The sequence below is a fragment of the Streptomyces poriticola genome, assembly GCF_036689765.1.
Classification (GTDB): domain Bacteria; phylum Actinomycetota; class Actinomycetes; order Streptomycetales; family Streptomycetaceae; genus Streptomyces; species Streptomyces poriticola.
In genome coordinates, this window is sequence record NZ_JBAGKH010000001.1 from 1 (window position 1) to 57671 (window position 57671).

Sequence of the window (57671 nt, forward strand, 5' to 3'; positions counted from 1 at the left end):
GCGCACCGAGGAGGTCGAGCTGTCCTGGGAGATCCTCGACCCGATCGAGGAGTACTGGGACGGGCACGGCGCTCCGGCCCGCTACCCGGCCGGGACCTGGGGTCCGGTCGAGGCGGACGACATGCTCGAGCGAGACGGACGGAGCTGGCGCCGGCCATGAAGACCGACCTCACGGACACCACGGCCAGCAAGATCAACAAGGCGCTGGTACAGGGCCGCCGGGCCATCGGCACCCCGGCCATCGGCATGGTCCTCACCCTGGTCATCGTCACGGACGAGGAGAACGCCTACGACGCGCTGAAGGCGGCCGGCGACGCCTCGCACGAGCACCCCTCGCGCACCCTCGTCGTCATCAAGCGGGTCTCCCGCTCCCCCCGGGACCGCACCCGGTCACGGCTGGACGCCGAGGTGCGCCTCGGCGCGGACGCCGGGACCGGCGAGACGGTGGTGCTGCGGTTGCACGGCGAGGTCGTCGAGCACGCCCAGTCGGTGGTGCTGCCGCTGCTGCTGCCGGACGCGCCGGTGGTGGTGTGGTGGCCGGTGAACGCACCGCTGGACCCGGCCAGCGACCCGCTGGGCGCGCTGGCGCAGCGCCGGGTCACCGACACCTACGCCTGCGAGCAGCCGGTGGAGGAGCTGATCGCCCGGGCCGGCAACTACACGCCCGGCGACACCGACCTGTCCTGGACCCGGATCACACCGTGGCGTTCGATGCTGGCGGCGGCACTCGACCAGGTCACCTGCGAGGTGCAGGGCGTCGAGGTGGAGGGCGAGGAGTTCAACCCCAGCTGCGAGCTGCTGGCGATGTGGCTCGCCGACCGGCTCCAGGTGCCCGTCGAGCGGTCGGTGTCCACCGGTCCCGGACTTACGGCGGTACGCCTGGACACGGACTGCGGACCGATCGCCCTCGACCGCGGCGACGGCACCCTGGCCAACCTCTCCATCCAGGGCCAGCCGAACCGCGCGGTGGCGCTCAAGCGGCGGGACACCGCCGAGCTGATCGCGGAGGAGCTGCGCCGGCTGGACCCGGACGACACCTACGCGTCGGCGCTGCGCTACGGCGTGGACCGGCTGAACGGCCCGGCCAAAGGAGCCGGTGGAGACGCCGACCGGGAACCCCTCGCGGTCCCCGCTCCCGTCGAGACGGCTGCGAAAGCTCCCGCGAAGTACGCGGCGCAGGAGACGGCGCCGGTGAGGAAGGCGGCGGCGAAGTGAGCGCACACACTCCCCAGCTGGTGGTGCACCGGGACAAGGAGCTGATGGCCGAGGCCGCCGCGGCCCGGCTGATCACCAAGGTGGTGGACGCCCAGGCCTCCCGCGGCCACGCGTCCGTGGTGCTGACCGGCGGACGCAACGGCAACGGCCTGCTGGCGGCGCTGGCCTCGTCACCGGCCCGGGACGCGGTCGACTGGGGCCGCCTGGACCTGTGGTGGGGCGACGAGCGGTTCCTCCCGGAGGGCGATCCGGACCGCAATGTCACCCAGGCCCGGCAGGCGCTGCTCGACTCGGTGCCGCTGGACCCGGAGCGGGTGCATGCGATGCCGGCGTCGGACGGCCCGTACGGCGCGGACGCGGACGCGGCGGCGGCCTCCTACGCGGAGGCGCTGGCCCGGGCCGCAGGCCCGGAGAACCACGCGGCCGTGCCGACCTTCGACGTCCTGCTCCTCGGCGTCGGCCCGGACACGCATGTCGCCTCGCTCTTCCCCGAACTGCCCGGGGTACGCGAGACCGAGCGCATGGTGGTCGGCGTGCACGGCTCCCCCAAGCCGCCACCGACCCGGGTGACGCTCACTCTCCCGGCGATCCGCGCGGCCCGCGAGGTGTGGCTGCTGGCGGCCGGCGAGGACAAGGCGCGGGCCGCGGCGATCGCCCTCTCCGGCGCGGGGGAGATCCAGGCCCCGGCAGCGGGCGCCCGGGGCCGCGCCCGCACCCTGTGGCTCCTGGACGCGGCAGCGGCGTCCCGACTCCCCCGGGGGCTGTACCCGCCGGCGTCGCCGTAGGAGCTTCTCGCGCACGTCGTTGCTGACGGCGGCGCGGGCTGCCGGGTCCCCGAGGGCGGAGGCCCGGGTCGTCAACGCCCGCCGGGAGCACACGAGGTCTCCGGGCGGGCGGGGGCCTACTTCACCGACCCCGCCATCACCCCCTGCACGAAGTGCCGCTGGAAGGCGAAGAACACGGCCACCGGGACGATGAGGGACAGGAACGCGCCCGGGGCGAGTACGTCGATGTTGCTGCCGAACTGCCGGATCTGGGACTGGAGTTCCACGGTGAGCGGCTGGGCGGAGCTGTCCGCGAACAGCAGCGCGACCAGCATGTCGTTCCACACCCACAGGAACTGGAAGATGGCGAGGCTGGCGATGGCAGGACGGCCCACGGGCAGCACCAGCCGGGTGAAGATCCGCCACTCGCTTCCCCCGTCCATCCGGGCCGCCTCCAGCATCTCCTTCGGTATCTCGGCGAAGTAGTTGCGCAGCAGGAACACGGCGAACGGCAGCCCGTAGGCGACGTGGAAGAGCACCACGCCCGGGATGGTGCCGAACAGGCCGAGCTGGCCGAAGAGTTTGGCCACCGGCAGCAGGCCGATCTGCACGGGTACCACCAGCAGCGCGACGACGACCAGGAAGACCGCGTCCCGGCCGGGGAAGTCCAGCCAGGCGAAGGCGTACCCGGCGAGCGCGGCGACGACCACCACGAGCACCGTGGTCGGCACCGAGATCAGCACGGTGTTCCAGAAGGCCTGGGTGATGCCGGCGTTCTGCAGCAGCGCCGAGTAGTTGTCGAAGGACAGCTGGCCGGGGGCGGCCAGCGCCGTCCACCAGCCGCCCTTCGCGGTGTCCTCGGCGGACCGGAGGGAGGACAGGAACAGCCCGGCCAGCGGGGTCATCCAGACCAGGCCGACCAGCACCAGGAAAGCCTGGACGACTCCGTTGCCCACCCATCTCCTGAGGGCGTTCATCGCTGGCTCCTTCGGAAGCGGCGGACGTTGAAGACCATGGCCGGGACCACCAGCAGCAGGAGCAGTACGCCGAGCGCGCTGCCGAGTCCCTGGTTGTTGCCGCCGCCGAACGACACCAGCCACATCTGTGTCGCGAGCACGGTCGCGTCCTGCTGCACCGGGCCGGGCGCGATGATGTAGACGAGGTCGAAGACCTTCATCACGTTGATCACCAGGGTGACGAAGACGACGGTGAGCACCGGCGCCAGCAGCGGCACGGTGATCTTCCGGAAGATCTGCCACTCGTTGGCGCCGTCCATCCGCGCCGCCTCCAGCGCGTCCCGCGGCAGCGAGGCCAGGCCGGCGCCGATCAGCACCATCGCGAACCCGGTCCAGATCCACAGGTAGGCCCCGATGATCGCCGGGGTGACCAGGGCCGGGCCGAGCCAGGAGACGCCGTCGTACGGCGGGGCGAAGTTCCCCGCGGGGAGTTTCACGGTGTACCCGGCGCCGTCCAGTCCCCCGAAGCGGAAGGAGCCGTCGGCGGCGGTGGTCGTCGTGGCGACCGTCCTGCCGTCGCGCACCGCCTCCACCGTCATCCCGGGGAGCCCGCTCTCCTCCCGGTCGACCGTCCCCTGCTCCCCTCCGCCGCCGGGTGTGAAGTCCAGGTAGACGACACCGCGCAGTTCATCGGCTGCGGCGCCGGCCCGCGCCGCCCCGTAGGCCGGCTCGGCGCCGGACGGCAGGTCGTCCGGGCGTACGCCGACCAGCCCGAGGGACACCGTCCGCCCGGGTGCCGCGTCCGCGCGGTAGGAGCCGTCGGCCTCCTCGGTCAGTCCCTGGCCGTCACGGGGCCGTGCCGTCGGGTAGCCGGAGGTGCCCGCGAAGGCGTCGTGGACACCGACGACGGCCGCGTTGAGCACGCCCTTGTCCGGGTCCTCGTCGTAGGCGAGCCGGAAGATGATGCCCGCGGCCAGGAAGGACACCGCCATCGGCATGAACAGCAGCAGCTTGAAGGCGGTGGCCCAGCGGATCTTCTCGACCAGGACGGCGAGGATCAGTCCGAGTCCGGTCAGCAGGGCGGGGGCCACGACGACCCAGATCGCGGTGTTGCGGATGGCCTTGAGCGTGGCCGGGTCGCGGAACATCTCGGCGTAGTTCTCGCCGCCGACGAACCGGGTCCCGGAGGCGTCGAAGAGGCTGCGCCCGACCGAGAACAGCACCGGGTAGACGACCAGCGCGCCCAGCAGGAGCAGTGCGGGCAGGGCGAAGAGGACGGCGGCGGCCCGCCCGCGCCGGCGGGGACGCCGTGGGCGTCCGGTGCCGGCGGCGGGCGGTCGCGCCTCTTTGAGCAGGGTGGCGGTCATGACCGTCAGTTCCCGTAAGCCTTGGCCGCGGCGGCCTCCAGCTCCGCCGCGGTCGCCTTCGGGTCGGACGGGTCGCGCAGGAAGTCCTGCAGGATCTTCCACTCGCCGGCGCCCTTGGTGCCGCCGAAGGCCGCGGGGGCCTGGTCGGACATGTCGAAGCGGACCGAGTCACCGGCCTGGACCAGGGACTCGGCGGTGGCCCGGGTGACGTCGTCGCCGTAGGAGGCGGCGTCGAGCTTCTGGTTCGGGGAGAGGAAGCCGCCCGCCCCGGCCCACACGGCGGCGGCCTCCGGAGTGGCGAGGTACTCCAGGAGCGCCATTCCGGCCTCGGCGTTCTTGCCGTCCTTGAGGACGACGGCCGCGTCGCCGCCGCTGACCACGGGCGCCTCGCCGCCGTCGACCGCCGGGAACGGGAAGAAGTCGGCGTCCTCGCCGATCGACCTGCCGAACTGGTCCTTGGCGACACCGGCGACGAAGTCGCCCTCGTAGACCATGCCGGCCTCGGGCTCGGGGCCGAACACCTTCTCCACCGAGCCGGGGAAGTCGGTGGTCAGCGCGCCCTTCTGGCCGCCGGCGACGAGCTGCTCGTCCCGGAAGAGCTCGCCGAGCGTGGTGAGCGCCTCGACCACGCTGGCGTCGGTCCACTTCAGCTCGTGGGCGGCGAGGGCGTCGTACTTCTCGGGCCCGGCCTGGGAGAGGTAGACGTTCTCGAACCAGTCGGTGAGGGTCCAGCCGTCCTGTCCGGCGACCGCGAAGGCGGCCAGGCCGGAGTCGGAGACGGTGCGTCCGGCCCTCAGCATCTCGTCGTAGGTCTTCGGCGGCTGCACCCCGGCCTGGGTGAGGGCGTCGGGGCTGTACCAGACGGTCGACTTGTGGGCTGCCTTGAAGTACAGGCCGTAGAGGGTGCCGTCGACGCTGCCGTAGTTCTTCCACACGTTCGCGTAGTTGGCGGACACCGACTTCTGCGTGGTGTCGGACAGCGGCTTGAGCCAGCCGGCCTCGGCGAACTGCTTGAGCACGCCGACCTGCGGGACCATCACCACGTCGGGGGCGTTGCCGCCCTCGATCTTGCTGCCGACGACGGTGGAGACGTTGTCGCCGGTGGAGACGAACTCGGTCTCGGCGCCGGTCTTCTCCGCGAAGGCGTCCAGCACCTTCTGGAAGTTCTCCTGCTCGGCGCCGGACCAGACACCGGCCACGGTGACGGTCTGCCCGCCGAGCGGCTTGTCGCCGCCGCCGGCGCTGACGGGCCCGCCGCCGCAGGCGGTGGCGCCGAGGGCGAGCACGAGGGCGGTGCAGCCGGTGAGCAGGGTGGTACGTCGTCTCATCATCGTTGATGTCCCTTCGGGTGTGGGTTGACGCGGTTCGGAGGTCTGCCGCGGTTCAGGCGTCGGTGATCCACCAGGCCGCGGTGGAGCCGGGCAGTTCCCCGGCCGGGCAGGGGCCGCTGGCCAGCAGCGGGGTACCGGGGACGGGTGCGGTCGTGGCGGCGGTGCCGAAGTTGACGGCGCAGACCAGGCCGTCGCCGCGGACGAACGCGAGGACGTCGGGCGCGCTGTCCAGCCAGCGCAGTGTGCCCTCGCCCAGCTGGGGCAGCTCCGAGCGGAGCTGGAGGCCGTCGCGGTACAGGTGCCAGAAGGAGCGGGTGTCGGCGAGCGCCCGGTCGGTGGCGTACTCGGCGAAGTACTCCGGCTGCGGCAGCCACGGCTTGGCGCTCCCGGCGCCGGAGGTGAAGCCGAACGGGGAGGCCTGCCCGGACCAGGGCAGCGGCACCCGGCAGCCGTCGCGGATCCGGGCCCGGCTGCCGGTGCGGCGGAAGATCGGGTCGGTGAGCACGTCGTCGGGCAGGTCGACGACCTCGGGCAGCCCCAGTTCCTCACCCTGGTAGATGTAGGCGGCACCGGGCAGCGCCAGCATCAGCAGCGCGGCGGCGCGGGCGCGGGCGGCGCCGAGGCCGCTGCCGCCGGGGGCGGGTTCGCCGTACCGGGTGACGGTGCGGACCTGGTCGTGGTTGTTGAGGACCCAGGTGACGGTCGAGCCGGTGCCGGCGATGTCCTGCATGGCCTCGGAGATGACCTTGCGGAAGGCGTCGGGGTCCCAGGGGGCGCCGAGCAGGTCGAAGAAGAACGCCTGGTGGAGCTCGTCGGCGCGGACATAGCGGGCGTGCTCGCGGGCGGAGGGGACGGACACCTCTCCGACGAGCAGGCGTTCGCGGCCGTCGCGGGCGGTGTACTCCTCGCATATCGCGCGCCAGTGGCGCCACACGCCGTGCACCTCGGGCTGGTTCCAGGCGAGCGGGTTGACCGAGTCGCGGGTGCGGGCGTCGGCCTCCGGGTCCGGGGAGTCCGGCAGCTCGGGGTGCTTGAAGAGGCCGGCGGCGACGTCGATGCGGAAGCCGTCGGCGCCCCGGTCGAGCCAGAAGCGGAGTGTCCGGTCGAACTCGGCGGCGACCTCGGGCACGCGCCAGTTCCAGTCCGGCTGCTCCGGCGTGAACATGTGCAGGTACCACTGGCCGGGCCGGCCGTCGGCTTCGGTGACCCGGGTCCAGGCGGGGCCGCCGAACATGGCGTGCCAGTTGTTGGGCGGTTCGGAGCCGTCCGGTCCGCGCCCGTCGGCGAAGTGGAAGCGGGCGCGGGCCGGGCTGCCGGGGCCGTCCGCGAGCGCACGGCGGAACCACGGGTGGTCGCTGGAGCAGTGGTTGGGGACGATGTCCAGCAGGACCCGGATGCCGAGCCGCCGGGCCGCCGCGACCAGCCGGTCGAACTCGGCGAGGTCACCGAAGAGCGGGTCGACGCCGCAGTAGTCGGCGACGTCGTAGCCGTGGTCGTGCTGCGGCGAGGGGTAGAAGGGGCTCAGCCAGATCCCGTCCACGCCGAGCTTGCGCAGGTACGGCAGTCCGGCGCGGACACCGGCGAGATCGCCGACGCCGTCTCCGGTGCTGTCGAGGAAGCTGCGGACGTAGACCTGGTAGATCACCGCGTCCCGCCACCAGTCGTGCGTGTTCACCCGTTGGCCTGTCTGTTCGAGCTGACTGTTATGCATGCATGTTAAGTAGCGGTGTCGCGCGGGTGTCAACGAACAGACAGAAACTACCGGTGAGTTAGGGATGGCAGAGTGGGTGAAATACGGACATTCTGCCCATGAATGAGACTCTGGCGTTACCTAACAGGTAACTAGCGGCGGGAGATCGCCGCCAGCTCCCTCGCCAGCCGCCGCACGGCGCTCTCGGGCGTCTCGTGCCCGGTCATCGCGTCGTGCACGACCGCCTGCACCGCCAGGCTGACCTGGTCGTAGTGCGGGCTCTTGGGGCGCGGCGCGGCGGCCAGCACGCTCTCGCGCAGGGTCGGCAGATAGGGGAAGGCACGGACCAGCTCCGGATCCTCGTACAGGTCGGCCCGCACCGGCGGCAGCGCGCCGCGGGTGAGGACCTGGCGCTGGACGGGCTCGCTGGTGAGGTACGCCAGCAGCCGGGCCGCGGAGTCGGGGTGCCGGGCGTGAGCGCTGACGGCGAGGTTGGAGCCGCCCAGGACGCTCGTCGCGGGGCCGTCGGGGCCGGGCAGCGGTACGGCGCCGACCTTGCCGGCCAGCGGCGAGCCCGGGGCGGAGGCGCCGACGTAGGCGTAGGGCCAGTTGCGCAGGAAGAGCAGGCGGCCGTCCTGGAAGGCCCGCTTGGACTCCTCCTCCTTGTAGGTCAGCGCCGCCTGCGGAATCCAGCCCTCGCGCACCCCGCGCACCAGGAAGCCGATGCCTTCCCGGGCCGCCGCGGAGTCGACCGTGACCCGCTCGCCCTCGTCGCCGAGGATCGAGCCGCCCGCCGAGTAGACGGCCTCGGCGGCGTTGACGGTGAGGCCCTCGTAGGGCAGGAACTGGCCCGCGTAGCCCTCGAGTCCGTGCTTCGGGGCCAGGGTCCGCGCCTGCCGCTCCAGCTCGGCCCAGGTGCGCGGCGGCTCGACGCCCTCGGCGGCGAGGACGTCCTTGCGGTAGAGCAGCAGCCCGGCATTGGTGACGTACGGCACGGCGTACAGCCGGCCGTCGTACGTCGCCGTGTCGACGACCGGGGGCAGGAAACTGCCCAGCGGGAAGCGGTCGCGGGGCAGCGGGCGTATCCAGCCGGCGGCGGCGAACTCCGGGGTCCAGTTGACGTCGATGTTGAGGACGTCGAACCGGTGGCGGTCGCCGTCGCGCAGGTCGGTGGCCATCTGGGCCCGGGTCTCGTCGGCGGAGTCGGGCAGCTCGACGAGGGTGACCCGCTCGTCGGGGTGGGTGCGGTTCCAGCCCTCGAGCAGCGGCCCCAGATAGCCGGTGAGGTCGCCGGCGGTGGCCAGGGTGAGCGGTCCGCGGCCGTCCGCGGAGCCCTCGTGGGCCCGGGCACCGGAGGCGGCATAGCCGGTCATGATCACGACGAGGACGAGGAGGCCCCTTCCGGCGGCACGTATCCACCGCATAGGTTCCTCCCAGTACGACGTCGTACGTTTCGGTGCGCCGGGTGCACGGCGGGCACCGGCACCGGGCTCCGTTGCCCGGACCGAGCCATGTATACCGGTTAGGTATGCGGGATACTAGGGCCTGCGGCACACGACGAGAACAGCATGACGAGAACAGGAGGACCGCCGAGTGCGCCTGCCCCTCCTGGCCCTTCTCGCCCGTGGCCCGGCCCACGGCTACGAGCTGAAGCAGGACCTTGAGCAACTGCTGGGTGCGGCGTACCCTCAGCCGAACGTCGGCCAGATCTATGTCACCCTCGGCCGCCTCGAGAAATCGGGACTGATCGAGGGCGAGGACGTCGAGCAGTCGAGCCGGCCCAACAAGAAGGTCTACCACCTCACCGACGCCGGTCGGGAGGCGCTGCGCGTCTGGTACGAGGAGGCGGCGGACGAGCCGCGGGTGCGGGACGAGTTCTTCATGAAGCTCGCGCTCGCCCCGCAGACCGGTCTCGCCGACCAGATGGCCCTCATCAACCGGCAGCGGCGGCAGTACCTCAACACCATGCGGCAGCTGTCGAAGCTGGCCGCCGCCGAAGACCGGGACAACCGCATCGCACAGCTGCTGATCGAGGGCGCGATGCTGCACCTCCAGGCGGACCTCGACTGGCTGGAACGGTGCCAGGAGGAGCTGGAGGAGCTGGAAGAGCTGGAGGAGCTGCAGTGAGCAAGGTCACCGCTCCCGTGCTGCGCGCCGAGGGCCTGGTCAAGACGCACCACGGCGAGGGCGCGCCCGCGCACGCCGTGCGCGGTGTCGGGCTGGGTGTGCGGCGCGGCGAGTTCGTCGCGGTCACCGGACCGTCCGGGGCCGGCAAGTCGACGCTGCTGCATCTGCTGGGCGGACTGCAGCGGCCGGACGCCGGCCGGATCTGGCTGGACGGCGCGGACACGGACGGCTGGTCCGAGGCACGCTGGGCGGTGGAGCGCAGGAAGCGCATCGGGATCGTCTTCCAGTTCTTCAACCTGGTGTCGAACCTGTCCGTCGCCGACAACGTCGAGCTGCCCGCGCTGCTCGCCGGGGTGCCGCCGAAGCGGGCCCGCGCCGAGCGGGAGGAACTGCTCGCCGAGCTGGGCCTGGCGGGCAAGGAGCGCAGCATGCCCGGTGAGCTGTCCGGCGGCGAGCAGCAGCGCGTCGCCCTGGCCCGGGCGCTGGTCAACCATCCACCGCTGCTGCTGGCCGACGAGCCCGCGGGCAGCCTGGACAGCAGGGGCACCCGCGAGGTGATGCGGCTGCTGTCCCGCTTCCACCGGCGCGGCCAGACGATCCTGCTGGTCACCCATGACGCCCGGCTTGCGAGCTCCGCGGACCGGGTGATCAGCTTCTTCGACGGGCGGATCGCCGACGACGCGGAACTGGACGGCGCCCCGGCGCCGCGCCGCCCCGGCGCCTCCGGGGTGCTGGAGCTGAAGGACTGACATGCCGGTGACGTCGAGGACCGACGTGCCGGGATACGGCCGTCGCGCGCGGAGAGGGTGAGGGACCCGTGCGAGCCGCTCTCCGCTGGGCCCACTCCGATCTGCGCACCCACCGCGGCGAGGCGCTGTTCCTGGTCCTCGCCACCGCGGGCGTCGTCGCCTCGCTGCTGCTGGCCACCGCCCTGTTCGGCTATGCCACCAACCCGTGGCAGCGGGTCTTCACCCAGGCGCACGGCGCCCATGTCTGGCTGCACACCACCCCCGGCGCCGACACCGGGAGGCTGGGCGGGCTGGACGGCGTCGAGTCGGTCGCCGGCCCCTACCCGGCCGCCCCCGCCACCGTCGCCTCCGCCCGCGGCACCCGGGCCTCCGTCGAGCTGCGCGGCACCGCCGACCGGCCCGCCGTGGGCCGCCCGCTGCTCAGCGCCGGTACCTGGCTGGACCCGGCGGCCCCCGACGGCGTGGTGCTGGAGAGCCGGCTGGCCCGCGCCCTGCTGGCCCAGCCCGGCGACGTCCTCACCCTGCCCGGCACGGCCCGTGAACTGACGGTGCTCGGCATCGCCGAGAGCCCCGAGCGCCGCTACCGCCCCGGGGAGCGGCCGGGCCTGGTGTGGGCAGCGCCGTCGGCCGTGCCCGACCCCGGCGGGCAGGTGGTCGGGCTGCGGCTGACCGACCCGGACGACACCGGGTACGCGGTGCAGCGGGCGGTGACCGTGCTGGGCGCCGGGGCGATCGGGCAGGTCGCCACCTGGGAGCAGGCGCGCGCCGAGGCGCAGGGCGACAACCGGCTGCTCGGGCAGGTGCTGGGCCTGTTCGGGCTGGGCGCGCTGCTCGCCGCCGGGCTGGCCGTGCACGGGGCGATCGGCACCCGTATCCGCGGGCATCTGCGGGACATCTCGGTGCTGAAGGCGATCGGGTTCACGCCCGGCCAGGTGGTCCGGGTGTTCCTGTTCCAGCACGTGGCGTATGCGCTGCTGGGCGCGGTGGCCGGTGCCGCGCTCGTGCAGGCCGCGGGCACTCTGGTGCCGGGGCGGCTCGGGGACGCGGTCGGGGTGTGGCAGGGGTTGCCCGGGCACCCCGTCGCACTGCTCGCGGTACCGGCGGGCGCGGTGCTGTTCATCGGGGCGACCACCGGGCTCGCCGCCTGGCGGGCGGGGCGGGTGCCGCCCGTGCCGGTGCCGCGTCCGGCGGCGGCGGGCGGTGGACGGCTGTCCGCGCTGGCCCGGGGGGCGCTCGGGCTGCGGGTGCGGGGACTGCGGGTGCCGGCGCCCGTGGTGCTGGGCTGGCGCACCGCGTTCACCCGGCGTACCCGCTCCCCCGCGACGGTCGCCCGGCTGGCGCTGCCGCTGCTGCTGATCGTGGTGGCGGTGAGCGCCTGGACCACCATCGACCGCTTCCACCGTGACCCCGAGCAGATCGGCCTGCCCGCGGCGCTCACCGTGCGCGCCGAGGCCGGTCTCGGCGACGCGGACGTACGCGCCATGCTGGAGCGCGATCCGCAGGTCGCCGCCGCCTACCCGGGCGTGGAGGTGGCCGCGCTGGTACCGGGCCAGACGGCGACCATCGCCCTGCGCGGCCTGGGCACCCGCGCGGACCCGTATCCGTACGCCCTGGCCGAGGGCCGGGCCGCGCGCGGTCCGGACGAGGCCGTGGCCGGGCAGGGGCTGCTGGACCTGCTGCAGGTGCGGGTCGGCGACTGGGTGCGGATGACCGTGGGCGACCAGCCGCAGATCCTGCACATCGTGGGGCGCAGCATCGAGCCGGAGAACGCCGGGCGGGTGGTGTCGACCTCCCTCGACACCCTCCGCCAGAACGACCCGCGACTCCGCCCCACCCTGCACCAGGTCAGGCTGGCCCCCGGCGCCGATCCGCACGAGGTGGCCGAGCGGCTCGCGGAGACCGGGCAGGGCCGGCTGGACGTACACACCGTGACCAATCCGGCGGACGGGCTGTCGCCGCTGCGCGGGGTGGTCCTCGGGCTGATCGCCGTGCTGGCGCTGATCGGGCTGATCGAGCTGCTCACGGCGATCGGCGGCACGGTCCGCGAGGGCGAACGGGATCTCCTGGCGCTGAGGGCAGTGGGCCTGTCCGCGCGCGAGATCACCGCCGTCACGGTCGTCGCCACCGGTCTGACGGCACTGGCGGCGGTGCTCACCGCCACGGCCGTCGGGCTGCCGCTCGCCCGCCGGCTGATCGACGCCCAGGGCGCCTCCAGCGGCATCGGCGCCGGGATCGCCCGCAGTCCCTCCCCCGTGCTGCTGCTCGCGCTGGGCGCGGGGGCCGTGCTGGGCGCGGCGGCGCTGGCCGCGCTGCCGGCCTCCCGGGCGGCCCGCCGTCGGCTCGCGGACACGCTCGGCGCGGTGGCCTGACCGGACGGCGGAGCCGGGCTGCGGAGGCCGTGGAGGCTCGGAAGGTCAGGGGAAGTACGGGTCGTAGGGGTTCTGCGGGCGCCGGCCCTGCGGCTGCCCGTACGGATTCCCCTGGGGCGGCGGGTAGGGCTGACCGTACGGGTTGCCCTGCGGCGGTGGCGGGTACGCGTACCCGCGCGGCGGCGGGTAGGGCTGACCGTACGGGTTGCCCTGCGGCGGCAGGTACGGGGGTGCCGTCGGCGGGGGCGGGCCCGGGAGCGGCGGCAGGGTCGCCGGGTGGGCCCGCAGCCGGATGCCGTAGCGGCGGCGCAGCCGGCCCGCCTCCAGCAGCGCGATGCCGGTGACCGTGACCGGAGCGCCGAGGATGAAGACGATGCCCAGGGTGAGACCGAGGCCGTGCAGATCTCCGGTGAGCAGGTCGGGGAGGGCCATCAGCCAGGTCGTCACGGTCGCGAGCAGCGGCGGCAGAGAGCGGTGGACACCCGCGGTGCCGAAGAAGTTGCCGGAGACGTGCACCGCCCCGCGGGCCACGAAGACGACCATCCAGAGCGCCAGTGGTCCGAGCAGCAGGATCCACATGCCGGTGGCGGGGGCCGTCTGCAGCAGGAAGACCGTGAGCACGATGCAGCCGACGAAGAGCAGCAGCAGCTTCAGCGAGTTGAGCAGCGGGGTTCGCAGCGCCCGTACGGTGCCGCCACGCCGCCACACCCACAGCATCAGCCCGACCGTGAACGGGGTGATGAGCAGCAGGACGAGGGACGCGGTCAGCATGTTCTCCAGGATCTCCTCGAAGGCGAAACCTCCCTCGACGAAGGTGTAGACGCCGACCGCGGCGATGGTTCCGGCGATCAGCCGGACCCGCTTGAGCTGTTCGACCGACGGATCGACGGATTCCGGGATCCAGGCCGGGTGGAACGCGGCGCGCGCCGCGTGCTTGGGCCGCAGCAGCTCCCTCGCCGACAGCCCTCCGCCCGTCCAACTCCCTGGCGAACCAGTCATGTTGTCCTCCCCCGAGTCACCGCATTCATGATCGCGGCGAGTATAGGGCAGGCCCCGGGGGAGCGGCCCGGCGCGGGTCCGCCGCTCCCCCGTAACCGTGCCGCCGGACGCCTCAGGCCCGGCCGCGCAGCTCCCGGTAGGCCGTGACGAGTGCCCGGGTGGAGGCGTCCAGTCCGGGTACGTCCACGCCCTCGGTCAGCGCCGGCTCCACCCGCTTGGCCAGCACCTTGCCGAGCTCGACGCCCCACTGGTCGAAGGAGTCGATGTTCCACACGGCGCCCTGTACGAACACCTTGTGCTCGTACAGGGCGATCAGCTGGCCGAGGACGGACGGCGTCAGCTCGCGGGCGAGGACGGTGGTCGTCGGGTGGTTGCCCTTGAAGGTCTTGTGCGGCACCAGTTCCTCGGGCACGCCTTCCGCCCGCACCTCGTCCGGGGTCTTGCCGAAGGCGAGTGCCTGCGTCTGGGCGAAGAAGTTGGCCATCAGCAGGTCGTGCTGCGCCTTGAGTTCGTCGCTCAGCTCGGCCACCGGCTCGGCGAAGCCGATGAAGTCGGCCGGGATCAGCTTCGTGCCCTGGTGGATGAGCTGGTAGTAGGCGTGCTGTCCGTTGGTGCCGGGGGTGCCCCACACGACGGGCCCGGTCTGCCAGTCGACCTCGCGGCCGTCCCGGCCGACGTGCTTGCCGTTGGACTCCATGTCGAGCTGCTGGAGATAGGCGGTGAACCGGGACAGGTAGTGCGAGTACGGCAGCACAGCGTGGGACTGGGCGCCGTGGAAGTTGCCGTACCAGATGCCCAGCAGGCCGAGCAGCAGCGGCACGTTGGACTCGGCGGGCGCGGTGCGGAAGTGCTCGTCGACGAGGCGGAAGCCGTCGAGCATCTCGCGGAACCGGTCCGGGCCGACGGCGATCATCAGGGAGAGGCCGATCGCCGAGTCGTAGGAGTAGCGTCCGCCGACCCAGTCCCAGAACTCGAACATGTTGGCGGTGTCGATGCCGAACTCGGAGACCTTCTCCGCGTTGGTCGACAGGGCGACGAAGTGCTTGGCGACGGCGGCCGGGTCACCGAGCGCGTCGAGCAGCCACGTGCGCGCGGAGGTGGCGTTGGTGACGGTCTCGATGGTGGTGAAGGTCTTGGAGGCGATGATGAACAACGTCTCGGCCGGGTCCAGGTCTCGGGTGGCCTCGTGCAGGTCGGCGCCGTCGACGTTGGAGACGAAGCGGACGGTCAGATCGCGGTCGGTGAAGGCGCGCAGCACCTCGTAGGCCATGGCGGGGCCGAGGTCGGAGCCGCCGATGCCGACGTTGACCACGTTCCTGATGCGCTTGCCGGTGTGGCCGGTCCACTCGCCGGAGCGGACCCGGTCGGCGAAGCCGGCCATCTTGTCGAGGACGGCGTGCACCGCGGGTACCACGTTCTCGCCGTCGACCTCGATCACCGCGTCCGCCGGGGCGCGCAGCGCGGTGTGCAGCACTGCCCGGTCCTCGGTGACGTTGATCTTCTCGCCGTGGAACATGGCATCGCGCAGACCGAAGACATCGGTGGCGGCGGCCAGCTCGCGCAGCAGCCGCAGGGTCTCGTCGGTGACGAGGTGCTTGGAGTAGTCGATGTACAGGTCGCCCACGCGGAGGGTGTAGCCGGTGCCGCGGCCCGGTTCGGCGGCGAACAGCTCACGCAGATGCGTGTCGCCGAGTTGCTCGCGGTGCTTGGCCAGCGCGGTCCACTCGGGCGTCTGGTTGAGCCTGGTACGGCCGTCTGCGTTCATGTCGGACTTCAGCCTTCTCTCGTGCCTGTCCCTGCTGCCGGTCCCAACCTAGTTGATCAGGGTGACGGGGATGGGGGACGTGAAGGCGATGGCGCAAACGGCCGCGGCCGGGCCCGGGTGCCCGGCCACCGGTCATCTCCTAGATCTCGCCCCGCAGTTTGGCGAGTGCCTCGGCGAGGATGGCCTCGCCGTCGGCGTCGCTGCGGCGCTCGCGGACATAGGCCAGATGCGTCTTGTAGGGCTCGGTGCGCGGCGGGTCCGGCGGGTTGTCCCGGTCCTGCCCGGCGGGGAAGCCGCAGCGCGGACAGTCCCAGGTCTCGGGAACCTGTGCGTCGCTGGCGAAGCTCGGCTGGGTCTCGTGTCCGTTGGAGCACCAGAAGGAGACGCGCAGACGGGGCGCGGACTCGCCGCGCTCGGCCTCGCCCATCGGCCCCGCCCCGACCCGGCTTCCTCGGATCGCGTTGCCACTTGCCACGGTCGTAACTCCCTGCGTGATGGTGCCGCGAAGCGAGTCGGCGTTCCGCTTCGCTGCGAGCGCCTCAGTCTACGTAAGGCCCAACGCGCGTCCAGTGAGCAGAGTTACCACCGCTCGGACGGCGCAGGCCCCATGATAGGGCCGCGCCTTGCGGCGCGGACCCGAACATGGGGCCTTGCGTAGGGAAGTGCGTGCCGCATCGGCAGCGCGGAGACGCGTGCCGCGCGGGCGGCGCCTGCCTCAGTTGTTCGCCTTGATCAGCAGGCCGAGCACGACGATGCATGCGACCCACATCAGACCGACCACCACGGTGATCCGGTCGAGGTTGCGCTCGGCGACCGAGGAGCCGCCGACGGACGACTGCATGCCGCCACCGAACATGTCGGAGAGGCCGCCGCCCTTCCCCTTGTGCATCAGCACCAGCAGCATCAGCAGCAGGCTGAAGACGATCAGGGTGATCGAGAACCCCAAAACCACGGCTGGACCAACTTCCTCGGACTCTGACGGACGACGGGGGCACGGCGGCAGTGGACCACCATGCCCCCGCAAGGGTACGACGTAACGCCGCCGGCGCATACTCGCCGGTCGACCTGCGGTGCTGCTACTGGTCGCGGAAGCGGACGATCTTGACGAACTCGTCCGCGTCCAGCGAGGCGCCGCCGACCAGGGCACCGTCGATGTCGGCCTGCGCCATGATCTCTGCGACGTTGCCGGACTTGACGGAGCCGCCGTACTGGATGCGGATCTTGTCGGCGACATCCTGCGAGTACAGCTCGGCGATCTTGCCACGGATGGCGGCGCAGACCTCCTGGGCGTCCCCGGCACCGCAGACCTTGCCGGTACCGATGGCCCACACCGGCTCGTAGGCGATCACGATGGTCTCGGCCTGCTCGGCCGTGAGGTCCTTCAGACCGCCCTCGACCTGGGCCAGGGTGTGCGGGACGGCGTTGCCGGCCTCGCGGACCTCCAGCTCCTCGCCGACGCACATGATCGGGGTCAGTCCGTGCTTGTAGGCGGCCTTGACCTTGGCGTTGACGATCTCGTCGGTCTCGGCGTGGTACTGGCGTCGCTCGGAGTGCCCGATCGCCACGTAGGTGCACTTCAGCTTGGACAGCATGGGGCCGGAGATCTCGCCGGTGTAGGCGCCGCCGTCGTGGGCGGAGATGTCCTGGGCACCGTACTTGATCTTGAGCTTGTCCCCGTCGACCAGGGTCTGCACGGAGCGCAGATCGGTGAACGGCGGCAGGACGGCAACCTCGACGGCGTCGTAGTCCTTGTCCGCCAGGGCGAAGGCGAGCTTCTGGACGTGGGCGATGGCCTCGAGGTGGTTGAGGTTCATCTTCCAGTTGCCCGCCATCAGCGGCGTGCGCGTGCTCATGCTTGGTCAGTCCTCCAGTGCGGCGAGGCCGGGGAGCGTCTTGCCCTCGAGGTATTCGAGGGAGGCGCCGCCACCGGTCGAGATGTGGCCGAATGCGTTCTCGTCGAAGCCCAGGGTGCGGACGGCCGCGGCGGAGTCGCCGCCGCCGACCACGGTGAAGCCCGGGGAGTCGAGGAGGGTCTGGGCGACCGCCTTGGTGCCCTCGGCGTAGTCGGGGTGCTCGAAGACGCCCATGGGGCCGTTCCAGAAGACGGTGGCCGCGTCGGCGAGCTTCGAGGCGTACAGCTTGCGGGTCTCTGGACCGATGTCCAGACCCTCCTGATCGGCCGGGATGGCGTCCGCGGCGACGGTGGTGGGGTGCGTGGGGGCCTTGGTCCTCAGGTCGGGGAACTCGGTCGACACCAGCACGTCGACGGGGAGCACCAGCTCGACGCCGTTCTCCTCCGCGCGCTCGATGTACTCGGTGACGGCCGGGATCTGGTCCTCCTGCAGGAGGGAGATGCCGACCTCGTGCCCCTGGGCCTTGAGGAAGGTGTAGGCCATGCCGCCGCCGATGAGCAGCCGGTCGGCCTTGCCCAGCAGCTGGTCGATGACGGCGAGCTTGTCGGAGACCTTGGCGCCGCCGAGGGCGACGACGTAGGGCCGGCTGACGTCCTCGGTGAGCTTCCTGAGGACGCCGACCTCGGTGGCGATGAGGTACCCGGCGTAGTGCGGCAGCCGCTTCGGCAGGTCGAAGACGGAGGCGTGCTTGCGGTGCACCGCGCCGAAGCCGTCGCCCACGTACACGTCGGCGAGGCCGGCCAGCTTGTCGGCGAAGGCGGCGCGCTCGGCGTCGTTCTTGGCGGTCTCGCCGGCGTTGAAGCGCAGGTTCTCGATGACTGCGACCTGACCGTCGGCGAGGTCGGCGACGACGGCCTCGGCGGAAGGGCCGACCGTGTCGTCGGCGAATGCGACGCCGGCGCCGAGCAGCTCACCGAGCCGGGCGGCGGCCGGGGCCAGGGAGAAGGCCGGGTCCGGGGCACCCTCGGGGCGGCCCAGGTGGGAGGCGACGATCACGCGCGCGCCCGCGTCGGCCAGGGCCTTGACGGTGGGCAGCACGGCGCGGATGCGGCCGTCGTCGGTGATGGTGGTGCCGTCCAGCGGCACGTTGAGGTCGGCGCGGACGAAGACACGCTTGCCCGCCACGCCGTCCGTAAGGAGTTCGTCGATCGTCTTCATGCAGGGGCTCCCGGGGCTCTTGATCGCTCGTGATCCTACGAGGGCTGGTGGTGCTGGACGCGAGGCAGGGCCCGGGCAGCGCGTCCCTGCGCCGCCCGAGCCCTATCGCATCGAGATGCCTGCTGTCAGGCGATCAGAGCTGCTCGCCGACGAAGACCGTCAGGTCGACGAGACGGTTGGAGTAACCCCACTCGTTGTCGTACCAGCCGATGACCTTCACGTTCCTGCCCTCCTGGACCATGGTCAGGGAGGAGTCGAAGGTGCAGGAGGCCGGGGCGTTGACGATGTCGGAGGAGACGATCGGGTCCTCGGTGTAGTAGAGGATGCCCTTCAGCTCGCCCTCGGCGGCCTTCTGGAAGGCGGCGTTGATCTCCTCCTTGGTGACCTCGCGGCCGAGCTCCAGGACGAGGTCGGTGACCGAGCCGGTCGGGACCGGGACGCGCATCGCGATGCCGTCCAGCTTGCCCTTGAGCTGCGGCAGCACCAGGGCGGTGGCCTTGGCCGCACCGGTGGTGGTCGGGATGATGTTCTCGGCGGCGGCGCGGGCGCGGCGCAGGTCCTTGTGCGGGAAGTCCAGGATGCGCTGGTCGTTGGTGTACGCGTGCACCGTCGTCATCAGGCCCTTGACGATGCCGAAGTTCTCGTCGAGGACCTTCGCCATCGGCGCCACGCAGTTGGTGGTGCAGGAGGCGTTGGAGATGACGTGGTGCTTCGCCGGGTCGTACTGGTCCTGGTTGACGCCCATCACGATCGTGACGTCCTCGTCCTTGGCCGGAGCCGAGATGAGGACCTTCTTGGCACCGCCGGCGATGTGCTTCTCGGCGTCGGCCTTCTTGGTGAAGATGCCGGTCGACTCGATGACGATGTCGACGCCGAGCTCGCCCCAGGGGATCTCGGCGGGGTTGCGCTCGGCGAGCACCTTGATGGTCCGGTCGCCGACGGTGATGGTGTCCTCGGTGTGCGAGACCTCGTAAGGGAGGCGGCCGAGGATGGTGTCGTACTTCAGCAGGTGAGCGGTGGTCGCGGTGTCACCCAGGTCGTTGACAGCCACGATCTCGATGTCTGCACCCTGCTCCAGCAGCGCGCGGAAGTAGTTACGACCGATGCGGCCGAAGCCGTTGATGCCTACGCGGATCGTCACGAACCGATCTCCTCGTTGGTACGCCGGCCCGATGTGCCGGCGAGCTGTGTTTGGGATGTCCCCGACCGCCTACGACCCTACCTCTCCGAGGCCCCCGGAGTGACATCGAGACGGCCCATACACGGCACGGCGGTCCGTACCCGCCAGTAGGGGTACGGACCGCCCCGGGCGACGGGGCAGATCACCCGATTTCGCTACACTGCGTCGACCCCGGTCGACCGTTCGGTCACTCCTTCAGGGCCCTGAGCGCAGCCCGCACCACGGCCGCCCGGTCGGCCGCCGAGGTGAGGTGCTCCAGTCCGAAACCGAGCAGGACGGTGTCGTCCGTGGTGACGGCTCCGTAGGTGCGGAACAGGACTCCGGTGCGGGTCCAGTCCTTGCGCACGGCCGGGCTGCCCGGGGGCGGTCCGGCCGCCTGCCAGTCCCCCAGCGAGCTCTCGAAGCCCTCGGTGGCCTGTGCCGTGCCGCCGACGACGAGCGCGGTCTCGTCGGCCAGCACACCGCGGCCGCCGGTGCCGGGGTCGGTGACATAGCTGATCGACACCTCGGCGGTGCGCCCGGCGTAGCCGCTCAGGTCGAACTCGACCTGCTGCCAGCCGCCGGAGGCGCCGGTGAGGCCGTGCCATGCACCGCTGGTGCCGGTCGCGGTGCAGCCGTCGGAGGACACGGTCAGATACCGCTCCAGCCACGGGTGCCCCCCGACGTAGAAGCCGGCCTCGCACTGGGTCGGTACCTCGGTGGAGGTGGCGCCGCCCGCCTCGGGCAGCGTGGTCCAGTCGTCGGACCCTGCGGTGCGGGCCTCGACCAGCACATGGTCGTAGCCCTCCTCGGTGTCCCACAGCAGCCGGGTACGCAGAGCGGGCCGCTGATCCGGGGTGACGCCGGTGAGGTCGACGGTGCGGGTCAGGCGCTTGTAGGCGTCGTCGGTGTGCACGGCGGCGGCCATGAAGTCACCCGCATAGGGCCCGTACGGGTTGACGGTCCCGGCGAACTGTCCCGCGCCCCCACTGGCGAACTGCGGGTAGGTGCCGGGGGGCAGTTCGTCCGAGGTGACGCTGTAGGTCCCGGCCCGGTCCAGCGGGTTGCCGGGGGCGTCGCCGAGCGGGCCGCCGGCGCCGTCCAGGGGGCCGGAGCCGGCGAAGCCGGTGGCGCCCGGGGTGGAGGTGCGGGTGTAGGCGCCCAGGTAGTACTGGCTGAAGTCGTTCGACAGGGTGCCGTCGCCGAGGTCGACGCTGCCGCCCGCCTGCTCGCCGGCCTCGATCAGCTTCCCGCCCTCGTTGAGGTGGGCGCGCAGCTGGAGCTGGGTGGCGTTGCCCGGGACGGCCGCGCCCGTGTAGTGGACGACGGTGCCGAAGTGCGAGAGGACACCGAGCGCGTCCGGCGCTCCCCGGGTGGCCACGTCCCACACGACGGCGCGGCGTCCGGCGGCTCTGAGCGCGTCCACGTAGTCCTGTGCCCGGGTGGCCTTGGCGCCCTCCTCGGCGACGACCAGGACGTCGGCGCGCGGCCGTTCGGCGACCGTGTAGGTGAAGTGCTCGCTGGAGACGCGCTTGCCGTACCTGCCGTGTTTCGTCCGGCCGGTGAACCACACCTCGACCTTGTCGCCCGGTTCTCCGTCCTTGACCTTGGCACGGTACTCGTCGAAGTACAGGTTGTCCTCGCCGCCGTAGGTCTCGCCGCCTCGCCAGGGCCTGAGGCGCATGTGGTGCACCCGGCCGCCGTTGACGCGGTACTTCAGCTCCTTGTCGCGGAGCGACTTGCGGACGACGACCGAGACCTCCTGGTCCCCGCCGCGGGAGTACGAGGTGGTGAACTCGGCCGGGGTGAAGTCGGCGGCCTCCAGGCCGGCGGCGGAGGACGGCCGGTCGGGGTGAGCGGCGGACTCGGCGACGGAGAGCGCGAAGGGGACGTTCTTGGCGAACTCCTCCTGGATCAGCTTCTCGTCGTCGGGGAAGGTGAAGATCGACCGGCAGTCGCGCGCCTCCCACGCGTCGTCGGGGTGGGCGTCGGAGACCGTCTGGCAGGTCGACATCTCGGGGGTGAACATCGCCACGCCGTTGACGTTGGCGGCGTGGCCGTCGGTCTCGCCGTTGGTGGTGTACAGCTCCGAGGAGACCTGCGGGCGGTAGCCGGGGACCGCGGAGTTCTCCGGTGTGCCGGCGAGCGCCTCGTAGAGGACGTCGTCCGGGGTGTCGGTGGCGACCTGCCAGCCGACGCCGTAGAGGAGCAGTTCGGCGGCCGAGTGGTAGTTGATGCCGTAGGTGAAGCCGATCCGCTTCTGGAAGGCGTCCAGTGCCCGGGTCTCGGGCTCGGAGCCCGGGGCGTCGCCGCGGTAGGTCTGGCTGCTAGGGCCGGGGGACGAGCCCTCGTCGTCGTATCCCCACTTGTAGGGGAAGTTGCGGTTGAGGTCGACACCGTCGCCGGTGGTGATGGCGCCGTCGCCGTTGACGTCGCGCAGGTTCTTGCGCCACAGCCGGTTGGCGTCGCTCGCGAAGGTGTGGTCGTAGCCGTCGGGGTTGGCCGAGAGCACGAACCACAGTTCGGTGGAGTCGACGATCCGCTTGATCCGCCGGTCCTTGTTGTAGTTGTCCAGGTAGTGGTGGAGCAGCCGCCTGGTCATCTCCGGGGTGATCCACTCGCGCGCGTGCTGGCCGGACATGTAGAGGACGGCGGGCTTGGCGCCGTCCCGGGTCCATCTCGCGTGCCGGGTGAGCTTGACGGCCAGGATGTCCTGGCCCCTGATCGTCCTGCCGATGGAGACGACCTTGGTGAGGCGGGGGTGCTCGCGGGCGGTGCGGAGGATCTCCTGCTGGAGGCCGCCGCGCCCGCTGTAGGGGCGGAAGACGCCGTCGGCGGCGTTCTCGACCCGCTTCTCGGCCTGGGTGGACAGGGTGTGCTCGGTGAGCTCGACGCCCTGTTCCGCCAGCTCGTCGGCCTGCCGGTCGGTGAGCTGGACCTCGACGGTGGCGCTGCCCTGCTCGGGCACCTGCTCACCGAGCTCGTGGCCGTCCTGGCCGGCGGCCAGCAGCAGGGGTACCTGGCGCTGGGTGACGTCGGCGTGGAAGACCTTCACTTCGTCCGCGTCCTGGTGCGGGGACGCAGGAGGAGCCGGTTGTGCCTGGGCTACGGGTGCGAAGCCCGCTCCACCGAGCAGGAGCGCGCCGACGGCGAGGATCGATCTCGCTCTATGTCTCATGAACCCCCCTTGCAGAGGTCCGCCACAGCAGCGAACAGGTTGCCAGGCTCATGACACCTCAAGATCGAGTCAAGAGCGCGACTTCGACACGCGGTCGCCGGTGCCGGTCACCCAGGTGGGCGCCGGAACCGGCGTGTTGACGGGAGCGGTCGGGGGTGTGCGGGCCCTGGGGCGTGGCGTGGGGGCGTGGGGGCGGTGGAGGCAGTGGGACTGGAAGCAGTGGGGGCCGCAGGGCTGTCAGGGTTGCGGGACTGTCAGGTTGCGGGACCACCGGGGTCTCGGCAGCACCGGGGTCTCGGCAGCACCGCCGGGTCACGGCACCGCCGACGCCGAGACGGGGCCGATGCGGCAGGACCGCCGACGTCACGGCACCGGCGACGCCGAGACGGCACCGGCGACGCAGGACCGCCGGGGCGGCCCTCAGCCCGCGAGGTTGTCCGCCAGTTCCTCGGAGAGGTTGGCCTCCGTCCCCGGGACACCGAGGTCGGCGGCGCGCTTGTCGGCCATGGCCAGCAGCCGGCGGATGCGGCCGGCGACGGCGTCCTTGGTCAGCGGCGGGTCGGCAAGCGCGCCCAGCTCCTCCAGGGAGGCCTGCTTGTGCTCCATGCGCAGCCGGCCGGCCGCAGCCAGGTGCTCGGGAACGTCCTCGCCAAGGATCTCCAGCGCACGCTGCACCCGGGCCCCGGCGGCCACCGCGGCGCGGGCCGAGCGGCGCAGGTTGGCGTCGTCGAAGTTGGCGAGCCGGTTGGCGGTGGCGCGGACCTCACGGCGCATCCGCCGCTCCTCCCAGGCCAGCACCGAGTCGTGGGCGCCGAGCCGGGTGAGCAGGGCGCCGATCGCGTCACCGTCGCGGACGACGACCCGGTCCACACCGCGCACTTCACGGGCCTTGGCGGCGATCGACAGCCGGCGGGCGGCGCCGACCAGGGCGAGCGCGGCCTCCGGGCCCGGGCAGGTCACCTCCAGGGAGGAGGAGCGGCCGGGCTCGGTGAGCGAGCCGTGCGCGAGGAAGGCGCCGCGCCAGGCGGCCTCGGCATCGCAGGTGGCCCCGGAGACGACCTGCGGGGGCAGTCCGCGGATCGGCCGGCCCCGGCCGTCGACCAGGCCGGTCTGGCGGGCCAGCTGGTCACCGCCGGCGACGACCCGGACGACGTAGCGCGAGCCGCGCCGAAGGCCGCCCGGGGCCATCACGATCAGCTCGGAGCTGTGACCGAAGATCTCCAGGATGTCCCGCTTGAGCCGACGGGCCGCCATCGAGGTGTCCAGCTCCGCCTCGATCACGATGCGCCCGCTGACCAGGTGAAGGCCGCCGGCGAACCGCAGGACGGCGGAGACCTCCGCCTTTCTGCAGCAGGTCCGGGTGACGGGGAGCCGGGAGATCTCGTCCTTCACCGCTGCCGTCATCGCCATGGGCCGATCCTTCCATGCATCCGAAAAATACGGTCGTACGCGGCGGCCAGCAGCTCCGGGTCGTGCCGCGGGGTCCCGTCGGTCCGGGCCACCGGAGCCAGCTCGACCGCCGCGCCGAACCGCTCGGCGGCGTCGGTCAACGAGTCCCGGTCGGGCACGGCGGCCTCGTCGGCCAGCACCACGTCCAGGGCGAGTTTAGGGGCGTGTCGTCCCAAAACCTCCAAATGACGCTGCGGGGAGAAGCCCTCGGTTTCTCCGGGCTGCGGGGCGAGGTTCAGGGAGAGTACCCGGCGAGCCTTGGTCTCGGTGAGGGCGTCCAGGAGGTCGGGCACCAGCAGGTGCGGGATGACCGAGGAGAACCAGGAGCCCGGGCCGATCACCACCCAGTCCGCGTCGAGGACGGCCTCGACCGCCTCGGGCACGGCGGGCGGGTCGGCGGGCAGCAGATGCACCGACTGCACCTCACCGCGGGTCAGGGCGACCGTCGCCTGGCCGCGGACGGTCCCGACCTCCTCGGCCCGCTCCGGGTCATGGCCCCTGACCAGTGCCTGGAGCTCCAGCGGCACGGCCGACATGGGCAGCACCCGTCCGTGCGCGCCGAGCAGCTTGCCGACCAGGTCCAGCGCCTGGACATGGTCGCCGAGCTGCTCCCACAGGGCGACGATCAGCAGATTCCCGACCGCGTGGCCGTGCATCTCGCCCCGGGACTGGAAGCGGTGCTGGATGACCCTGGCCCAGGTCTGGCCCCAGTCGTCGTCACCGCACAGCGCGGCCAGCGCCTTGCGCAGGTCGCCGGGCGGCAGCACACCCAGTTCGTCGCGGAGCCGGCCGCTGGAGCCACCGTCGTCGGCGACGGTGACGACGGCGGTGAGGTCGCCGGTGATCCGGCGCAGGGCGGCGAGAGAGGCGGACAGGCCCATGCCGCCGCCCAGGGCGACGACCTTGGGCTGGGTGCCGCGGCGGCGCGGCCGGCCGCCGCGGGCCTCGGCGAGCCGGGCGGTGCGGCTGCCGCCGCCCCGGCCGCGGCCCTCGGGCACCACCCGGCGCAGCCTGCTCAGCCGCGGAGTACGTCCGGTCATTCCCGTCCCATGTCCCGGTGGACGACCACCGTCTCCACGCCCTCGGCGGCGAGCCTGGCGGCGAGCTTCTCCGACATGGCCACCGAGCGGTGCTTGCCGCCCGTGCAGCCTACGGCGATCGTCACATAGCGCTTGCCCTCACGGCGGTAGCCCGCGGCAACGAGCTGCAGCAGCTCGGCGTACCGGTCGAGGAACTCCTTGGCACCTGGCTGGTTGAGGACGTAGGCCGACACCTCCTCGCTGAGGCCGGTGAACGGGCGCAGCTCCGGGACCCAGTGCGGATTGGGCAGGAACCGCATGTCCGCGACCAGGTCGGCGTCGACGGGCAGGCCGTACTTGAAGCCGAAGGACATCACGGTGGCCCGCAGCTCCGGCTCCTCCTCGCCCGCGAACCGGGCGTCCATCTTGGCGCGCAGCTCGTGGACGTTGAGACTGGAGGTGTCGATCACCAGGTCGGCGTCGCCGCGCAGCTCGCGCAGCAGCTCGCGCTCGGCGGCGATGCCGTCGACGATCCGGCCGTCGCCCTGCAGGGGGTGCGGGCGGCGCACCGACTCGAACCGGCGGACCAGGGCGTCGTCGGAGGACTCCAGGAAGACGATCCGCCGGGTGACGCCCCGGGCGTCGAGGTCGGCGAGGGACTCGCGCAGGGCGTCGAAGAAGCGGCGGCCACGGACGTCGACGACGACCGCGATCCGGGCCACGTTGCCCTGCGAGCGGGCGCCGAGCTCCACCATGGTGGGGATCAGCGCGGGCGGCAGGTTGTCGACGACGAACCAGCCGAGGTCCTCCAGACACTTCGCGGCCGTCGAGCGGCCCGCCCCGGACATGCCGGAAATGATCACCAGCTCGGGGATGGCCGCCTCGGGCGCCCCTGCCGTGTCCTTGCCCGTACTCACCTGTGCTCCGTCGTCGTGCGTCTGTGCTGCGTCGGCACCCGGCGGGTCGCCGCCGGTCTGCCGGATGGCCGGATCAGGACCGGCCGGCTGATCCGCCCGGCCCTTACGGGTGCCGGCCGGCTGATCCGCCCGGTCCGTACCGGTGCCGGCCGGCTCGTCCGCCGGATCCGGGCCGGTCGGTCGGTACGCCTGGTCCCGCTGGGCTGCGGGCCCGCTGTGGTGCTCGGTCATCTCTCCTGCCCCCGTCGTTCGTCCGCGGAGCCCGCGGGAACGGGCTCCGCCGGGGCCTCGGCCGTCGTCCCGGGCGCCCCGTCGTCCTCTTCCATGATCTCTCCCGTCGCCGTGTTCACGGCGGGAGCGGCCGGCTCCGACCGGGCGAAGGCCGCGAGCACGGTCTCGGCCGTCTTGCGGCCTATGCCGGGGACCTCGCAGATCTGGTCCAGGGTCGCCGACCGCAGCCGCTTCACCGAACCGAAGTGCTTGATCAGTGCCTGCTTGCGGGTCTCGCCGAGGCCGGGCACATCGTCCAGGGGACTCGACCGGAAGCGTTTGGCGCGCTTGGTGCGCTGGTACGTGATCGCGAAGCGGTGGGCCTCGTCACGGACCCGCTGCAGCAGATACAGGCCCTCGCTGGTGCGGGGCAGCACGACCGGGTCGTCCTCACCGGGCAGCCAGACCTCCTCCAGCCGCTTGGCCAGACCGCACACCGCGATGTCGTCGATGCCGAGCTCGTCCAGCGCCCGCTGGGCGGCGGCCACCTGCGGCTGCCCGCCGTCGACGACCACCAGCTGCGGCGGGTAGGCGAAGCGCCTGGGGCGGCCGTCGTCGTCCTTGAGCCCCGGTCCCGTCCCGGCGGCCTCGCCGTCGGGCAGCTCCTCGCCCTCGGCCCACTCGCCGGTCCTCTCCTTCTCGGCGAGATAGCGCCGGAAGCGGCGGGTGATCACCTCGTGCATCGAGCGGACGTCGTCCTGCCCGGCGAATCCTCGGATCTGGAAGCGGCGGTACTCACTCTTGCGGGCGAGGCCGTCCTCGAAGACGACCATGGAGGCCACCACGTCGTCGCCCTGGAGATGCGAGATGTCGTAGCACTCCACGCGCAGCGGGGCGCTGTCCAGGTCCAGGGCGTCGGCGATCTCCTCCAGGGCGCGCGAGCGGGTGGTCAGGTCCGAGGCGCGCTTGGTCTTGTGCAGGGCGAGCGCCTGCTGGGCGTTGCGCTGCACCGTCTCCATCAGGGCCTTCTTGTCGCCGCGCTGCGGGACACGCAGGGACACCGCCGAGCCGCGCCGCCCGGCCAGCCACTCCTGCACGGGATCCACCGGATCGGGCAGCGCCGGGACCAGCACCTCCTTGGGGACTGCGTCACCGCGCTCCTCGCCGTAGAGCTGCTGCAGGGCGTGCTCCACCAGGGCGCCGGTGGTGATCTCCTCGACCTTGTCGGTGACCCAGCCGCGCTGGCCGCGCACCCGTCCGCCGCGGACATGGAAGATCTGGACGGCCGCCTCCAGCTCGTCCTCGGCGACGGCGATCAGATCGGCGTCCGTCGCGTCGGCGAGCACCACGGCGTTCTTCTCCATGGCCTTGCGCAGCGCGCCGATGTCGTCGCGCAGCCGGGCCGCCCGTTCGTACTCCATCTCCTCCGCGGCCTCGCCCATCTGCTTCTCCAGACGGCGCAGATAGGTGCCCGTGCGGCCGGTCATGAAGTCGCAGAACTCCTCGGCGAGCTCCCGGTGGTCCTCGGCGGAGACCCGCTCGACACAGGGCGCGGAGCACTTGCCGATGTAGCCGAGCAGGCACGGGCGGCCGGTGCGCGCGGCGTTCTTGAAGACGCCGGCCGAACAGGTGCGGACGGGGAAGACGCGCAGCAGGAGGTCGACGGTGTCGCGGATGGCCCACGCGTGCGCGTACGGGCCGAAGTAGCGCACGCCCTTCCTCTTGTGGCCGCGCATCACCTGCACGCGCGGGAACTCCTCGTTCATCGTCACCGCGAGGTACGGGTAGCTCTTGTCGTCGCGGTACTTCACGTTGAACCGGGGGTCGTACTCCTTGATCCAGGAGTACTCCAGCTGCAGCGCCTCGACCTCCGTGGACACCACCGTCCACTCCACCGAGGCGGCCGTGGTGACCATGGTGCGGGTGCGCGGGTGCAGGCCCGCCAGGTCCTGGAAGTAGTTCGCCAGGCGCTGGCGCAGGCTCTTCGCCTTTCCGACGTAGATCACCCGACGGTGCTCGTCACGGAACCTGTACACCCCGGGGGAGTCCGGGATCTGTCCCGGACTGGGGCGGTAGCTGGAGGGGTCGGCCATGACTCACACCCTACTGGCGTGGACCGACACTCCGTCGGGCCTGTGGACGGCGCCCCGCGGTGCCCGTCGCCCCTTCCCCGACCGTCCGGTCCCCGGCCCGTGCGATCTCGGCCAGCAGACCGACGCCGTCGCGCCCAAGGTGTTGTCGGGACTAGGTCAACACGCTTCAATGCGGGGGAACTCGGGGCCCTGAACGGCGGCGTGCATGTGAAGACGCCTTTCGCCGTGCCGGGGGGGCGGTACCGGGGCCTGGAGCGTCGAACGGTCTGACCAGCCGTGGTGAACATTCACAGAAAGGCCCCCTGCATGCCGCACGCCACACAGCACGCGGACGTCGCCACCGCGGAGCTCGACTCCGCCCTGCGAGGTGGCCCCTTCCACGTCGCGCTGCGCGCCGCGATCGCCGCGCGCGGGCTGCCGCTGCAGCGTGTGCAGCACCACCTGTCCCGGTACGGGGTGAAGGTGGGCGTCACGAGTCTGAGCTACTGGCAGCAGGGCGCCCGGCGCCCGCAGCGCCCCGAGTCCCTGCGCGCGGTGCGGGCCCTGGAGGAGATCCTGCAGCTGCCCGAGGAGTCGCTGATCCGGCTGCTCGCCGAGTCCGACCCGCACCCGTCCGAGCAGCGGCCCGCGGCCCGCTCCTACCGCGCCCACATGGCGGCCTCGGGCGCCCTGGAGTGGCTGCTGGCCGAGCTGGACCTGCCGCCGGGCGGCGGGGTGCACACCGTCGCGCACCACGAACGGGCCCGGATCGGGCGCCACCGTGAGCTGGCGGGCCGCGAGTCGCACCACATCGTCCGCGCCCACCGTGACGGGGTCGACCGCTTCGTGGCCGTACACCACGGCGACCCGGGGTGTGCGCCGGGCCGGATGACCGTGCACGCGCTGGAGAACTGCCGGACCGGACGCGTCCGGCGGGACCACGAGACCGGGATGCTGGTCGCCGAACTGCTCTTCGACACCCGGCTTCGGGCCGGGGACACCCACCTCTTCCGGTACGGCGTCGAGGACGGCACGGCGGGCGTGTCCCGCGAGTGTGTGCGGGGCTTCGACACGGCGGGCGGGCAGTACGCGCTGCAGGTGCGGTTCGACGCGGCGGCCCTGCCGGTGCGCTGTCACCGGTTCACCCAGCACTCGGCGGCGGCGCCGCGCGGCGGACGTCAGGAGCTGGCGCTCAGCGGACGGCACCACTCCGTGCATCTGGTGGAGGCGCGGGTCCGGTCGGGGATCGTGGGGATCGGCTGGGACTGGGAGTGACCGTGCAGGGGTGAGACAGGTCAGGGAGGAGGCGCGGTCGCTCCACGGGTGCGATGACGGGCCGGGACCCGAGCGGCCTGGTCAGGCCTCCGGGCCGACGACGATCCGGCCGTTGTCGATCTGGACCGGGAGCTCCTTCAGCGGCACCGTGGCGGGGGCGTCCAGCACCTCGCCGGTCGTGGCGTCGAACCGGCTGCCGTGGCAGAAGCAGGTCAGCGTCGTCCTCTCCAGCTTGGTCATGGGGCACCCGGCGTGCGTGCACACCGTGCTGTACGCCTTGAGGGAGCCGTCTGCCGCCCGGCTGACCACCACCTTCTGCTCCCGGTACAGCTTCGCGTCGCCCTGGGCGACCTCCTTCTCGCTCCCGAGGTCGACCGGCTCGGTCAGCCTGCCGGGGTCGGGGCGCTCCCCCGGCGAGCAGGCCGCGGCGCCCACACCGGCGACTGGGGCGACGGCCGCCGAGCGCAGGACGGTGCGACGGCTCGGGGCGGGACGGCCGGGCATGGGGTCTCCACTGGTCAGGGGCTCAGGGGTGATGTGCGGGCTGGTATCGAGCGGTGTACGCCGACGATAGCGAGGGGCCTGGGGAGGACCGAGGGCGGGGCACCGGGCCAAGACGTAGACGTGTGCGCAGACGTGTGCGCAGACGTGTGCGTAAACGCTTGCGCAAGCGTTTACGTCTCACCGCCGGATGGGATACGGTCCGGGCCGGTGGCCCTGCTGGGTCACCCTGGCAGGAGGGAGCGGACCACGCCGATGGCGACCATGGCCGACGTGGCACGGAGTGCAGGAGTCTCCGTGGCGACCGTCTCGCATGTCCTGAACGGCACCCGGCCGGTGCTGCCGCACACCCGCCAGGCGGTCCTGGACGCCGTCGAGGAACTCGGCTACACGCCGAACACGCTCGCCCGCTCCCTGGTGACAGCCCGGACCCGGTCCGTCGGGCTGGCGGTGTCGGCCATCAGCAACCCGTACTTCACGGAGATCCTCCAGGGCGTGGAGACCGCCGCCCTGGAGCACGGGTACGGCCTGCTCGTCGCCGACCCGCACGACGACCCCGCGCACGAGCGCACGGCCGTCCAGCTGCTGCACGAACGCCGGGTGGACGGCATGATCGTCGCGCCCTCGGCGGACCCGGGAGATCTCGTCGGCTATCTGCAACGCCACCGGGTGCCGGCGGTGTTCCTGGACCGGGTCGTGGACGCCGAAGGCGACGACCGCGGCGCCCCGCGCTTCGACCAGGTGTGCGCCGACAGCGCCGAGCCCACGCGGCTGCTGGTCACCCACCTCGCGAGGCTCGGGCACCGCCGGATCGGCCTGGTCGCGGGCCGTACCGGGCTCAGCACGACGCGGGAACGGATCACCGGGTACCGGCACGGGCTCGCGGCGGCCGGGCTGCCGTACGACGAACGGCTCGTGGTGCACGGGGACTCCGAGGCGTCCGGCGGTACCCGGGCGACCGAGGTGCTGCTGTCCCTCGCGGTGCCGCCCACCGCGCTCGTCACCGGCAACAACACCATGACGATCGGTGCGCTGCGCGCCCTGCGCGACCGCCGGCTGTCCGTGCCCGGCGATCTCGCCGTGTGCTGTTTCGACGACTTCGCCTGGGCCGATCTGTTCGAGCCCCGGCTCACCGCGATCGCCCAGCCCAGCAGAGAGATCGGCGCCGAGGCCCTCCGGGTGCTGCTGGAACGGCTCGCCACGCCGGACCGGCCCGCCCGGACTCTGCGGCTGCCCTGCACGTTCGTGCACCGCACGTCCTGCGGCTGCCCCGAGCAGCACCCGTCCGAGCAAGTCCCCGTCAGGGCCGAAGAAGGGACCGTCCCGTGATCGTCGTCGCCGGTGAGGCACTGATCGACCTGGTACCGCAGGGCACGGGCGCCCTCTCCTCCCTGACGCCGGCGCTGGGCGGCGGCCCGTACAACACTGCCGTGGCGCTGGGCCGTCTGGGCTCCTCCACGGCGTTCTGCTCCCGGGTGTCGTCCGACGCCTTCGGCGAGGCGCTGCTGGAGCGGCTGCGGACGAGCGGCGTGGACGTGTCCGGGGTGCAGCGCGGCACCGAGCCCACGACCCTCGCCGTGGCCTCGGTCGACGCCGGCGGCTCGGCCGCGTACTCCTTCTACGTGGACGGCACGGCGGATCGGCTGTTCGCGGCACCGGACGAGCTTCCGTCCGGTACCCGAGCGGTCTCCTTCGGCACCTGCTCGCTGGTGCTGGAGCCCGGGGCGAGCGCGTACGAGCAGCTGATGCGGCGGGCCTCGGCCCAGGGGCTGTTCACGGCGCTGGACCCGAACATCCGGCCCGGACTGATCGCGGACCCGGAACGCTACCGGGCCCGGTTCAGGAGCTGGCTGCCGTCGGTGTCGCTGCTGAAGCTGTCCGCCGAGGACGCCGAGTGGCTGGGCGGCAGCCCCCGTGAGTGGCTGGCCGCGGGACCGGACGCGGTGGTGATCACCCACGGCGGTGCCGGACTGACCGCCTACACCCGGGACGGTGGCGAGTGCACGGTGCCCGGCGAGCGGGTCGATGTGGTCGACACGATCGGTGCCGGCGACACGGTGAACGCCGCCCTGCTGCACGGCCTCGCGGTGCGGGACGCGCTCGGTGCGGGGGCGGCGGGCGTGCTGGGCGCGGAGGGCTGGGCGGGGCTGCTGGGCTTCGCGGCCCGCGCGGCGGCGGTCACCTGCTCGCGCGCGGGCGCGGAGCCGCCGTACGCCCACGAGATGGCGGACTGACATCCCGCCCCGGAGGCATGCGCACGCCGTCCGGGGGCGGCGGGCTCGGTCCATGGAACGGAGGGCCCGCGGCGCGCCGGGGCGGTCTTCGAGGTGGTCCGGAGCGGCGGCCGTGGGATCGTCCGCGGGGAGGTGGCCGATGATGTGCTGCCCCTCGTCGGGGAGCGTGAGCGTCTCCCGCAGCAGCCCCAGCGGGGCAGACTCAGAGTGTCTCAGGCGGTCCGGCCCGGCAGGCGGTTCATGGCGCGGGCAGCGGCCTGACCGGGCCCGTCGGGCCGATCGGGCACCGGGCCTCTGCTCCGCCGGGCGGGGCAGAGGCCCGGTGCCGCCGCGGCGTCAGGTCTTGCTCGCCCGGGTCGCCTTCTTCGCGGCGGCCTTGGTGACCTTGGTGGTCTTCGTGGCCTCGGCCGTCTTGGCGGCGGTGCTGTCGACCGTCTTGGTGGCGGTCTTTCTGGTGGTGGTCCGGGCCGCCACCGTCTTCTTCGCGGCCGTCTTCTTCGCGGCCGTCTTCTTGGCGGTCTGCTTCGCCGGTGCCTTGCGCGGCGCCGGCATCGAGGCCGCGTCGCTGATCCGGTCGGCTCCCAGGATGTCCCGCAGGAACTTGCCGGTGTGGCTGGTCGGGACCGAGGCGACCTCCTCGGGCGTACCCTCGGCGACGACCAGGCCGCCGCCGGCGCCGCCCTCGGGGCCCATGTCGACGATCCAGTCGGCTGTCTTGATCACGTCCAGGTTGTGCTCGATGACGATCACCGTGTTGCCCTTGTCCACCAGGCCGGACAGGACGCTCAGCAGCTTGTTGATGTCCTCGAAGTGCAGTCCGGTGGTCGGCTCGTCGAGGACGTAGACCGTGCGCCCGGTGGAGCGGCGCTGCAGCTCGCTGGCGAGCTTCACGCGCTGCGCCTCACCGCCGGAGAGAGTGGTCGCGGACTGGCCGAGCCTGACGTACCCCAGGCCGACGTCCTTGAGGGTCTTCATATGGCGGGAGATCGCGGGAACCGCCTCGAAGAAGTCCGTGGCCTCCTCGATCGGCATGTTCAGGACGTCGGCGATGGACTTGCCCTTGTAGTGGACCTCCAGGGTCTCGCGGTTGTACCGGGCGCCGTGGCAGACCTCGCACGGGACGTAGACGTCCGGGAGGAAGTTCATCTCGATCTTGATCGTGCCGTCGCCCGCGCAGTTCTCGCAGCGCCCGCCCTTGACGTTGAAGGAGAACCGGCCGGGCAGGTAGCCGCGGACCTTCGCCTCGGTGGTCTCGGCGAACAGCTTGCGGATGTGGTCGAAGACACCGGTGTACGTCGCCGGGTTGGAGCGCGGGGTGCGGCCGATGGGCGACTGGTCGACGTGGACGACCTTGTCGACGAGGTCGTCGCCGTCCACGCGCGTGTGCCGGCCGGGCACGCTGCGCGCGCCGTTCAGCTCGCGCGCCAGGTGTGTGTACAGGATGTCGTTGACCAGCGTGGACTTGCCGGAGCCGGAGACGCCGGTGACGGCGGTGAACACGCCCAGCGGGAAGGACACGTCGATGTCCTGGAGGTTGTTCTCCCTGGCACCGTGCACCGTGAGTCTGCGGCCCGGGTCGTGCGGGCGCCGGATGCCGGGGAGCGGGATGGCCTTCTTGCCGGCGAGATACAGCCCGGTGTGCGAGTCCGCGTTGGCGAGCAGCTCCTCGAGGGAGCCGCTGTGCACCACCTTGCCGCCGTGCTCACCGGCGCCGGGGCCGATGTCGACGATCCAGTCGGCGGTCTTGATGGTGTCCTCGTCGTGCTCGACGACGATGAGGGTGTTGCCCATGTCCCGCAGCCGGACGAGGGTCTCGATCAGCCGGTGGTTGTCGCGCTGGTGCAGGCCGATGGAGGGCTCGTCGAGGACGTACAGGACGCCGACGAGTCCGGAGCCGATCTGCGTGGCCAGGCGGATGCGCTGGGCCTCGCCACCGGAGAGGGTGCCGGCCGCGCGGTTCAGCGAGAGGTAGTCCAGGCCGACGTCGACCAGGAACCGCAGTCGCTCGTTGACCTCCTTCAGCACCCGCTCGGCGATCTTCTTGTCCCGGGCGGTGAGCCTGAGCTCGCCCAGGAAGTCCGCGCAGTCGCTGATGGACATCGCGGAGACCTCTGCGATCGACTTCCCCATGATCGTGACCGCGAGGACGACGGGCTTGAGGCGGGTGCCCGAGCAGCTGGGGCAGGGCACCTCGCGCATATAGCCCTCGAACCGCTCCCGGCTGGCGTCGCTCTCGGCCTCGCTGTGCCGGCGCTTGACGAAGGGGACGGCTCCCTCGAAGGCGGTGGTGTAGCGGCGCTCGCGGCCGTACCGGTTGCGGTAGCGCACCTCGACCTGGGTGCGGTGGCCGTGCAGCAGGGCCTTCCTGGCGCGCTGCGGCAGCCCGCCGAAGGGGATGTCGGTGCGGAAGCCGAGGGCGTCGGCGAGGGCACCGATCAGACGGCCGAAGTAGTCCTTGGTGTGGCCGTGCGACCAGGGGTGGATGGCACCGTCGTCGAGGGACTTGTCCGGATCCGGGACGATCAGCTCGGGGTCGACCTCCATGCGCGTACCGATGCCGGTGCAGTCGGGGCAGGCGCCGAAGGGGGAGTTGAAGGAGAAGGAGCGCGGCTCGAGCTCCTCGAAGGACAGGTCGTCGTACGGGCAGTACAGGTGCTCGGAGTACATGCGCTCGCGCTCGGGGTCGTCCTCGGGGAGGTCGACGAAATCGAGCACCACCATACCGCCGGACAGGCCGAGCGCGGTCTCCACGGAGTCGGTGAGCCGGCGCTTGGCGCTGTCCTTCACGGTGAGGCGGTCGACGACCACCTCGATGGTGTGCTTCTCCTGCTTCTTCAGCGTCGGCGGGTTCGACAGCTGGACGGTCTCGCCGTCCACGCGCGCGCGGGAGTAGCCCTTGGTCTGCAGGTCGGAGAAGAGGTCGACGAACTCGCCCTTGCGCTCGCGCACCAGGGGTGAGAGCACCTGGAAGCGGCTGCCCTCGGGCAGCTCGAGGACCCGGTCGACGATGGCCTGCGGCGACTGGCGCGAGATCGGGCGGGCGCACTCGGGGCAGTGCGGCTTGCCGATGCGGGCGAAGAGCAGGCGCAGGTAGTCGTAGACCTCGGTGATGGTGCCGACCGTGGAGCGCGGGTTGCGCGAGGTCGACTTCTGGTCGATGGAGACCGCCGGGGAGAGGCCCTCGATGAAGTCGACGTCCGGCTTGTCCATCTGGCCGAGGAACTGGCGCGCGTACGAGGAGAGCGACTCCACGTAGCGCCGCTGGCCCTCGGCGAAGATGGTGTCGAAGGCCAGGGAGGACTTGCCCGAACCGGACAGGCCCGTGAAGACGATGAGCGCGTCACGAGGCAGGTCGAGCGACACGTTCTTCAGATTGTGCTCGCGCGCGCCACGGACGATGAGACGGTCGGCCACGCCGGTCCGCACCTTTCTTGAGAGAAGCGACAGGGGCGGGGCCCCCGTCTTTTCTCAGACTAGAGGGAGCCACTGACAACGCCGGTCGGATTCACGGGTTGTCAACAAACCCCGGCCCTCCAGCATGCCCGACGCCGCACTCGACCATATAGCACGCGCATTCGATTTTGGGCGCAGGTCCGACCGCTTCACCCGAAGGTGTGGCTGGGACTAGGGTCAGCACCATGATTGATCACGCTCATGACCTGGCGTCTGTACATGACGCGACCGAGCGGCTGCTCACCGCGGTCGGCAAACTGGACGACGCGGCCGTGGCCGAACCGTCACGGCTGCCGGGCTGGACCCGCGGCCATGTCCTGGCCCACCTCGCCCGCAACGCGGACGCCCTCGTGAACGTCCTCGGGGGCCGCCCCATGTACCCCTCCGCCGAGGCTCGCAACGCCGACATCGAGCGGGACGCCCCGCGCGCCCTGGACGCCCAGCTCGCGGACGTGCGCGAGAGCGCCGCCCGATTCCGGGACGCCGGGGCCGGGCCGGCCGACTGGTCGCGCACGGTGGAGCTGCGCAACGGGGTCACCGACTCGGCGTCCCGGGTGCCGTTCCGGCGGTGGATCGAGGTCGAGCTGCACCACGTGGACCTCGGCATCGGGTACGAGCTGGAGGATCTCCCGGCGGAGTTCACCGAGCGGGAGATCGCGTTCCTGGCGGACCGGTTCGCCGGGCACGCCGATGTGCCGGTCACGCGCCTGACGGACGGCACGCGCGCGTGGAGCACCGGCGGCGGTGCCCAGGGCGGCCCGGTCACCGTCGAGGGTGCGCCCGCCGAGCTGCTCGGCTGGCTCGCCGGACGCCGCGAAGGCACCGCGCTCACCGTGACCGGCGGTTCCCTGCCGACGCTGCCACCGCTGTAGGCGGTCGGCGGTTCCCGGGGCACCGAGCGGGGCTAGGCTGGCCGTCATGACGTACAGCGGAGACGTGACGGTGGGCGGTCCTGCCGACGTGCACGAGCTCAAGGACCTGATGATCACCAAGGTCGCGGTCGGCCCCATGGACAACAACGCCTATCTGCTGCGCTGCCGGGCCACCGACGAGCAGCTGCTGATCGACGCCGCCAACGACGCGGACGCACTGCTCGGAACGATCGGTGACGACGGCATCGCGTCCGTCGTCACCACCCACCGGCACGGCGACCACTGGCAGGCACTCGCCGAGGTGGTCGCCGCCACCGGCGCCCGCACCCACGCCGGCCGGTACGACGCGGAGGGCATCCCCGTGCCGACCGACGTGCTGCTCGACGACGGCGACACCGTCCGGGTGGGGCGTGTGGAGCTCACCGCGCGCCACCTGGTCGGGCACACACCGGGCTCCGTCGCCCTCGTCTACGACGACCCGCACGGGCACCCCCATGTCTTCACCGGGGACTGTCTCTTCCCGGGCGGCGTGGGCAGCACCTTCAAGGATCCGAAGGCGTTCGAGAGCCTGATCCACGACGTCGAGACGAAGATCTTCGACGTCCTTCCGGACGAGACCTGGGTCTACCCCGGCCACGGCCGGGACACCACCCTGGGCGCGGAGCGTCCGCAGCTGCCGGAGTGGCACGCGCGCGGGTGGTGAGTCCCGCGGGCCCGGGACCGGGGCGCGGGCTCAGGTTCCGGCCTGCCCCTCCCCCACGAGGGCCGCGATCCGCTCGACCCCGAACACGTACCCCTGGATCCCGCACCCCGCGATGACGCCGTCGGCGCGCAGCGAGACGTAGGAGTGGTGCCGGAACTCCTCGCGCCGGTGGATGTTGGAGATGTGGACCTCCACCACCGGAAGCCCGTCGCAGGTGTTGAGGGCGTCCAGGATCGCCACGGACGTGTGCGAGTAGGCGGCCGGATTGATCACGATCCCGCTGTGGTGCAGCCGTGCCTCGTGGATCCAGTCCACCAGCTCGCCCTCGTGGTTGGACTGCCGGAAGTCCACCGAGCCGCCGTGCGCCGCGGCGGCCTCGGCGCACATCGCCTCGATGTCGGCGAGGGTGCCGGAGCCGTAGATGTCCCGCTGGCGCTGGCCCAGCAGGTTCAGGTTGGGGCCGTTGAGGATCATGATCGGGGCATTGGCCAGGCTGCGGGGCACGGTTCCTCCGGTCCGTCGGCGGTGCTGCGGCCCGGCGGGACCGCAGCTCGTCCCCGGTCTATCACGGTGCTCCGGCGCGCCCCCGCGCGCCCCGTAACCGGCGATCACCGTGGGTGGTTTGACGCGGCGTGAACGATGCCGATGCGCACCCCGTCAGGACGCCCCAGGCCCCTTCCATGCTGCGGCTCGCCACCGCCTCGCTCGCGGGTACGGCGATCGAGTTCTACGACTTCTTCGTGTACGGGACGGCGGCGGCCCTAGTGCTGGGCCCGCTGTTCTTCCCGACGATCTCGCCGCTGGCGGGGACACTGGCCGCGTTCGCGACGTTCGGAGTCGGTTTCGTGGCCCGACCCCTTGGATCGGTGGTGTTCGGCCACATCGGAGACCGGCGTGGACGGCGTCCGGTCCTCGTCGCCTCGCTGCTGCTGACCGGCGCCTCGACCGTCGCGGTCGGCTGTCTGCCGACGTACGGCGCGATCGGGCCGGCCGCTCCCCTGCTGCTGGTCGCCCTGCGCTTTCTGCAGGGGCTGGGCCTCGGCGGGGAGTGGGGTGGTGCCGTGCTGCTGACCGCCGAGCACGCGCCCGCCGGACGCCGCGGACTGTGGTCGAGCTTTCCCCAGGTCGGGCCCGCGCTCGGGTTTCTGCTCGCCAACGGTGTGGTGCTGGCGCTGTCGGCGGCCCTGTCCGAGGCGCAGTTCATCGCTTGGGGCTGGCGGGTGCCGTTCTGGGTGGCGGGAGTGCTGGCGCTGGTCGGCCTGTGGCTGCGGTCGTCGCTGGCGGAGAGCCCCAGCTTCCTGGGGATCGACGAGCACGCGCGCGTGCCGTTCGCCGAGGTGGTGCGGGAGCACTGGCGGCTGGTCCTGCTGACGGCGGGGGCGCTGTCGGTCGGGTACGCGGTCTTCTACGCCGTGTCCACCTGGTCGCTGGCGTATGCGACGGAGCGGCTGGGCGTGGGCCGCGGCGTGGTGCTGACCTGCATCATGGCGGCGGTGGCGGTGAAGGGTGTGCTGACCCCGCTGGCGGCGCTGCTCGGCGATCGCCTCGGGCGCCGGCCGATGTGTCTGGCCGGGTGCGCGGCCACGGCCCTGTGGATGTTCCCGATGGTGGCGCTGCTGGCCACCGGCGAGCCGTTGCCGATGTTCCTCGGCTTCCTGGGGGCGATGCTCTCGTTCATCACGATGTTCGCGGTGATCGCCGCCTATCTGCCGGAGCTGTACGAGCCCCGGGTGCGCTGCACGGGCGCCGCCGTCGGCTACAACCTCGGCGGGGTGCTCGGCGGGGCGCTCACTCCGATCGTGGCCACGGCGCTGGCCGAGCAGGGCGGCCGGGTGCCGTGGGGGGTGGCCGCCTATCTGACCGCGGTCGCGCTGCTCAGCCTGGGCTGCTTCGCGCTGCTGCCGGAGACCCGCCCGGTACCGGAGCGGGCCGCGGCGGTGGAGCCCGCCTCCGGGTGACGGCTCCCGGACGAACGCTCTACGGGTTGATCGCGAGCTCCAGGTACGCCGCGAACAGGACCAGATGGACACCTCCCTGGAGGGGTGTGGCACGCCCCGGGACGACGGTCAGGGACGCCACGACGACGGTCAGCGCGAGCAGCACCATGTGGGTGGCGCCCAGGCCGAGGACGAGCGGCCCGGAGAGCCAGAGGGAGGCGAGGGCGACCGCGGGGATGGTCAGGCCGATACTGGCCATCGCCGAGCCGAGCGCGAGGTTCAGGCTGGTCTGCACCCGGTCGCGGCGGGCCGACCGCACCGCGGCGATGGTCTCCGGCAGCAGCACGAGCAGGGCGATGATCACACCGACGACGGCGTGGTGCAGCCCGGCCGCCGCCACCCCGTCCTCGATCGTGGGAGACACTCCCTTGGCCAGTCCGACGACGCCGATCAGGGCCAGTCCCAGCAGCCCGAGGCTGAGCAGGGCGGTGCGGGCACTGGGCGCCGCGGCGTGGTCGTCGGCGGTGATGACCTCGCCCTGCCGGGTGATCGGCAGGAAGTAGTCGCGGTGCCGCACGGTCTGGGTCGCGATGAACAGGGCGTAGAGGATCAGCGAGGACAGTGCGGCGAAGGTCAGCTGCACCGTGGAGAACTCCGGGCCGGGTTTGCTGGTGGTGAACGTCGGCAGCACCAGACTGAGCGTGGCCAGGGTGGCGACCGTGGCGAGTGCGGCGCCGGTGCCCTCGGGGTTGAAGACGGCCGTGCCGTGCCGCAGGGAGCCCACGAGCAGGCTGAGGCCGACGACGCCGTTGCAGGTGATCATGACGGCGGCGAAGACCGTGTCCCGGGCCAGGGTGGAGCTCTTGTCGCCGCCGTCCGCCATCAGGGTCACGATGAGGGCGACCTCGATGACGGTGACGGCCACGGCGAGGACCAGTGAGCCGAAGGGTTCGCCGACCCGGTGTGCGACGACCTCGGCGTGGTGGACGGCGGCCAGGACGGCACCGGCGAGGACCAGGGTGGCCACGACGACGACCGGCCCGGGCAGGTCGCGTCCCCAGGTGAACACGAGCAGCACCACCGCGGTCACCGGCACGGCGGTCGTCCACTGCGCCATGAGCGCCCTGGACCGAGTGATCATGCGGTGATCGTCGCAGAGGCCTCGGATTCCCGCACGCCGGTCCGGCGGCGCGAGCGCCGGGTGCGGTGGCCGGCCGGCGCCGTGCACCGCACCCGGCGCTCGAGGGAGTGCGGGGTGCTCCTCGCCGTCAGGCGTCGACGCTGTCCTTCGCGCCGTCGCCGTCCTGCGTGCGCTCCGCCTCGACCGCCGCCTGCCTCCGGGAGGCGCGCAGGCTGGTGATCGTGGTGACGACCAGGACCGAGCAGATCACGCCGAGCGAGACCGGGATGCTGATCACCGGGACGTGGACGCCGGACTCGTGCAGCGCGTGCAGCACCAGCTTGACGCCGATGAAGCCGAGGATGACCGACAGGCCGTACGAGAGGTGCACCAGCTTCTTCAGCAGGCCGCCGATGAGGAAGTACAGCTGCCGCAGACCCATCAGGGCGAAGGCGTTGGCGGTGAAGACGATGTACGGGTCCTGGGTCAGGCCGAAGATCGCCGGGATCGAGTCCAGGGCGAAGAGCACGTCGGTGGTACCGATCGCGAGCATCACGACCAGCATCGGGGTCATGACCCGCTTGCCGTTCTCCTGGATCCACAGCTTGGTGCCGTGGTATCGGTCGGCGACGCCGAAGCGACGCTCGGCGGCCTTGAGGAGCTTGTTCTCCTCGAACTCCTCGTCCTGCTCCTCGGCACGGGCCTCTTGGATGAGCTTCCAGGCGGTCCAGATCAGGAAGGCACCGAACAGGTAGAAGACCCAGGAGAAGTTGGCGATGATCGCGGCGCCGGCGGCGATGAAGACGGCCCGGAGGACCAGGGCTATGAGCACACCGATGAGGAGCACGCGCTGCTGGTACTGCGAGGGCACGGCGAACTTCGCCATGATCAGGACGAAGACGAAGAGGTTGTCCACGCTCAGCGACTTCTCGGTGATGAAGCCCGCGAAGAACTCACCGGCGGGCTGCCCCCCGGCGAAGACCAGCAGTCCGGCCCCGAAGAGACAGGCCAGGGCGATCCAGACGATCGTCCAGATTCCGGCTTCCTTGATCGATACGTCGTGCGGCTTGCGGCCGATGAAGAAATCGACCGCGATCAGGGCGGCAAGGCCCACGATGGTCAGGACCCACAGGGTCGCCGAAACTTCCACTACGCCTCCGGCAGTACGTCACACGGCAGATGTCAGCGTCGTCGCTACCGGAGGTCTCTTCCACCCCGGGTGTCCGGTCGCGTGACGCGCCCGGAAGCCCGCGGGCCGGCGCCCCGGGATCTGGCCTGATCCGTATTGACGGGTACGCCGCAGCAGACAGGGAGTACTCCCCTCCGTACGGACGACAGTACCCCAATCACCAAGAGAAGGTAAAGAGATTCGCAAATAAAGCTCAAAGCGCCCGGTGGCAGGCCTGTGCCGAGTGCGGGACTGCTACCGGTTCCAGGAGCGGCGGGCCTCCGCGACCTGGGTGAGCACCTGCTGGAGCACCTGGCTGCCCGGGGGCACCAGAGGCGGCTCGTACGTCCAGGCGTGCCCGACCCACGGGTCGGCGAGATGGTCGTCGGCCAGCGGGGTCAGGCGCAGCAGCGCACGCCACAGCGGGTCGAGCAGCGGGCCGTAACCGGCGGACTCCTCGCGGTCGGCGACCATCATCAGGTGGACCCCGACGGACGGACCCTCGTCCGCGAGATAGCGCAGCTGGTTGACGGCCCGGTCGTCGAACCCGTGCGGGAACTCGTTGACGATCAGCAGCTGCTGGGCGGTGTCGAGGCCGGGCGGGAGCGAGTCGGCGGCGCCGCCGCGGATCGCCATCTGCATCAGGTCGACGCGCTCGGTGAGCCGAGCCAGCACCTCCGCCACACCCGCGGCGCCGGCCGCGGGCGGGGCGTCGAGCACACCGGTGTGCACCAGTGGCGCGAGCGCCTGTGCACCCGATCCGGCCGGGTCGACGACGCGGACGGTGATCTCGCCGGGCGGGTAGACGGCGAGCAGCCGGGCGGCGTGTGCGACGGCGGTCTCCAGAGCGAGCCGGCGCAGTTCGTGCGAGTCGGCGAAGGACCCGTCCAGCGAGCCGCTCCGTCCGCTGTCGATCCACAGCCCGCGCTCCAGCGGCAGCCGGACCAGCATGGGCACGCGTATCCGCTCGGCCTCGGGCAGGCGCAGATCTCCGAGCCGCAGGGCCATGGGGATCTCCATCGGCAGCCGGTAGCCGTGCCAGACGGGGTTGTCCCAGCGGGCGTAGGCGGGCGGCAGTGCGGGCTCGACCACGTCGGCCTCGGCGGCGAGCTGGGCGAGGTCCCGGTCGAGGGCCTCCCTGGCCCGGTCGACGAGCGCCTCGTGCCGGGTGCGGGCCGCCTCGCGGGCTGCGTCGCCCTGTCCGCCGATGCGGCTGCGCGGGTCGGAGAGCACCTGGTCGAGTTCCTTGTCCATACGGGACTCGGCGAAGTCGACGGCGCTGCGGTAGGCGGCCGTGGTGCGGGCCAGATCCTCGAACATCCCCCAGACCTGGTTGTAGAGCCGCTCGTCCATCGACCAACCGGTCGCGTCGCCCGCGACGGGCTGTGCGGGCTGTCCCGGTGCCGCCGGGGGCGCGGTCGGCGGGGGCGGGGGCGGAGCGGCGTTCTGCCGGCGCGGGTGGCTGTAGTCGACGGGGCTGCCCGAGGCGGGCTCCGGGCCGGCGGGGTCGGCCGACCCCGCACCCGGATAGGCCGACGGGTGCGGGCCGGGCTGCCCCGGCCCGTCGGAGGCTCCGGGGGCGCCGTACGTCGATGCCGGCGTCACCGGCCCGTGGGCGCCCTGCGGTGCGGTGCCGCCGTGTTCCCCGCCGCGGGCCGGGGCGGCGGGCTGCCGGGCCCGGTCGCCGTCCGCGGCGGACGGCGGGGGCGCCGGCACCGAGCGGGCCAGGCCGCGGGCCACCGCCTGGTGGATGCCGGCGGCGAGTGCAGGGGCACCGGGCAGGTCCTGGTCGCCGAACAGGTCGGCGAGGCCGCCCGCGTACCCCTGACCTACGGCACGCACCTTCCACGCGCCCTGCCGACGGTAGAGCTCCAGGGCGACCACGGCGGACTCGGTGTCGAGGCCGGTGAGGGTGAAGCTGGCGATCTCCGTGCCGTCCAGGCCGGTGACGGCGACGAAGGGGGCGGCGACCGCACCGAAGCGGGCCGGGGCGTCGGCGTCGGGCAGGGCGAGCAGCACGGTGACGCGGTGCACGGCGTCCGGCATGGCGTCCAGGTCCACGGCGAGGCGGTGGTCGGCGGCGGCCTGCCGGGAGACCTCCAGGCCGGGCAGGGTGGGTGTGCCCGGGTGGGCCACCCACTCTGCGCCGTGGACCTTGCCCTGCTCGTCGCCGATCGTGGCCGCGGCCACGATCGGGGTGCCGGCCGAGACCCGGATCTCCAGTCGGGCCTGGGAGAGCGGGTGGTTCTGCCCCCGCACCAGCTCGGCCGTCATCGACTTCTCCCCCTGTGTGCGTCTTAGGTCGCTCGTGCGGTGTGCTTGGCGTCCGCCCTACAGGACGGGCAGGATCGCCGGCATCAGGTCCTGGAAGGTGCGGCCGTTGGCCGGGGAGCCGAGGGCCGTCATCGTCCAGCCGGGCCCGGCGCGGTGCACCTTGGCCATGATCTGGGCGGTGTAGGCGCCGCCGCCGGCCAGCGTGTAGCGGGCGAGCTCCTGGCCGTTGGTCTCGTCGACCAGGCGGCAGAAGGCGTTCTGCACCTCCTGGAAGGTCTGTCCCGTGAAGGAGTTCACGGTGAAGACGATCTGGTCGATGTGGACCGGGACGCGCTGCAGGTCGACGAGGATCGCCTCGTCGTCCCCGCCCTGGCCGACACCACCCACCAGGTTGTCACCGGTGTGGCGGACCGAGCCGTCGTCGCTCACCAGGTGGCGGAAGAAGACGACGTCGACCGGCTGCTTGTCGGCGAACAGGACGGCTGAGGCGTCCAGGTCGATCTCCCGCGTCCGGGACCCGAACAGGCCGCGCCGGGGTGCAGCCTGCCAGCCGAGACCCATGCGCACAGACGTCAGGCTGCCGCCGTCGTCCTTCTGCAGACTGATGGCCTGACCCTTGGTCATGTTGACGGTCACGTGCCGATTCCCCTCTCGAACTGTCCCCTGCTGCCGCGCCGCGCGCGGTTGACCAGAACCCTACGCAGCGGCACTGACCATGCCGTACCCCGGTCCGCACTTTGTGTCGGTCTTGCAACACAGCGCGTGCCCGGATCCGTCGTCAGGCCAGACCGGCCTCCCGCATCTGACGCAGCTCCTTCTTCATCTCGGAGACCTCGTCGCGCAGCCGGGCGGCGATCTCGAACTGCAGATCCGCTGCCGCGGCCCGCATCCGGGCCGTCATCTCCTCGATCTGCTCGGCGAGTTCGGCCGCCGGGCGGTCGGTGGGCACCGTCTCCTGGGCGGCCCCGCCCTTGCCTCTGGCGGGCTGGGGGGTCCTGGCACCGTTCGCCGCCTTGCCGCCGAGGGCGGGCACCGGGGTCCTGGCGCCCTTGCCGTCCTTGGACTGGCCGCGGTACCCCGAGCCGAGCAGCTGCTCGGTGTCGATGCCCTCGCGGGCGATCTGCGCGACGATGTCGTTGATCTTCTTGCGCAGCGGCTGGGGGTCGATGCCGTTGGCCGTGTTGAAGGCGATCTGCTTCTCCCGGCGGCGGTTGGTCTCCTCGATGGCCTTCTCCATCGCCGGGGTGATCTTGTCCGCGTACATATGGACCTGTCCGGAGACATTGCGCGCGGCACGGCCGATGGTCTGGATCAGGGAGGTGCCGGAGCGCAGGAAGCCCTCCTTGTCGGCGTCGAGGATGGCCACCAGGGAGACCTCGGGCAGGTCGAGGCCCTCCCGGAGGAGGTTGATGCCGACCAGGACGTCGTACTCACCGGCGCGCAGCTCGCGGAGCAGCTCCACCCGGCGCAGGGTGTCGACGTCGCTGTGCAGATAGCGGACCTGGATGCCCAGTTCCAGGAAGTAGTCCGTGAGGTCCTCGGCCATCTTCTTGGTGAGCGTGGTGACGAGGACCCTTTCGTCCTTCTCGGTGCGGGTGCGGATCTCGTGCACCAGGTCGTCGATCTGGCCCTCGGTGGGCTTGACGACGACCTGCGGGTCGACGAGTCCGGTCGGGCGGATGATCTGCTCGACGACACCGTCGGAGCGGGACAGCTCGTACTGTCCGGGGGTGGCGGACAGGTAGACGGTCTGACCGATGCGTCCCTGGAACTCCTCCCACTTCAGGGGGCGGTTGTCCAGGGCGGAGGGGAGCCGGAAGCCGTGGTCTACGAGAGTGCGCTTGCGGGAGGCGTCGCCCTCGTACATGGCGCCGATCTGCGGCACGGTGACATGCGACTCGTCGATGACGAGGAGGAAGTCGTCGGGGAAGTAGTCCAGCAGGGTGTTGGGCGGGGAGCCCGGCGAGCGGCCGTCGAAGTGCATCGAGTAGTTCTCCACGCCGGAGCAGCTGCCGATCTGGCGGAGCATCTCGATGTCGTAGGTGGTGCGCATCCGCAGTCGCTGGGCCTCCAGCAGCTTGCCCTGGTTCTCCAGTTCGGTGAGCCGCTCGGCCAGTTCCTTCTCGATGTCGTTGACGGCCCGCTCCATACGCTCGGGGCCGGCGACGTAGTGGGAGGCCGGGAAGACGTAGAGCTGCTGGTCGTCGCTGATGATCTCGCCGGTGACCGGGTGCAGGGTGGACAGGGCCTCGATCTCGTCGCCGAACATCTCGATGCGGACCGCGAGCTCCTCGTAGACCGGGAAGATCTCGATGGTGTCGCCGCGGACCCGGAAGGTACCCCGGGTGAAGGCCGTGTCGTTGCGCGCGTACTGGATGTCCACGAAGCGGCGCAGCAGCTCGTCCCGGTCGAACTCGTCACCGACCCGCAGGGGGACCATCCGGTCCACGTACTCCTGCGGCGTGCCCAGGCCGTAGATGCAGGAGACGGAGGCGACCACGACGACGTCCCGGCGGGTGAGCAGGGAGTTCGTCGCGGAGTGGCGCAGCCGCTCGACCTCCTCGTTGATCGAGGAGTCCTTCTCGATGTACGTGTCCGACTGCGGGACGTAGGCCTCGGGCTGGTAGTAGTCGTAGTACGAGACGAAGTACTCGACCGCGTTGTTCGGCAGGAGCTCGCGGAACTCGTTGGCCAGCTGGGCGGCGAGCGTCTTGTTCGGCGCCATCACCAGGGTGGGGCGCTGGAGCTTCTCGATCATCCACGCGGTGGTGGCGGACTTGCCGGTGCCGGTGGCGCCGAGCAGGACGACGTCCTTCTCGCCTGCTTCGATGCGCCGGGCGAGGTCGGCGATGGCCGTGGGCTGGTCGCCGTTGGGCTGGTAGGGGCTGACGACCTCGAAGGGCGCCACCGTGCGTTCGATCTCGGAAACGGGCCGCATGGGTTCCACCGTACGACTCCGCACTGACAACGGGCCGGGGTCAGCGGTTCTGCGGGGTGCGGGAGCGGCGCTGGACGAGGGTGCGACGGGTCCCGGGGGGCGGATGGTGCGCCGTGTGGTGGACCTGCTGGTGGTCCGAGTCCAGCTCCGGGTGGTGCTCCGGGTCGTGGCCGGCGCTCCGGGCGGGTACGCCCGGCTTGCGTTCGGCGGGGGCCCAGGCGGGCTGGCCCTTGACCATCAGGGGGTCGAACAGCACGACGGCGCCGGCGAGCAGCAGGAAGGCGAGCGGTCCGATCAGCATGGGGGCGAGCAGGGCGGCGGCCGACTCGCCCGTGGCGGGCTCGGCCGTCCCGTGCACATGGACGTCGAGCGCGGCCATGCCCGTGTAATGCATGCCGCTGACGGCGAGGCCCATGACGAGGCTGGCGCCCACGCTCCACCGGAACCCCCGGACCTGTCCGGCCGCCCACAGGGCGGCGGTGGCGGCGACCATGGCGATGACGACGGAGGCGGCCACGGTGAGGGTGTCGTATCTCAGCTCCGCGTCGATGCGCATGCTGGCCATGCCCAGGTAGTGCATCGAGGCGATGCCGAGCCCGGTGATGGTGCCGCCGGTGAAGAGGGCGGCACCCTTGGCCCCGCGGTAGCCGACGATGAAGATCCCGATGCCCACCATGACGATGGCCAGGACCAGGCTCGCGAAGGTCATCGCGGTGTCGTAGCGGATCGGCGTGCCGTGGACCGTGAACCCCATCATCGCGATGAAGTGCATGGTCCATATGCCGGAGCCGATCGCCGCCGAGCCGAGGGCGAGCCAGCCGGGACGCCAGGAGTGTGCGACCCGCAGCGACCGGGCGGTACAGCGCAGGCCGAGGGCACCGCCGAGCCAGGCCATGAGGTAGGCCACCACCGGTGTGACGAGCCCGTAGCTGAATCCATCGACCGTGCCCTGCATGCGCGGCTGTCCTTCCGCCCGCTTCCGTCCTGGTTCTTCCTTGTCGTGCACCCCCTCCCAGGACCGTACGAACGGTCAGGGTTGAGGCAGAGAGTATGACTCCCACCGGTTGGGGCGAACGATTCTCCGGCAAAGAATCACGGCTCTGCCCCACTTGTGCACCCTCCGTGAGCGGAGTTGAGCACCTCCATTCAGACCACGGTCATCCCGTACCCCACTGCCGTTGACCCTCTGCTGTCAGAGTTGAGCTCTCCGTGACCGTTCGACGCGAGGAGTACGCATGCACGCGCGCGCAGTTGCCGTCACGACCACCGCGCTCCTGGGGGCCGCCGCCCTGTTGTCCCCCGCCGCCCCGGTCCAGGCCGCCCACAGCGGTGCCGGGCCGACGGTCGTCGCCCACCGGGGAGCCTCCGCATACGCCCCGGAGAACACCCTGGCCGCCGTCGACAAGGCGGCCGAGCTGGGCATCCGCTGGGTGGAGAACGATGTCCAGCGCACCAGGGACGGAGAGCTCGTCGTCCTGCACGACGACAGCCTGAAGCGTACGACGGATGTCGAGGAGGTCTTCCCCGGCCGGGCGCCGTGGAAGGTGAAGGACTTCACGGCAGCCGAGATCGCCAGGCTGGACGCCGGGAGCTGGTTCGGGGACGCCTACGCGGGCGCGCGCGTGCCGACGCTGGAGCAGTTCCTGAACCGGGTCGAGCACCACCACCAGAAGCTGCTGCTGGAGATCAAGAATCCGCAGCTGTATCCGGGCATCGAGCGGCAGACCCTGAAGGTGCTCGCCAACGAGGGCTGGCTCGACCGGCGCCATCTGTCCGGCCGACTGATCGTGCAGAGTTTCAGCGCGGACAGCGTGCGGGCCGTCCACGAGCTGAAGCCGGCCGTGAAGACCGGCTTCCTCGGCACGCCGCCGTTGTCCGCCCTGCCCGCGTACGCGGCGTTCACCGACCAGATCAACCCGCACCACGGCAGCCTCTCGGTGGGCTACGTCTCCGCCGTGCAGGCGTTCACCGGCCCGCACGGCGGGCCGATGGAGGTCTTCACCTGGACGGTCGACGACGCGGACACCGCCCGGCAGGTGGCCGCGTACGGGGTCGACGGCATCATCACCAACAGGCCGGACGTGATCCGGGACGCGGTGCGCCCGGCGGCGGTCCCGGCCGCCCGCTGATCAGGCCGCCCGCCGGGCGGTGTCGGTGGCGGGTCGTACGGTGGGGCTCATGGACAGCCATGGGCAGCATGAGCAGCACGCCGGGCGGGCGGACGCGCGGCAGGACGGCCCGCGCGTCGTGTGGGCGGTCGTCGGGACGGACATCGGTCCGCTGCTACTGGCAGCGACCCGCGAGGGCCTGGTCAACGTCGTGTTCCACGCCACGGACGCGGTGCGCGACCGGGCGCTGCGGCGGCTCGCCTCCCGGCTGGGCGGCGAGCCCGTCGAAGCACCCGCCTCCCCGCTGCTGGCGGAGGTGATACGGCAGGTCGAGGCCTATTTCGCCGGCCGGCGTGACGCCTTCGACCTGCCGCTGGACTGGTCGCTGATCTCCGGGTTCAACCGCGAGGTGCTGCGGGAGCTGGCGTCCGGGGTCCCGTACGGTTCGGTGGTCGGCTACGGGGATCTCGCCGGGCGCGTGGGCCGGCCGGGGGCCTCCCAGGCGGTGGGCCTGGCCATGGCCGCCAATCCGCTGCCGGTGGTGGTGCCGTGTCACCGGGTGGTCGAGAGCGACGGCGGCCTCGGTGGATTCGGAGGCGGCCGGGACACCAAGCGGAAGCTGCTGGCTCTGGAGGGTGTGCTCCCCGAGCCGCTGTTCTGACCCGCTCCCGAGGCAGGCGGTCCGTCCCCGCTGTCAGTCGTAGTGACGGGCCTCGAAGACGTTCCCGTCCGGGTCACGGAAGTAGAAGCTGCGGCGGGCGTTGCCGCGGGCGCCGAAGGAGTCCCGGGAGATCTCCGACATCGGGACGGAGCGTTCCTGCAGCCGGGCGTGGAGGCGGTCGAAGTCGTCCTGCGGCAGGGCGAGGCAGACGTGGTTGACCGGGTGGCCGGAGCTCTCGGTGGCGCCGGGCAGCATCCTCATCCGTTCCGCCATGGTGAGCGGCATGAGGTCGATGATGGATTCCTCGTTGAGCCGGACCGACGGGAACGGCGCCTTCCCTGCTGCGAAGTCGCCGGTCCGCAGCGGCACCAGACCGACCGCCTTCTCGTAGAAGTCGGCCGCGGCGACGGGGTCACGTACCCAGAGAACCACGTGGTCGAGACGTATCGGGTTGTCGGTCATGTCCTCAGGCTGGTGCGCTCCCCGTCCGACCGCAAGTGGTTTGGCGGGGCGCGCTGCCCGCCAGAGATGAGGCAGGACGACTGACAGGAGGCAGGCGTGACACTGGTGGTGTCCGAGGAGGTGCAGGAGGCGCTGGCCGCGCGGCGCCCGGTGGTGGCCCTGGAGTCCACGATCATCGCCCACGGGCTGCCCCGCCCGCGCAGTCTGCAGGTGGCCCGGGAGCTGGAGCGGGCGGTACGGCAGGAGGGCGCGGTTCCGGCGACGATCGCGGTGCTGGACGGGACGCCGTATGTCGGGCTGGCCGAGGAGCAGTTGGAGCGGGTCGCCGACGAGGAGGGCATCCGCAAGCTGGGGCACCGGGATCTGGCTCCGGCGGTGGCCGCCGGCGCGAGCGGCGCGACCACGGTGTCGGCGACCGCGTCGCTGGCGGCCCGCGCCGGTGTGCGGGTGTTCGCGACCGGGGGGCTCGGCGGGGTGCACCGGCAGTGGACGGTGACGCAGGACGAGTCGGCCGACCTGGGGCTGCTGGCGCGCACCCGGATCACCGTGGTGTGCGCTGGGGTGAAGTCCATCCTGGACGTGCCGGCGACGCTGCAGCGGCTGGAGACGCTGGGAGTCGCGGTGGCCGGGTACGGCACGGACCGGTTCCCCGGCTTCTACCTGTCCGACTCCGGGCACGGCGTGGACTGGACGCTGCGGACGCCGGAGCAGGTGGCGGACGTCATGCGGGCCCAGGACACCCTCGGGGGGCCGGAGTCGGCGCTGGTCGTCGCCAATCCGGTGCCCGAGGAGGAGCAGCTCGATCCCGCGCTGCACGCGCGCGTGCTCGACGAGGCGTTGCACGCGTGTGAGGAGCAGGGGGTCACCGGTCAGGCGGTCACTCCGTTCCTGCTCGGGTTCCTGGTGCGGCACACCGACGGGGCGTCGCTGAACGCCAATCTGGCGGCGGTGCGCGGCAATGTGCGGCTCGGGGCGCGGATCGCGGTGTCCTGGGCCCGGCCGTGAGCTCGGCACCGGCCGTGAGCTCGGCACCGGGCGCGAGCTCGGCACCAGGCGCGAGCTCGACACCGGGCGGCGGTGCGCTGCTGGTCGTCGGAGACGTCGTCACGGATGTCGTCGCCCGGCACCGGGGGCCGCTGGCCGTGGGGACGGACACGGCCGCCTCGATCCGCCGGCTGCCCGGCGGGGCGGGCGCCAACGCCGCCTGCTGGGCCGCCTACAGCGGATGCCGGGACGTACGGCTGCTGGGGCGGGTCGGGGCGGACGCGGCGGAGTGGCACGAGCGGGAGCTGGCAGCCCACGGGGTGCGTCCGCTGCTGGTCGTGGACGAGGAGGCGCCGACCGGTACGGTGATCTGCCTGGTCGACGCGGGCGCAGCGGCCGAGCGGACGTTCCTCACGGACAGCGGGGCGTCGCTGCGGCTCGGACCGGGCGACTGGGAGGACGCCCTGCTCGATGGAGTCGCGCGGATGCATCTGTCGGGCTATCTGCTGTTCTCCGAGCCGAGCCGGGCACTGGTGGTCCGTGCCGTCGCGGCGGCACGCGCGCGTGGGGTACCGGTGAGCCTGGATCCCGCCTCGGCGGGCTTTCTCACCGGGTTGGGTGTGGACCGCTTTCTGCCGCTGGTGGACGGCGTGGATCTGCTGCTGCCCAGCCGTGACGAGGCGTGCCTGCTCACCGGGCTGCCCGATGCGGCGGACGCGGCGGCCAAGCTGAGCCGCCAAGTGCCGCTGGTGGTCGTCACCCAGGGCGCGGACGGGGCACTGGTGGCACGCTCCGGTGCCGTCTCCGCCCGGGTCCCGGCTCCTCCGGCGGTGCCGCGGGACAGTACGGGGGCGGGGGACGCCTTCACTGGGTCCTTCCTCGCCGCTCTGCTCGCCGGCGCCGGTCCGCAGGAGGCCGCGGCTCAGGGGTGCAGGGCGGGGGCACTGGCCGTGGCCCGGGTGGGAGGCCGGCCTCCCGGGCCTCCCTGAGTGGCCGGAGGAACCGGAGGAACCGGAGGTCTGCACTCCGCCCCCGCTGTCTCCTCCCTCCGCCGGCCGGTGCCCGGGTTCAGGCCTTGCGCCCCCACGCCGAGACCATCGGGGCGGTCGCCAGGTCCAGCGAACCGGAGGCCACGTTGGCGAGGTGACGGTCGATGTCCTCCTCCGTGGCCAGACCCTCCGTGACGAACTGATCGCGGACCTCGCGGACGGTGGCGGACTCAAGGGCGGCGCAGGCGGGCGAGGCGACCGGGAAGTGCGCGACGGCCTCCACCCGGCGCAGACCGGCCTCGCGGAGCAGCCGCGGGAGCCGGCGGCCGTAGGCGAGCTCACTGCCGCGGTGTCCGAGCAGCTTCCGGTAGCCGTGCCCCAGCCGGTTCGCCAGGTGCTGTTCCGGGCCGTGCTCGTCGGGGCAGAGCAGGGGCTGCAGCGCGGGGTCGGCCTCCTCGACCAGCAGGCGTCCGCCGGGGCGCAGCGCCCTGACCATCGAGAGCAACGCGCGTTCCCGTTCCGGGACCTGGGCGAGGAGGAACCGGGCGTGCACCAGGTCGAAGCCCTCCCCCGGTGGTTCCTGGGCGCCAACGTCGTGCACCCGTACCTCGACCGGAGGGCGGGCGGCCCGGGCGAGGCCCGAGGTGTCGAGGTCCGTGGCGAGGACCCGTCCGGTGGGGCCCACCTTCTTGGCCAGCCAGGTCACCACGGAGGTGCCGCCGGCACCCACCTCCCAGCAGTGCCAGCCGGGCCCTGCTCCGAGCGCTGCGAGATACCGGAACGTCGTGGGGTCGAAGAGCGCGGCGGAGGCGTCGAGGACGGCGGGGGCATCGAGGGGGAGCGCGGCGCCGCGGCGTTCCGCCGTCCCGGTCGGCGGCCGGTGGTCGAGGAGATTTCCGTCGGTTCGCGTCATGCCGCAATCATCCCAGTTGTCCGGCTTGCCGGAAGCGGGCGACGCTCCGGGAGCGCAAGCCGCGCCGTTCATCATCAGCAACCAGAGCGGAATATTCCGTTCCCACAGGTCGCTACGCCGCTGCCGCCCGCCTGGCAGACTGGCGCGCCACGGCGCAGAGAGCGCCGCGCGAGGGAAGCCAGGGGAAGCCACGCGAGGAGATCCGGATGTCCATGGGCGGGAATCTGCGGAAGGTCAGCCTCCGCAGGGTAGGCGGCCTCCGCAAGGTGGCCCGGCTGGCCCGGCGGCGCCCGCGCGTCGACCTGAGCCACCCGGCCCGGTCCCCGCTGGGCTCCTCCGTGGTGAGCTGCGTGACCTACCGGGAGGGTGCGCGCACCGGGACCCGGACGGGCGGCGATCCGGTCGATGCCGTCGAGCAGGTGCGCAAACAGGGCGACGGCTTCGTCTGGCTCGGCCTGCACGAGCCGACGGACGACGAGTTCGCGGGCATCGCGGACCTGTTCGACCTGCATCCGCTGGCGGTCGAGGACGCGATCGAAGCCCGTCAGCGGCCGAAGCTGGAGCGGTACGACGCAACGCTCTTCGCGGTGTTCAAGACGGTCGTCCACATCGACCACGAGGAAGTGACCACCACGAGCGAGGTGGTGAGCACCGGCGAGATCATGGTGTTCGTCGGGCGGGACTTCGTGGTCACCGTCCGGCACGGACGGCACGGTTCGCTCGGCCCGCTGCGCGAGGAGCTGGAGGCCGACCCGCAGCAGCTCGCCAAGGGCCCGTCGGCGGTGCTGCATGCGATCGCGGACCATGTCGTCGACGACTTCCTGACCGCCATCGACGCTGTGCAGGCGGACATCGACCGGGTCGAGTCGGAGGTGTTCGTGGAGAACGGCGCGCGGGTCGACCCGGGACGGATCTACCAGCTCAAGCGGGAACTGCTCGAGCTGAAACGGGCGGTGGTCCCCCTCGGCCGGCCGCTGGAGGAGCTCGCCACCCGCCCGATCCGGGTGATCGCCCCGGAGACACAGGCCTACTTCCGGGACGTCTCCGACCATCTGCTGCGCGCCGTCGAGCAGATCGCCGCGTTCGACGAGCTGCTCAACTCGATACTCCAGGCACACCTCGCCCAGGTCACGGTCGCGCAGAACGCCGACATGCGGAAGATAACGGCCTGGGCGGCGATCATCGCCGTCCCGACCATGGTGTGCGGGGTGTACGGCATGAACTTCGACCACATGCCGGAGCTGGGCTGGCGCTACGGCTATGGGCTGGTGACAGGGGTCATATCCATCGCCTGCCTGGCGCTCTACCGGGGCTTCCGCCGCAACGGCTGGCTCTGAGGACCCGGCGCCGCCGAGGCACCCGACGTCACAACAGCGGGGGCTCTGACGGCTGGGGCGCTCCATGGTCTGTGACGGTTCCGGGGCCCCGAGGGCGGCGAGCGCCCCGCGTAGCGCCGGGAGAGGCGAGGAGCGACGGGACCGGTCAGCCGTTCACCCGGCCGTTCCACGCCGGATGCCGCGGATCGTCGGCACGCACCAGGACGTCTGCGGTTCCGGCGGGGTCGGTGTCGTGGGTGTAGCGCTCGAACGCGGGCAGGGTCCAGTGCTCGTCCTCGGGGGTGCGCCGGCGCAGGGCTCCCGGGCCGAGCAGGAGATGCACGCTCAAGTCGAAGGGGAACCAGTGACGCAGGAGGAAGGGACCGTGCAGCAGCAGAAGACCACCGGGAGGCAGGGGGACACGCGGGCTGCGGGTGGCGCGGTCGGTGACGGGGTCCCACAGGTCCGGCAGGACACGTCCGTCACCGCCGGCTTCGAGTGGGCCGAAGACCTCGCGCCACAGAGCGCCGGTGTCGTACCAGCCGTCGTAGTAGGAGTCCACGTCCCGGTGCCCGTACTCCAGTCGGAGCGACGCCGGGCGCAGAAAGCCCTGCGTACCCACGACCAGGGATGGGCGTCCGCGTACCCGCAGCGCCCGACAGACCCGCCCGGCCAGATCGCCGGGGCGGGCGGCCGGGGCCCCGTCGAAGGCGATGCGCGGCCAGGGGCTGCCGTCGGCCGGCTCGATGTCGAGCAGGCGCTCGGCCAGCAGGTCGCCGAGCCGGTCCCAGGTGATCGGTTCCAGTCGCACAGCGCCCATGATGCGTCAGCCGCCCCGGCAGGCGCGGCGGCGGGTGACTCCGGGCGGAGGCGAACCGCGGTGCACCGAAGGGAGGGGCAAGTCATGGGCGGTCCGGGGGAAATGGGGGACAGCGGCCCGGGGGCGACGGGGAACAACGGTGCCATGGCTCCGGTCGTCTACCGGCCCGTCAAGCGGCGGCACTGCGCGGCGTGCCGCCGTGGGCCACTGCCGCTGCTCGTCCTGGAGGGGGGCACCCCGCGCTGTCTCGACTGCGCGGATCTCGGGCATCTGGTGTATCTGCCGCGCGGGGACACCGCGCTGACCCGCAGATCGCGGGAGGAGAGCACACTGTCGGTGGTGGTCGTGCGGTTCCACCGGCGCCGGGGCAGATACGAGCGGCAGGGCGTGCTGGTGGAGGAGGACGCGCTCGTCCGGGCCGAGCAACGCTGCCTGGCGGACGCGGAGGCGCGGCGGCGGCGCCGGGTGCGGGACGCGGCGCGGCGCGCGGCGCAGGACCTGCGTTTCACGGAGGCGTTCGCGGCGGAGATACAGCGGCTGTTCCCCGGGTGCCCGGAGGACAGGGCCCGGGCCGTCGCGGCGCACGCCTCGGTGCGGGGCAGCGGCCGGGTGGGCCGCAGCGCGGCGGGGCGGGCTCTCGCCGAGACCGCGGTGACCTCGGCGGTCGTGGCGTCGGTGCGGCATCTGGACACGCCGTACGACCGGCTGCTGATGAGCGGCGTGCCCCGGCACGAGGCGCGGCGGCGGATCGCTGCGGAGGTGGAGTCCGTGCTGCGCGGCTGGGCGGTGGGACGGCACGGCCGGTAGGCCCCCGGCGCGCCCGGGGAGATCGGCTGGACGCCCGCGTATGCGGACGCGCCGCTCGGCGATGGTGCCGCGGCGGCAGCCGGGCTTGGCTGTGAGGTGACGAGGCGAGGGGACGCGGTGAAGGGACGACGGGCGGTTCCGGGCGGAGCCCGAACCGATGACGGCGGGAGCTGAGACGAGATGATCGACGGACCGTTTGCCGTGCTGACGGTGGCCGGGGTGCTCGGCACGGGGTTGGTGGCCGGGGTCTTCGCCGGCTTCTCGACGTTCGTCGTGCGCGGGCTGGGCGCGCTGCCGCCCGCGCAGGGCGTGGCGGCGATGCAGGCGATCAATGTGGCCGCCGTGCGGCCGGCCTTCATGGCCCTGTTCCTGGGATCGGCGGCCCTGTGCGCGGCGATCGCCGCGGCGACTCTGGTCGTGTGGCCGGACGAGGAGGCCGCGGTGGAGCTGCTGCTGGGCAGCGCGCTGTATCTGTTCGGTTCGTTCGGGCTGACCGTGGTCGCGAACGTTCCCCGCAACAACGCGCTGGAGCGGCTGGAGCCGGGCGGTGCCGAGGCGGAGGCGTACTGGCCGGCGTACCTGCGCGAGTGGACGGCGTGGAACCATGTGCGCACGGTCGCGTCGGCCGCCGCTGCCCTGGCCTACGTGCTCGCCCTCATCTGAGAAGACCGGCAGCCACCGGGGAGACCGACAGCGACCTGGAGACCGGCAGCGACCAGGGAAACCGGCAACCGCCCGAGCGGGCCGGCAGCCCGCCGCAGGCGGGAGACTGCATCCGGGGCCGACCGGACGTATCGTGGCCGGAGGAGTGGCGTCCGACGGCGCACGGCCCGTCGGCGCGCATGCAAGGAAGACGGCCATGGCCGATCCCAAGGGTTTCCTGACGACGCCCCGCGAGGAGTGGCCGCGCAGACCGGTCGGGGAGCGGGTGCGGGACTGGGACGAGGTGTACGTCCCGGGAGCGCTGCTGCCGATCGTCAGCAGGCAGGCCGACCGCTGCATGGACTGCGGGATCCCCTTCTGCCACGAGGCCTGTCCGCTCGGCAACCTGATCCCGGAGTGGAACGACCTGGTCTCCCGGGAGGACTGGCGGGCGGCGAGCGACCGGCTGCACGCCACGAACAACTTCCCGGAGTTCACCGGCCGGTTGTGCCCGGCGCCGTGCGAGGCCGGGTGTGTCCTGGCGATCAACCAGCCGGCGGTGACCATCAAGAACGTGGAGTGTGCCATCGCCGACCGGGCCTGGGAAGAGGGCTTCATCCCGCCGCGGCCACCGGACCGGCTGTCCGGGAGAACGGTGGCCGTGATCGGCTCGGGCCCGACCGGGCTCGCCGCGGCCCAGCAGCTGACCCGGGCGGGGCACACGGTCGCGGTGTACGAGAGGGACGACCGGATCGGCGGGCTGATGCGGTACGGCATCCCCGAGTTCAAGATGGAGAAGCGGCATCTGGAGCGGCGCATCGAGCAGATGCGGGCCGAGGGGACGAGGTTCCGTACCTCGACCACGGTCGGGCGGGACATCGGCGCCGCCGAGCTGCGCACCCGCTACGACGCCGTGGTGATCGCCACCGGCGCCACGGCATGGCGGGAACTCCCGGTGCCGGGACGGGAGCTGACCGGGGTTCATCAGGCGATGGAGTATCTGCCGCTGGCCAACCGGGTGTGCGAGGGCGACCTCGCGGCCTCCCCGCTGTCGGCGGCCGCCCTGCACGTCGTGATCGTCGGCGGC

The 57671-nt window shown here is 72.0% G+C and carries 48 protein-coding genes and 1 pseudogene (1 of these 49 running past the window's edge); 20 read left to right on the plus strand and 29 right to left on the minus strand.

The genetic code is table 11. From position 1 onward, the window contains the following. From V5O46_RS00005 to pgl, 3 genes and pseudogenes are all read left to right on the plus strand, one after another. Positions 1-160 (plus strand): annotated as a pseudogene (locus V5O46_RS00005) (glucose-6-phosphate dehydrogenase); the annotation flags it as partial. Further along, the gene (gene opcA / locus V5O46_RS00010) at positions 157-1215 is read left to right on the plus strand and encodes a glucose-6-phosphate dehydrogenase assembly protein OpcA (protein ID WP_332882236.1); all 1059 of its coding nucleotides are present in this window, start codon (positions 157-159) and stop codon (positions 1213-1215) included. The pseudogene V5O46_RS00005 and the gene opcA, both read left to right, overlap by 4 nt. Next, positions 1212-2000, plus strand: a complete 789-nt coding sequence (gene pgl, locus V5O46_RS00015) for a 6-phosphogluconolactonase (RefSeq protein WP_332882237.1) — start codon at positions 1212-1214, stop codon at positions 1998-2000. The genes opcA and pgl overlap by 4 nt, the downstream gene beginning before the upstream one ends. Positions 2001-2116: 116 nt before the next feature. Here the strand turns inward: pgl and V5O46_RS00020 are convergent, their stop codons facing one another. The 5 genes from V5O46_RS00020 to V5O46_RS00040 form a co-directional block, all read right to left on the minus strand. Continuing rightward, on the minus strand, positions 2117-2956 hold the full coding sequence (locus V5O46_RS00020; protein ID WP_332882238.1) for a carbohydrate ABC transporter permease: 840 nt from the start codon (positions 2954-2956) through the stop codon (positions 2117-2119). Further along, on the minus strand, positions 2953-4302 hold the full coding sequence (locus tag V5O46_RS00025) for a carbohydrate ABC transporter permease (RefSeq protein WP_332882239.1): 1350 nt from the start codon (positions 4300-4302) through the stop codon (positions 2953-2955). The genes V5O46_RS00020 and V5O46_RS00025 overlap by 4 nt, the downstream gene beginning before the upstream one ends. A 5-nt stretch (positions 4303-4307) precedes the next feature. Then, positions 4308-5633, minus strand: coding sequence for an ABC transporter substrate-binding protein (locus V5O46_RS00030; RefSeq protein WP_332882240.1), 1326 nt, complete (start codon positions 5631-5633; stop codon positions 4308-4310). A 52-nt stretch (positions 5634-5685) separates the two neighbouring features. Beyond that, a complete protein-coding gene (locus V5O46_RS00035) occupies positions 5686-7344 on the minus strand; it encodes a glycoside hydrolase family 13 protein (RefSeq protein ID WP_332882241.1) in 1659 nt (552 codons plus the stop codon). A gap of 131 nt (positions 7345-7475) precedes the next feature. After that, on the minus strand, positions 7476-8747 hold the full coding sequence (locus V5O46_RS00040; RefSeq protein ID WP_332882242.1) for an ABC transporter substrate-binding protein: 1272 nt from the start codon (positions 8745-8747) through the stop codon (positions 7476-7478). 169 nt (positions 8748-8916) lie between these two features. On the opposite strand from V5O46_RS00040, the gene V5O46_RS00045 reads away from it, so the two are divergent. The 3 genes from V5O46_RS00045 to V5O46_RS00055 all read left to right on the plus strand — a co-directional run bounded on the left by V5O46_RS00045 (position 8917) and on the right by V5O46_RS00055 (position 12568). Then, positions 8917-9450, plus strand: a complete 534-nt coding sequence (locus V5O46_RS00045; RefSeq protein ID WP_332882243.1) for a PadR family transcriptional regulator — start codon at positions 8917-8919, stop codon at positions 9448-9450. Next, entirely contained in the window at positions 9447-10199 is a 753-nt protein-coding gene (locus V5O46_RS00050) for an ABC transporter ATP-binding protein (protein ID WP_332882244.1), read from the plus strand. Before V5O46_RS00045 ends, V5O46_RS00050 begins: the two co-directional genes overlap by 4 nt. Positions 10200-10267: 68 nt before the next feature. After that, positions 10268-12568 (plus strand): FtsX-like permease family protein, encoded by a 2301-nt coding sequence (locus V5O46_RS00055; protein ID WP_332882245.1) that lies wholly within the window; start codon positions 10268-10270, stop codon positions 12566-12568. 45 nt (positions 12569-12613) lie between these two features. Here V5O46_RS00055 and V5O46_RS00060 read toward each other — a convergent pair whose 3' ends face one another. From V5O46_RS00060 to uvrC, 12 genes are all read right to left on the minus strand, one after another. Beyond that, positions 12614-13567, minus strand: a complete 954-nt coding sequence (locus V5O46_RS00060) for a hypothetical protein (RefSeq protein WP_332882246.1) — start codon at positions 13565-13567, stop codon at positions 12614-12616. Between the two features lie 112 nt (positions 13568-13679). After that, complete coding sequence (gene pgi / locus V5O46_RS00065; RefSeq protein WP_332882247.1) at positions 13680-15332, minus strand: glucose-6-phosphate isomerase; 1653 nt, start codon at positions 15330-15332, stop codon at positions 13680-13682. 139 nt (positions 15333-15471) lie between these two features. Beyond that, on the minus strand, positions 15472-15807 hold the full coding sequence (locus V5O46_RS00070) for an RNA polymerase-binding protein RbpA (RefSeq protein ID WP_119105043.1): 336 nt from the start codon (positions 15805-15807) through the stop codon (positions 15472-15474). Positions 15808-16047: 240 nt separating this feature from the next. Then, the gene (gene secG / locus V5O46_RS00075) at positions 16048-16284 is read right to left on the minus strand and encodes a preprotein translocase subunit SecG (protein ID WP_332882248.1); all 237 of its coding nucleotides are present in this window, start codon (positions 16282-16284) and stop codon (positions 16048-16050) included. 124 nt (positions 16285-16408) lie between these two features. Further along, complete coding sequence (gene tpiA / locus V5O46_RS00080) at positions 16409-17185, minus strand: triose-phosphate isomerase (protein WP_332882249.1); 777 nt, start codon at positions 17183-17185, stop codon at positions 16409-16411. A gap of 6 nt (positions 17186-17191) precedes the next feature. Further along, on the minus strand, positions 17192-18403 hold the full coding sequence (locus V5O46_RS00085) for a phosphoglycerate kinase (RefSeq protein ID WP_332882250.1): 1212 nt from the start codon (positions 18401-18403) through the stop codon (positions 17192-17194). A gap of 133 nt (positions 18404-18536) precedes the next feature. Continuing rightward, entirely contained in the window at positions 18537-19544 is a 1008-nt protein-coding gene (gene gap / locus V5O46_RS00090; RefSeq protein ID WP_332882251.1) for a type I glyceraldehyde-3-phosphate dehydrogenase, read from the minus strand. Positions 19545-19770: 226 nt separating this feature from the next. Next, a complete protein-coding gene (locus V5O46_RS00095) occupies positions 19771-22740 on the minus strand; it encodes a M14 family metallopeptidase (RefSeq protein WP_332882252.1) in 2970 nt (989 codons plus the stop codon). Between the two features lie 420 nt (positions 22741-23160). Continuing rightward, positions 23161-24150 carry a DNA-binding protein WhiA gene (gene whiA / locus V5O46_RS00100; protein WP_332882253.1) on the minus strand — a complete coding sequence of 330 codons (990 nt, stop codon included), beginning with the start codon at positions 24148-24150 and terminating at the stop codon, positions 23161-23163. After that, on the minus strand, positions 24141-25229 hold the full coding sequence (locus V5O46_RS00105) for a gluconeogenesis factor YvcK family protein (protein WP_332882254.1): 1089 nt from the start codon (positions 25227-25229) through the stop codon (positions 24141-24143). Before V5O46_RS00105 ends, whiA begins: the two co-directional genes overlap by 10 nt. Continuing rightward, complete coding sequence (gene rapZ, locus V5O46_RS00110; protein ID WP_332882255.1) at positions 25226-26356, minus strand: RNase adapter RapZ; 1131 nt, start codon at positions 26354-26356, stop codon at positions 25226-25228. The genes V5O46_RS00105 and rapZ overlap by 4 nt, the downstream gene beginning before the upstream one ends. Beyond that, on the minus strand, positions 26353-28428 hold the full coding sequence (gene uvrC / locus V5O46_RS00115) for an excinuclease ABC subunit UvrC (RefSeq protein WP_332882256.1): 2076 nt from the start codon (positions 28426-28428) through the stop codon (positions 26353-26355). Before uvrC ends, rapZ begins: the two co-directional genes overlap by 4 nt. A gap of 306 nt (positions 28429-28734) precedes the next feature. Between uvrC and V5O46_RS00120 the strand changes: the two genes are divergently transcribed. After that, entirely contained in the window at positions 28735-29682 is a 948-nt protein-coding gene (locus tag V5O46_RS00120; protein WP_332882257.1) for a hypothetical protein, read from the plus strand. 81 nt (positions 29683-29763) lie between these two features. Here V5O46_RS00120 and V5O46_RS00125 read toward each other — a convergent pair whose 3' ends face one another. Next, positions 29764-30186, minus strand: coding sequence for a Rieske (2Fe-2S) protein (locus V5O46_RS00125; protein ID WP_332882258.1), 423 nt, complete (start codon positions 30184-30186; stop codon positions 29764-29766). 252 nt (positions 30187-30438) lie between these two features. Here V5O46_RS00125 and V5O46_RS00130 point away from each other — a divergent pair, with 252 nt between their 5' ends. Together V5O46_RS00130 and V5O46_RS00135 are read left to right on the plus strand one after the other, a co-directional pair. Next, positions 30439-31512 (plus strand): LacI family DNA-binding transcriptional regulator, encoded by a 1074-nt coding sequence (locus V5O46_RS00130; RefSeq protein ID WP_332882259.1) that lies wholly within the window; start codon positions 30439-30441, stop codon positions 31510-31512. After that, positions 31509-32417, plus strand: a complete 909-nt coding sequence (locus V5O46_RS00135) for a carbohydrate kinase family protein (protein ID WP_332882260.1) — start codon at positions 31509-31511, stop codon at positions 32415-32417. The genes V5O46_RS00130 and V5O46_RS00135 overlap by 4 nt, the downstream gene beginning before the upstream one ends. Before the next feature lie 336 nt (positions 32418-32753). Here the strand turns inward: V5O46_RS00135 and uvrA are convergent, their stop codons facing one another. Beyond that, a complete protein-coding gene (uvrA, locus tag V5O46_RS00140) occupies positions 32754-35831 on the minus strand; it encodes an excinuclease ABC subunit UvrA (RefSeq protein WP_332882261.1) in 3078 nt (1025 codons plus the stop codon). Between the two features lie 224 nt (positions 35832-36055). Between uvrA and V5O46_RS00145 the strand changes: the two genes are divergently transcribed. Both V5O46_RS00145 and V5O46_RS00150 read left to right on the plus strand, forming a co-directional pair. Continuing rightward, positions 36056-36742 (plus strand): maleylpyruvate isomerase family mycothiol-dependent enzyme, encoded by a 687-nt coding sequence (locus tag V5O46_RS00145; protein ID WP_332882262.1) that lies wholly within the window; start codon positions 36056-36058, stop codon positions 36740-36742. Positions 36743-36788: 46 nt separating this feature from the next. Beyond that, positions 36789-37445 (plus strand): MBL fold metallo-hydrolase, encoded by a 657-nt coding sequence (locus V5O46_RS00150; protein WP_332882263.1) that lies wholly within the window; start codon positions 36789-36791, stop codon positions 37443-37445. 30 nt (positions 37446-37475) lie between these two features. Here V5O46_RS00150 and aroQ read toward each other — a convergent pair whose 3' ends face one another. Continuing rightward, a complete protein-coding gene (aroQ, locus tag V5O46_RS00155; protein WP_332882264.1) occupies positions 37476-37949 on the minus strand; it encodes a type II 3-dehydroquinate dehydratase in 474 nt (157 codons plus the stop codon). Between the two features lie 176 nt (positions 37950-38125). On the opposite strand from aroQ, the gene V5O46_RS00160 reads away from it, so the two are divergent. Next, positions 38126-39403: an MFS transporter gene (locus V5O46_RS00160; RefSeq protein ID WP_332882729.1), complete on the plus strand. Its 1278-nt coding sequence runs from the start codon at positions 38126-38128 to the stop codon at positions 39401-39403. A gap of 19 nt (positions 39404-39422) precedes the next feature. Here the strand turns inward: V5O46_RS00160 and V5O46_RS00165 are convergent, their stop codons facing one another. From V5O46_RS00165 to V5O46_RS00190, 6 genes are all read right to left on the minus strand, one after another. Continuing rightward, a complete protein-coding gene (locus V5O46_RS00165) occupies positions 39423-40523 on the minus strand; it encodes a calcium:proton antiporter (protein ID WP_332882265.1) in 1101 nt (366 codons plus the stop codon). 127 nt (positions 40524-40650) lie between these two features. Next, positions 40651-41652 carry a TerC family protein gene (locus tag V5O46_RS00170; RefSeq protein WP_332882266.1) on the minus strand — a complete coding sequence of 334 codons (1002 nt, stop codon included), beginning with the start codon at positions 41650-41652 and terminating at the stop codon, positions 40651-40653. Between the two features lie 273 nt (positions 41653-41925). After that, positions 41926-43944 (minus strand): TerD family protein, encoded by a 2019-nt coding sequence (locus V5O46_RS00175; protein ID WP_332882267.1) that lies wholly within the window; start codon positions 43942-43944, stop codon positions 41926-41928. 57 nt (positions 43945-44001) lie between these two features. After that, on the minus strand, positions 44002-44580 hold the full coding sequence (locus V5O46_RS00180) for a TerD family protein (protein WP_332882268.1): 579 nt from the start codon (positions 44578-44580) through the stop codon (positions 44002-44004). Between the two features lie 142 nt (positions 44581-44722). Next, positions 44723-46882, minus strand: a complete 2160-nt coding sequence (gene uvrB / locus V5O46_RS00185; protein WP_332882269.1) for an excinuclease ABC subunit UvrB — start codon at positions 46880-46882, stop codon at positions 44723-44725. A 40-nt stretch (positions 46883-46922) separates the two neighbouring features. Then, entirely contained in the window at positions 46923-47837 is a 915-nt protein-coding gene (locus tag V5O46_RS00190; protein WP_332882270.1) for an MHYT domain-containing protein, read from the minus strand. A 280-nt stretch (positions 47838-48117) separates the two neighbouring features. On the opposite strand from V5O46_RS00190, the gene V5O46_RS00195 reads away from it, so the two are divergent. Next, on the plus strand, positions 48118-49011 hold the full coding sequence (locus tag V5O46_RS00195; protein ID WP_332882271.1) for a glycerophosphodiester phosphodiesterase: 894 nt from the start codon (positions 48118-48120) through the stop codon (positions 49009-49011). 49 nt (positions 49012-49060) lie between these two features. Next, complete coding sequence (locus V5O46_RS00200; protein WP_408648839.1) at positions 49061-49651, plus strand: methylated-DNA--[protein]-cysteine S-methyltransferase; 591 nt, start codon at positions 49061-49063, stop codon at positions 49649-49651. 33 nt (positions 49652-49684) lie between these two features. Here the strand turns inward: V5O46_RS00200 and V5O46_RS00205 are convergent, their stop codons facing one another. Continuing rightward, positions 49685-50113 carry a VOC family protein gene (locus tag V5O46_RS00205; RefSeq protein WP_332882272.1) on the minus strand — a complete coding sequence of 143 codons (429 nt, stop codon included), beginning with the start codon at positions 50111-50113 and terminating at the stop codon, positions 49685-49687. 96 nt (positions 50114-50209) lie between these two features. On the opposite strand from V5O46_RS00205, the gene V5O46_RS00210 reads away from it, so the two are divergent. Together V5O46_RS00210 and V5O46_RS00215 are read left to right on the plus strand one after the other, a co-directional pair. Next, on the plus strand, positions 50210-51118 hold the full coding sequence (locus V5O46_RS00210; protein ID WP_332882273.1) for a pseudouridine-5'-phosphate glycosidase: 909 nt from the start codon (positions 50210-50212) through the stop codon (positions 51116-51118). A gap of 14 nt (positions 51119-51132) precedes the next feature. Next, positions 51133-52086 (plus strand): carbohydrate kinase family protein, encoded by a 954-nt coding sequence (locus V5O46_RS00215; protein WP_332882274.1) that lies wholly within the window; start codon positions 51133-51135, stop codon positions 52084-52086. A 79-nt stretch (positions 52087-52165) separates the two neighbouring features. Here V5O46_RS00215 and V5O46_RS00220 read toward each other — a convergent pair whose 3' ends face one another. Continuing rightward, positions 52166-52999, minus strand: coding sequence for a class I SAM-dependent methyltransferase (locus V5O46_RS00220; RefSeq protein ID WP_332882275.1), 834 nt, complete (start codon positions 52997-52999; stop codon positions 52166-52168). A gap of 206 nt (positions 53000-53205) precedes the next feature. Between V5O46_RS00220 and V5O46_RS00225 the strand changes: the two genes are divergently transcribed. Further along, on the plus strand, positions 53206-54336 hold the full coding sequence (locus V5O46_RS00225) for a magnesium and cobalt transport protein CorA (RefSeq protein WP_332882276.1): 1131 nt from the start codon (positions 53206-53208) through the stop codon (positions 54334-54336). Between the two features lie 145 nt (positions 54337-54481). On the opposite strand, the gene V5O46_RS00230 is transcribed toward V5O46_RS00225, so the two are convergent. Further along, a complete protein-coding gene (locus V5O46_RS00230; RefSeq protein ID WP_332882277.1) occupies positions 54482-55135 on the minus strand; it encodes a nucleoside/nucleotide kinase family protein in 654 nt (217 codons plus the stop codon). Positions 55136-55279: 144 nt separating this feature from the next. Here V5O46_RS00230 and V5O46_RS00235 point away from each other — a divergent pair, with 144 nt between their 5' ends. From V5O46_RS00235 to V5O46_RS00245, 3 genes are all read left to right on the plus strand, one after another. After that, positions 55280-55942, plus strand: a complete 663-nt coding sequence (locus tag V5O46_RS00235; RefSeq protein ID WP_332882278.1) for a DUF2293 domain-containing protein — start codon at positions 55280-55282, stop codon at positions 55940-55942. 180 nt (positions 55943-56122) lie between these two features. After that, positions 56123-56605, plus strand: a complete 483-nt coding sequence (locus tag V5O46_RS00240; protein ID WP_332882279.1) for an anthrone oxygenase family protein — start codon at positions 56123-56125, stop codon at positions 56603-56605. A gap of 196 nt (positions 56606-56801) precedes the next feature. Beyond that, positions 56802-57671: the 5' portion of a glutamate synthase subunit beta gene (locus tag V5O46_RS00245; protein WP_332882280.1), read on the plus strand. It continues 621 nt past the right edge of the window; 870 of the gene's 1491 nt are visible here — the first part of the coding sequence; it begins with the start codon at positions 56802-56804; its stop codon lies off the right edge, out of view.

Coding starts and splice junctions, on each gene's coding strand:
- V5O46_RS00225 (WP_332882276.1), top strand. CDS start 53,206: ATGTCCATGGGCGGGAATCTGCGGAAGGTCAGCCTCCGCAGGGTAGGC.
- uvrC (WP_332882256.1), bottom strand. CDS start 28,428: ATGGCCGACCCCTCCAGCTACCGCCCCAGTCCGGGACAGATCCCGGAC.
- V5O46_RS00030 (WP_332882240.1), bottom strand. CDS start 5,633: ATGATGAGACGACGTACCACCCTGCTCACCGGCTGCACCGCCCTCGTG.
- V5O46_RS00145 (WP_332882262.1), top strand. CDS start 36,056: ATGATTGATCACGCTCATGACCTGGCGTCTGTACATGACGCGACCGAG.
- V5O46_RS00150 (WP_332882263.1), top strand. CDS start 36,789: ATGACGTACAGCGGAGACGTGACGGTGGGCGGTCCTGCCGACGTGCAC.
- V5O46_RS00195 (WP_332882271.1), top strand. CDS start 48,118: ATGCACGCGCGCGCAGTTGCCGTCACGACCACCGCGCTCCTGGGGGCC.
- V5O46_RS00220 (WP_332882275.1), bottom strand. CDS start 52,999: ATGACGCGAACCGACGGAAATCTCCTCGACCACCGGCCGCCGACCGGG.
- V5O46_RS00060 (WP_332882246.1), bottom strand. CDS start 13,567: ATGACTGGTTCGCCAGGGAGTTGGACGGGCGGAGGGCTGTCGGCGAGG.
- V5O46_RS00175 (WP_332882267.1), bottom strand. CDS start 43,944: ATGACGGCCGAGCTGGTGCGGGGGCAGAACCACCCGCTCTCCCAGGCC.
- V5O46_RS00165 (WP_332882265.1), bottom strand. CDS start 40,523: ATGATCACTCGGTCCAGGGCGCTCATGGCGCAGTGGACGACCGCCGTG.
- tpiA (WP_332882249.1), bottom strand. CDS start 17,185: ATGAGCACGCGCACGCCGCTGATGGCGGGCAACTGGAAGATGAACCTC.
- V5O46_RS00240 (WP_332882279.1), top strand. CDS start 56,123: ATGATCGACGGACCGTTTGCCGTGCTGACGGTGGCCGGGGTGCTCGGC.
- V5O46_RS00105 (WP_332882254.1), bottom strand. CDS start 25,229: ATGACCGGACGTACTCCGCGGCTGAGCAGGCTGCGCCGGGTGGTGCCC.
- V5O46_RS00035 (WP_332882241.1), bottom strand. CDS start 7,344: ATGCATAACAGTCAGCTCGAACAGACAGGCCAACGGGTGAACACGCAC.
- V5O46_RS00200 (WP_408648839.1), top strand. CDS start 49,061: ATGGACAGCCATGGGCAGCATGAGCAGCACGCCGGGCGGGCGGACGCG.
- V5O46_RS00085 (WP_332882250.1), bottom strand. CDS start 18,403: ATGAAGACGATCGACGAACTCCTTACGGACGGCGTGGCGGGCAAGCGT.
- V5O46_RS00190 (WP_332882270.1), bottom strand. CDS start 47,837: ATGCAGGGCACGGTCGATGGATTCAGCTACGGGCTCGTCACACCGGTG.
- V5O46_RS00130 (WP_332882259.1), top strand. CDS start 30,439: ATGGCGACCATGGCCGACGTGGCACGGAGTGCAGGAGTCTCCGTGGCG.
- V5O46_RS00235 (WP_332882278.1), top strand. CDS start 55,280: ATGGCTCCGGTCGTCTACCGGCCCGTCAAGCGGCGGCACTGCGCGGCG.
- V5O46_RS00160 (WP_332882729.1), top strand. CDS start 38,126: ATGCTGCGGCTCGCCACCGCCTCGCTCGCGGGTACGGCGATCGAGTTC.
- V5O46_RS00120 (WP_332882257.1), top strand. CDS start 28,735: ATGCCGCACGCCACACAGCACGCGGACGTCGCCACCGCGGAGCTCGAC.
- rapZ (WP_332882255.1), bottom strand. CDS start 26,356: ATGACCGAGCACCACAGCGGGCCCGCAGCCCAGCGGGACCAGGCGTAC.
- V5O46_RS00095 (WP_332882252.1), bottom strand. CDS start 22,740: ATGAGACATAGAGCGAGATCGATCCTCGCCGTCGGCGCGCTCCTGCTC.
- uvrB (WP_332882269.1), bottom strand. CDS start 46,882: ATGCGGCCCGTTTCCGAGATCGAACGCACGGTGGCGCCCTTCGAGGTC.
- V5O46_RS00205 (WP_332882272.1), bottom strand. CDS start 50,113: ATGACCGACAACCCGATACGTCTCGACCACGTGGTTCTCTGGGTACGT.
- V5O46_RS00040 (WP_332882242.1), bottom strand. CDS start 8,747: ATGCGGTGGATACGTGCCGCCGGAAGGGGCCTCCTCGTCCTCGTCGTG.
- V5O46_RS00025 (WP_332882239.1), bottom strand. CDS start 4,302: ATGACCGCCACCCTGCTCAAAGAGGCGCGACCGCCCGCCGCCGGCACC.
- whiA (WP_332882253.1), bottom strand. CDS start 24,150: ATGGCGATGACGGCAGCGGTGAAGGACGAGATCTCCCGGCTCCCCGTC.
- V5O46_RS00020 (WP_332882238.1), bottom strand. CDS start 2,956: ATGAACGCCCTCAGGAGATGGGTGGGCAACGGAGTCGTCCAGGCTTTC.
- opcA (WP_332882236.1), top strand. CDS start 157: ATGAAGACCGACCTCACGGACACCACGGCCAGCAAGATCAACAAGGCG.
- V5O46_RS00230 (WP_332882277.1), bottom strand. CDS start 55,135: ATGGGCGCTGTGCGACTGGAACCGATCACCTGGGACCGGCTCGGCGAC.
- pgi (WP_332882247.1), bottom strand. CDS start 15,332: ATGAACGCAGACGGCCGTACCAGGCTCAACCAGACGCCCGAGTGGACC.
- V5O46_RS00125 (WP_332882258.1), bottom strand. CDS start 30,186: ATGCCCGGCCGTCCCGCCCCGAGCCGTCGCACCGTCCTGCGCTCGGCG.